Annotated in this window: 42 protein-coding genes (1 of these 42 running past the window's edge); 14 read left to right on the top strand and 28 right to left on the bottom strand. The window is 70.3% G+C overall.

Translation table 11 applies throughout. The annotated features are described in order from the left end of the window. From HN031_RS15245 to HN031_RS15220, 6 genes are all read left to right on the top strand, one after another. Nucleotides 1-628: the 3' portion of an ATP-binding protein gene (locus HN031_RS15245; RefSeq protein ID WP_172271874.1), read on the top strand. 542 nt of this gene lie to the left of the window's left edge; the window shows 628 of its 1170 coding nt (coding positions 543-1170); the start codon falls outside the window, past its left edge; the stop codon is at nucleotides 626-628. Between the two features lie 248 nt (nucleotides 629-876). Further along, a complete protein-coding gene (locus tag HN031_RS15240) occupies nucleotides 877-2112 on the top strand; it encodes a serine hydrolase (protein ID WP_172271872.1) in 1236 nt (411 codons plus the stop codon). Nucleotides 2113-2259: 147 nt separating this feature from the next. Continuing rightward, nucleotides 2260-5208: a M36 family metallopeptidase gene (locus HN031_RS15235; RefSeq protein ID WP_172271870.1), complete on the top strand. Its 2949-nt coding sequence runs from the start codon at nucleotides 2260-2262 to the stop codon at nucleotides 5206-5208. A 458-nt stretch (nucleotides 5209-5666) separates the two neighbouring features. After that, a complete protein-coding gene (locus HN031_RS15230; RefSeq protein WP_172271868.1) occupies nucleotides 5667-6317 on the top strand; it encodes a 2'-5' RNA ligase family protein in 651 nt (216 codons plus the stop codon). Nucleotides 6318-6596: 279 nt separating this feature from the next. Further along, entirely contained in the window at nucleotides 6597-16712 is a 10116-nt protein-coding gene (locus tag HN031_RS15225; protein WP_172271866.1) for a DUF11 domain-containing protein, read from the top strand. 211 nt (nucleotides 16713-16923) lie between these two features. Continuing rightward, nucleotides 16924-18858: an Ig-like domain-containing protein gene (locus HN031_RS15220; RefSeq protein ID WP_172271864.1), complete on the top strand. Its 1935-nt coding sequence runs from the start codon at nucleotides 16924-16926 to the stop codon at nucleotides 18856-18858. Between the two features lie 136 nt (nucleotides 18859-18994). Here the strand turns inward: HN031_RS15220 and HN031_RS15215 are convergent, their stop codons facing one another. Next, nucleotides 18995-19219 carry a hypothetical protein gene (locus HN031_RS15215; protein ID WP_172271862.1) on the bottom strand — a complete coding sequence of 75 codons (225 nt, stop codon included), beginning with the start codon at nucleotides 19217-19219 and terminating at the stop codon, nucleotides 18995-18997. Nucleotides 19220-19268: 49 nt separating this feature from the next. Further along, nucleotides 19269-19685, bottom strand: a complete 417-nt coding sequence (locus HN031_RS15210) for a hypothetical protein (protein ID WP_172271860.1) — start codon at nucleotides 19683-19685, stop codon at nucleotides 19269-19271. A 133-nt stretch (nucleotides 19686-19818) separates the two neighbouring features. Here HN031_RS15210 and HN031_RS15205 point away from each other — a divergent pair, with 133 nt between their 5' ends. Beyond that, nucleotides 19819-20295 (top strand): GNAT family N-acetyltransferase, encoded by a 477-nt coding sequence (locus HN031_RS15205; RefSeq protein ID WP_172271858.1) that lies wholly within the window; start codon nucleotides 19819-19821, stop codon nucleotides 20293-20295. 38 nt (nucleotides 20296-20333) lie between these two features. Next, the gene (locus HN031_RS15200) at nucleotides 20334-21104 is read left to right on the top strand and encodes an SDR family NAD(P)-dependent oxidoreductase (protein WP_172271856.1); all 771 of its coding nucleotides are present in this window, start codon (nucleotides 20334-20336) and stop codon (nucleotides 21102-21104) included. 130 nt (nucleotides 21105-21234) lie between these two features. Here HN031_RS15200 and HN031_RS15195 read toward each other — a convergent pair whose 3' ends face one another. The 11 genes from HN031_RS15195 to HN031_RS15145 all read right to left on the bottom strand — a co-directional run bounded on the left by HN031_RS15195 (nucleotide 21235) and on the right by HN031_RS15145 (nucleotide 33891). After that, nucleotides 21235-21906 (bottom strand): DUF4166 domain-containing protein, encoded by a 672-nt coding sequence (locus HN031_RS15195; protein ID WP_216652501.1) that lies wholly within the window; start codon nucleotides 21904-21906, stop codon nucleotides 21235-21237. After that, on the bottom strand, nucleotides 21903-22523 hold the full coding sequence (locus HN031_RS15190; RefSeq protein WP_172273644.1) for an SRPBCC family protein: 621 nt from the start codon (nucleotides 22521-22523) through the stop codon (nucleotides 21903-21905). Before HN031_RS15190 ends, HN031_RS15195 begins: the two co-directional genes overlap by 4 nt. A gap of 116 nt (nucleotides 22524-22639) precedes the next feature. Then, a complete protein-coding gene (locus tag HN031_RS15185) occupies nucleotides 22640-23455 on the bottom strand; it encodes a VOC family protein (RefSeq protein WP_172271854.1) in 816 nt (271 codons plus the stop codon). 157 nt (nucleotides 23456-23612) lie between these two features. Next, nucleotides 23613-24074 (bottom strand): NUDIX domain-containing protein, encoded by a 462-nt coding sequence (locus HN031_RS15180; protein WP_172271852.1) that lies wholly within the window; start codon nucleotides 24072-24074, stop codon nucleotides 23613-23615. A gap of 164 nt (nucleotides 24075-24238) precedes the next feature. Next, nucleotides 24239-26542: an arylsulfatase gene (locus HN031_RS15175; protein WP_172271850.1), complete on the bottom strand. Its 2304-nt coding sequence runs from the start codon at nucleotides 26540-26542 to the stop codon at nucleotides 24239-24241. Between the two features lie 435 nt (nucleotides 26543-26977). After that, nucleotides 26978-28276, bottom strand: a complete 1299-nt coding sequence (locus tag HN031_RS15170) for an RNA polymerase sigma factor (protein ID WP_216652500.1) — start codon at nucleotides 28274-28276, stop codon at nucleotides 26978-26980. A 46-nt stretch (nucleotides 28277-28322) separates the two neighbouring features. Next, entirely contained in the window at nucleotides 28323-28688 is a 366-nt protein-coding gene (locus HN031_RS15165; protein WP_216652499.1) for a YciI family protein, read from the bottom strand. A gap of 218 nt (nucleotides 28689-28906) precedes the next feature. Beyond that, nucleotides 28907-29380, bottom strand: coding sequence for a YdeI/OmpD-associated family protein (locus HN031_RS15160; RefSeq protein ID WP_172271848.1), 474 nt, complete (start codon nucleotides 29378-29380; stop codon nucleotides 28907-28909). 117 nt (nucleotides 29381-29497) lie between these two features. Next, complete coding sequence (locus HN031_RS15155; protein WP_172271846.1) at nucleotides 29498-30469, bottom strand: linear amide C-N hydrolase; 972 nt, start codon at nucleotides 30467-30469, stop codon at nucleotides 29498-29500. Nucleotides 30470-32064: 1595 nt separating this feature from the next. After that, nucleotides 32065-33276, bottom strand: coding sequence for a hypothetical protein (locus HN031_RS15150; protein ID WP_172271844.1), 1212 nt, complete (start codon nucleotides 33274-33276; stop codon nucleotides 32065-32067). Between the two features lie 180 nt (nucleotides 33277-33456). Continuing rightward, on the bottom strand, nucleotides 33457-33891 hold the full coding sequence (locus tag HN031_RS15145; protein ID WP_216652498.1) for a MarR family transcriptional regulator: 435 nt from the start codon (nucleotides 33889-33891) through the stop codon (nucleotides 33457-33459). Nucleotides 33892-33947: 56 nt separating this feature from the next. Between HN031_RS15145 and HN031_RS15140 the strand changes: the two genes are divergently transcribed. After that, nucleotides 33948-34430 (top strand): cupin domain-containing protein, encoded by a 483-nt coding sequence (locus tag HN031_RS15140; protein ID WP_216652497.1) that lies wholly within the window; start codon nucleotides 33948-33950, stop codon nucleotides 34428-34430. A gap of 108 nt (nucleotides 34431-34538) precedes the next feature. Continuing rightward, nucleotides 34539-35789, top strand: coding sequence for a hemerythrin domain-containing protein (locus tag HN031_RS15135; RefSeq protein WP_172271840.1), 1251 nt, complete (start codon nucleotides 34539-34541; stop codon nucleotides 35787-35789). A gap of 542 nt (nucleotides 35790-36331) precedes the next feature. Here HN031_RS15135 and HN031_RS15130 read toward each other — a convergent pair. The 6 genes from HN031_RS15130 to HN031_RS15105 form a co-directional block, all read right to left on the bottom strand. Then, entirely contained in the window at nucleotides 36332-37753 is a 1422-nt protein-coding gene (locus tag HN031_RS15130; protein ID WP_172271838.1) for a cell wall metabolism sensor histidine kinase WalK, read from the bottom strand. 35 nt (nucleotides 37754-37788) lie between these two features. Further along, the gene (locus HN031_RS15125; protein ID WP_172271836.1) at nucleotides 37789-38541 is read right to left on the bottom strand and encodes a response regulator transcription factor; all 753 of its coding nucleotides are present in this window, start codon (nucleotides 38539-38541) and stop codon (nucleotides 37789-37791) included. A gap of 64 nt (nucleotides 38542-38605) precedes the next feature. Then, the gene (locus HN031_RS15120) at nucleotides 38606-39166 is read right to left on the bottom strand and encodes a DUF5666 domain-containing protein (RefSeq protein ID WP_172271834.1); all 561 of its coding nucleotides are present in this window, start codon (nucleotides 39164-39166) and stop codon (nucleotides 38606-38608) included. A 47-nt stretch (nucleotides 39167-39213) separates the two neighbouring features. After that, nucleotides 39214-40560 (bottom strand): ABC transporter permease, encoded by a 1347-nt coding sequence (locus HN031_RS15115; protein WP_216652496.1) that lies wholly within the window; start codon nucleotides 40558-40560, stop codon nucleotides 39214-39216. After that, complete coding sequence (locus HN031_RS15110) at nucleotides 40494-41258, bottom strand: ABC transporter ATP-binding protein (RefSeq protein WP_367650818.1); 765 nt, start codon at nucleotides 41256-41258, stop codon at nucleotides 40494-40496. Before HN031_RS15110 ends, HN031_RS15115 begins: the two co-directional genes overlap by 67 nt. A 77-nt stretch (nucleotides 41259-41335) precedes the next feature. Beyond that, nucleotides 41336-42985 carry a biotin/lipoyl-binding protein gene (locus HN031_RS15105; RefSeq protein WP_172271830.1) on the bottom strand — a complete coding sequence of 550 codons (1650 nt, stop codon included), beginning with the start codon at nucleotides 42983-42985 and terminating at the stop codon, nucleotides 41336-41338. Nucleotides 42986-43322: 337 nt separating this feature from the next. On the opposite strand from HN031_RS15105, the gene HN031_RS15100 reads away from it, so the two are divergent. After that, nucleotides 43323-43766, top strand: a complete 444-nt coding sequence (locus tag HN031_RS15100; RefSeq protein WP_172271828.1) for a hypothetical protein — start codon at nucleotides 43323-43325, stop codon at nucleotides 43764-43766. A 748-nt stretch (nucleotides 43767-44514) separates the two neighbouring features. Here the strand turns inward: HN031_RS15100 and HN031_RS15095 are convergent. The 7 genes from HN031_RS15095 to HN031_RS15065 form a co-directional block, all read right to left on the bottom strand. Next, the gene (locus HN031_RS15095; protein ID WP_216652495.1) at nucleotides 44515-45375 is read right to left on the bottom strand and encodes an ABC transporter permease; all 861 of its coding nucleotides are present in this window, start codon (nucleotides 45373-45375) and stop codon (nucleotides 44515-44517) included. After that, complete coding sequence (locus HN031_RS15090; RefSeq protein ID WP_172271826.1) at nucleotides 45375-46325, bottom strand: ABC transporter ATP-binding protein; 951 nt, start codon at nucleotides 46323-46325, stop codon at nucleotides 45375-45377. The genes HN031_RS15095 and HN031_RS15090 overlap by 1 nt, the downstream gene beginning before the upstream one ends. A 147-nt stretch (nucleotides 46326-46472) precedes the next feature. Then, complete coding sequence (locus tag HN031_RS15085) at nucleotides 46473-47147, bottom strand: response regulator (RefSeq protein WP_367650782.1); 675 nt, start codon at nucleotides 47145-47147, stop codon at nucleotides 46473-46475. Beyond that, nucleotides 47144-48328 (bottom strand): sensor histidine kinase, encoded by a 1185-nt coding sequence (locus HN031_RS15080; protein ID WP_172271822.1) that lies wholly within the window; start codon nucleotides 48326-48328, stop codon nucleotides 47144-47146. Before HN031_RS15080 ends, HN031_RS15085 begins: the two co-directional genes overlap by 4 nt. A 379-nt stretch (nucleotides 48329-48707) precedes the next feature. After that, on the bottom strand, nucleotides 48708-49013 hold the full coding sequence (locus HN031_RS15075; RefSeq protein ID WP_367650781.1) for an NAD(P)H-binding protein: 306 nt from the start codon (nucleotides 49011-49013) through the stop codon (nucleotides 48708-48710). Continuing rightward, nucleotides 48977-49342 (bottom strand): NAD(P)-dependent oxidoreductase, encoded by a 366-nt coding sequence (locus HN031_RS15070; protein WP_172271820.1) that lies wholly within the window; start codon nucleotides 49340-49342, stop codon nucleotides 48977-48979. Before HN031_RS15070 ends, HN031_RS15075 begins: the two co-directional genes overlap by 37 nt. Nucleotides 49343-49800: 458 nt before the next feature. After that, nucleotides 49801-51882 carry a family 43 glycosylhydrolase gene (locus tag HN031_RS15065; protein WP_172271818.1) on the bottom strand — a complete coding sequence of 694 codons (2082 nt, stop codon included), beginning with the start codon at nucleotides 51880-51882 and terminating at the stop codon, nucleotides 49801-49803. A 329-nt stretch (nucleotides 51883-52211) separates the two neighbouring features. On the opposite strand from HN031_RS15065, the gene HN031_RS15060 reads away from it, so the two are divergent. Further along, nucleotides 52212-52745, top strand: coding sequence for a GNAT family N-acetyltransferase (locus HN031_RS15060; protein WP_172271816.1), 534 nt, complete (start codon nucleotides 52212-52214; stop codon nucleotides 52743-52745). A gap of 63 nt (nucleotides 52746-52808) precedes the next feature. Here HN031_RS15060 and HN031_RS15055 read toward each other — a convergent pair whose 3' ends face one another. Further along, the gene (locus HN031_RS15055) at nucleotides 52809-53135 is read right to left on the bottom strand and encodes a hypothetical protein (protein WP_172271814.1); all 327 of its coding nucleotides are present in this window, start codon (nucleotides 53133-53135) and stop codon (nucleotides 52809-52811) included. A gap of 101 nt (nucleotides 53136-53236) precedes the next feature. After that, nucleotides 53237-54256: a DUF418 domain-containing protein gene (locus HN031_RS15050; protein WP_301539528.1), complete on the bottom strand. Its 1020-nt coding sequence runs from the start codon at nucleotides 54254-54256 to the stop codon at nucleotides 53237-53239. A gap of 282 nt (nucleotides 54257-54538) precedes the next feature. Between HN031_RS15050 and HN031_RS15045 the strand changes: the two genes are divergently transcribed. Both HN031_RS15045 and HN031_RS15040 read left to right on the top strand, forming a co-directional pair. Continuing rightward, nucleotides 54539-55066, top strand: a complete 528-nt coding sequence (locus HN031_RS15045) for a hypothetical protein (protein ID WP_172271810.1) — start codon at nucleotides 54539-54541, stop codon at nucleotides 55064-55066. Between the two features lie 982 nt (nucleotides 55067-56048). After that, nucleotides 56049-57200 carry a PAS domain-containing sensor histidine kinase gene (locus tag HN031_RS15040; RefSeq protein ID WP_172271808.1) on the top strand — a complete coding sequence of 384 codons (1152 nt, stop codon included), beginning with the start codon at nucleotides 56049-56051 and terminating at the stop codon, nucleotides 57198-57200. Nucleotides 57201-57671: the final 471 nt, after the last annotated feature.

Genomic DNA, 57671 nt, shown 5'->3' with positions numbered 1-57671 from the left:
GCTGGCAACCGTCGTCGAGCCGCAGGCCACGTGCGACGAGGTGGTCGTGCTGGTCCCGACCGTCTCGGTGCATCACTTCGTGGTGTTGGACGACCTCCTGGAGCGGGCCATCGCAGCCGCGCACGACGGTCGACTGCTCAGTGCGCCCATCCAGCCGGAGATCCGTCAGATGCGTGCCTGGCTCTGCGCCCAGGTGGGCAAGCAAGCAGCGCACGGACCGCCCACCCCGTGGCGGCCCGCCGCGAATCCCGGCGTTGACATCGGTGACGTCCTCGACCGTCGGCCGGCGTACGCGCGGCTCCTCGCTCCGGACTCGCTCGCACTGGTCACGAGCGACGCCCACGTCATCCTCGCCGTCTCCCCACGCCTGGTGAGCTTCCTGCGCTACCGCGAGTCGTCCGAGCTCCTCGGACGACGCGTGCTGGCGGTGGTTCCTCCCCGGTTCCATCAGGCCCACGTCGCCGGTGCCACGCTGCACGCCACCAACGGGCGTGACGTGCTGCTGCACCAGTGGGTGTCGGTTCCCGTTGTTCGCGCCGACGGCGGGGAGTCCCTCGTGGAGCTGCACGTGGAGCCACAGCACGTGGGTGACGAACGCGTCTTCGTCGCCGAGTTCCGGGAGCTGTGAGCGCGGCCGGGCGAGAGCAGTGTGGGCAGCAGGCGCGATGCGCGGCGGCGGTCCCTCCCGTCTCGGCCGATGCGGCACCGCAGCTGAACCTGCTGGACGAGACGCGCCCTATCGCTCACCCAGCCCATTTGGTAGGCATTCCGGACGACCGCCAGCGAGGGAGGCCCACCATGTCCGACCGTCCGCACCACCCACCGTCCCATCCGGTCGCACGCCGCCGTCGCCTCGCCGCCACCGCAGCTCTCGCGATGACTGCTGTGCTCGCACCGGCGACCGACGTGTCGACGGCCGGCGCCGCCCCGCCTAGCACCTCGTCACCGGCCGGCGCTGCTCCTCGCGCCGCTGAGATCTCGACCGGCGCACTGGACCGGCTGGTCCAACGCCTCCGCACGGACGGCAAGGCCGTCGCTGTCACCGCCGAGCTGCGCCGCGGCGCCCGGACGTGGACGTTCGACGCCGGTCGAGCCCGCCGGGCACCTGCCCGGACGGTGCAGCCAGGCAGCAGCTTCCGAGCCGCCAGCGTCACCAAGCAGCTCGTCGCGGTCCTCGCGCTGCAGCTCGTCGAGAAGGGGACGTGGACCCTCGACACCACCATCGGCGACGTCGACCCGGGCCTGTGGCCCGGCCGGGAGGCGATCACCGTTCGCCAGCTGCTGAGCCACACCAGCGGCATGCCTGACCACCTCGGCGCGGTCGTCGCGGAGGCGACGACCGGTCGGAAGTTCGTGCGCGCCATCTCGCGGCGCTCGACCGACCAGGAGATCATCGCCCTGGGACGAAGCCTGCCGTGGGCGGCCGAGCCGGGCACCTTCTCCTACAGCAACACCGGCTACGTCGTGGTCGGCCAGATGCTCGAACGGGCCACCGGCACATCGGTCCGCCGTCTCGTCGAGCGACGGATCCTGCGACCGGTCGGCATGACGGACAGCGCCTTCGCCGTGAGCAAGAGCTCTCCACGGCCGGGCCTGCACGAGTACGCCCGATGGCCAGGACGCACCCTCGACCTCCGCTCGTTCGAGCCGTCCCTCTTCTCCTCGGCCGGGGCACTGGTGTCCACCGCCCGCGACCTCAACGAGTTCCGACGCGCGCTCGAAGCCGGCGAACTCATCGGCAAGCGATGGGTACGCGTCATGCAGCATCCGCTGACCGACCAGGGCTACGGACTCGGCAGCTACCGCCTGCCGAGCCCCTGCTCGTCCGGGCCGCGGTGGGTGCATGGTCACGACGGCGGGTCGTTCGGCACACTGACGTTCTCGGTCGGGCTCGGCGGCAACCGGCAGCTCACCATCGCCATGACCGGCCGCGGCTACACCGAGGACACGATCACCTCCCAGAGCCGTCTGCTGCAGAAGTTCGCCTACACCGCGCTGGCCGCCACCTGCGCCGACGACCGCAAGGACCGGCGGAAGGACCGGCGCCCGGGCGGGGCTCCTGAGTGGCCGCAGCTCCTGGACGTGGTGGCCGCGCGGGCCCCCGCCTCCTGAAGAGAGCCTTCTCGCGGGGTTCGACCCGGAAGGCGGGCGCGATCGGGCCCCCGTGGGTCTTCCCACCGCGTCCGAGCGCGGGGTACAACGAAGGTCCCTCACGCTTTCTCGGACACGGCGGCCACGGTCGCCGGAAGGGACCCACCGATGCACCTCAATTCTCGGGTCGGAGGAGTCGGCGCTGCCCTCGTGACGCTCTCCCTGGCAGCAGCTCTCGCACCGTTCACCTCGTCGGCCTCCTCGGCCGGTTCACCACCAGCGGGTCCACCCGGCGGAGGCGCCGGCTTCCAGGGTGAGGACTCCGCGTCCCGCGACAAGGACGTCCGTGACGGCCGGGCCGCGCCCACCGCCCGGCAGCGGTCCGCGCTGGACGACCTCGACGCCACGGCCCGCTGGAACAAGCTCGGCACACCGGCGGTGCTGATGGCCACCGACACGCCCCTCGCGACGGGGCTTCCCGCCGACCCCGAGACAGCCGCGCTCGAGTTCCTCGCCGGGACCCGCGACGTCCTGGGTCTCACCGCGCGGGGCGCCGAGTCGGTCGAGGTGCTCGCCAGCCGCCCGCTGGGTGAGGACGCCGACGTGGTGATCGTGCGCCAGCAGTTCGGCGACCTCGCCGCCGGTGTCGACGGCATCGCCGCCGTGGGGATGCGCAACGGCTCAGTGCTCTACGTCAGCTCGTCGCTGGCGCGCGACGCGGCGGCGCCGGCGCCGGCCACCCTGACGGAAGCCGACGCCCAGGGCCTCGCCGCGCGCGACGCCGGCATCGCCGACCCCGTCGTCCTCGGCACGACCGAGGTCGCCGTACCGGTGCCGGGGGCCGCGGCCCGCGCCGCCTACCAGGTGGTGCTGCGTTCGGAGGACGACGAGACCGCCGGCTTCGCCAGCTATGTCGACGCGCGCTCCGGCGAGGTGCTGGTCCGCGAGGACCTCGTCGACCACGACGCCGACAACCCCGAGTGGGAGGTGTTCCCGAGCAGCCCGCCGGTGGACTACTCCTCCCGCGACACCCGGGTGACGTGGTGCTGGACGCCGCTGACGGGGTGTGAGGAGACGGTCGGCACCAGCGCCTCGCTGCCCTGGGACGTCGACCCGACGACCAACCAGCCGACGTTCACCACGCTCGGCAACAACGCCATCGCGGTCGAGAACCGCAACAGCAACAACTCCCGCACCGTCGGCACCGAGACGGCGACACCGTCGCCGACCCGCGACTACGCCTACCCGTGGACCAACCAGTGGTACGAGGAGGGGTGTGACCCCGCGACGTTCGGCTCCCCGCAGAACGTCGACCTCGACGCCGCCCGCGCGAACCTCTTCGCCATGCACAACCGCATGCACGACTGGTCCTACCACCTCGGCTTCGTCGAGAGCACCTGGAACATGCAGAAGGACAACCTCGGCCGGGGTGGTCTCGGTGGTGACTACGAGCAGGGCAACGCCCAGGCCGGCGCCGTCTCGGGCGGTCCGCCGACCTTCGCCGCACGCAACAACGCCAACCAGTTCACCCCGCCCGACGGCCAGGCGCCGATCACCAACATGTACATGTGGCAGCCGATCGCCGGCTCCTTCTACGCCCCGTGCGTCGACGGCGACTACGACATGAGCGTCATCGGCCACGAGTACGGCCACGCGATCACCAACCGGATGATCGCCGGACCGAGCGGCGGCGTCAGCTCGCCGCAGGGCATGAGCGAGAGCTGGAGCGACCAGCTGGCCATGGAGTACCTCCACGAGCACGGCTACGCCGCCCCGGGACTCCAGGCCTTCACGATCGGCCAGTACACGACCGGCGACGCCGTGGCCGGCATCCGCAACTACAACATGAGCCGGAGCCCGCTCAACTACACCGACATCGGCTACGACGTCACCGGACCGCAGGTGCACGCCGACGGTGAGATCTGGACCGCGACCAACTTCGACATCCGGCAGGCCTTCATCGCCCGGTACGGCGCCGGCGACGCGGCCCTCAACAAGTCGTGCGCCAACGGGCAGACCCCGGTCAGCGGCTGCCCGGGCAACCGGCGCTGGATGCAGCTGGTGTTCGACTCGTTCCTGCTGATGGCCAACAGCCAGGTCAGCCAGGTCGACTCCCGCAACGCGATGCTGGCCGCGGACCTGCTCCGATTCAACGGCGCCAACCAGGACATCCTCTGGAACGCCTTCGCTGCTCGGGGCCTGGGCGAGGGCGCCACCAGCGCCGGCAACGCCGACCCCGACCCCACGCCGAGCTTCCGGTCGGCGTACGCCAGCGAGTCGGCGGTCACCTTCGCTCCGCGCGACGAGCGCGGCCGCCCGGTGCGCGGCGCCCAGCTCTACGTGGGCCACTACCAGGCACGGGCCGTGCCGGTGGCCGACACCGACCCGACCACGGCGCTGCCCGACCGGGTGGAGATGGTGCCGGGCAACTACGAGTTCGTGGCCCGCGCCCCCGGCCACGGCCACGCCCGCATCCCGCTGACCGCGCTCTCCGCCGGCCGGGCCAAGACCCTCGCACCGCGGATGGACACCAACCTGGCGTCCGTCACCAACGGCGCGGCGGTCGAGGGCACGGGCACCGACCTGGTCAACCTCGTCGACGACGAGGAGGGCACCCAGTGGGCGGCCCTGGGCGCTCCGGTCGCGCAGCAGCACGTGGTCGTCGACCTGGCCGGCACCAAGCGTCAGGACGTGCGGCGGGTGCAGGTCAGCACCCACCTGCGGCCCGCACGCACCAACCCGGACGGGACCCCGGCCGAGCCGAGCCAGAGCCGCTACTCGGCCCTGCGTCAGTTCGAGGTGTGGTCGTGCTCCATCGCCCGCGGGGTCGACTGCGACGAGCAGGACGAGTTCACCCGGGTGTTCCTCAGCCCGGAGGACGCGTTCCCGGCCACGGCCCCGCGGCCGCGGGCGCCGGACCTCGTCATCCGGTCGTTCGACATCCGACGCACCAAGGCGACCCACCTGTGGCTCCAGGTCGTCACCAACCAGTGCACCGGAGGTCCGGAGTACGCCGGTGAGCAGGACCAGGACCCGCGCGCCGTGAGCGACTGCTCGGCGGGCAGCGACCAGGACCTGAACGTACGGGCGACGGAGTTCCAGGCCTTCGGCCGCTGATGTGCACCGCTGACTGAGTCCGGGCCCCGACACGCTCGCGTGTCGGGGCCTCGGCACGGTCACTTTCGCCCGCCACCACAGGGGGCGGTGCAGCCAGCCCGCGGGACGCAGGTCCGGGAGGCCACTTCTCGGTCGGGCGGACGAGATGTGGATCCCGCGTCATGCCGAGCCGCGCGGCAAGTCATGGGTGGCATGCAGCCCACGACAACGACACGCAGTCCCCGCGCCCGGTCCTCTCAGGAGGGACCAGCGACGAGTGGCGACGACCCCGCAGCGCTGGTGTCTGACGAGGACCACGGGAGCGAAGCGGAACACGATTCGAGCCCGGCTGTGGGCGGGATGGCCGACGACGCCACCGTTCCGCCGTCAGGAGCGCTGCAGCCAGACCCCACGGGGCTGGGAGCACTTGCCTGATGTGTCCGGCGCACCTGCCACGACCCCGTCAGCGTCGTTCCGACATGCTCGACCACCACTGGGGCTGGCGGCCGGAGTGGACCGAGGACCGGCCCTGCTTGTACTGGTACCTGTCCTTCGACCCGGCTCAGGTGGCCCGGGCAGTCCCGTCCGCGCTCCTGGACTCGATCAGTGACACGTCGTGGCTCGAGCCGATCCCTCTCCGCTGGATGCACCTGACCTTGTGCGAGGTCGCCTTCGTCGACGAGGTGACCGACGGTCAGGTCGACGAGGCGGTCCGGAGCATCACGCGACGTCTCCCGGCGCTCGACCTCACTGCGCTCACGGTGGGACCCCCCGGGGGGATGGGCAGCGCGGTCGTGCTGGGAGCCCGGCCACGGCAGCAGCTCGCACGATTGCAGCAGAGGCTGTGCGCGCACACCCAGGATGCTCTCGGCCTGACGACGGACCACACGGTCGAGGACGACTTCCAGCCACACGTGAGCCTGGGTTACGTCAATCGCTCCGTGGCGGCAGCCGAGGTCCAGGAGCTCACGTCGCGACACAGCGACTTCGAGGCCGAGCTCCCGGTCTCGTGCCTGATCCTGGCCGAGGTGACGCGCAACCGCACGCACTACGAATGGACGGTGCGAGCCGCGGTCCGCCCGCCTGGTGCCCTCGCCCGTCACGGCGCGGGTCGGCAGACGACGGGCTGACCGCTCGCGGAGCTCGTGGGCAGCGCCGCTGGCTCCTACGTCCGCCCACCATGACCGAGGACGAGGATCGATCGCGGATCGCCGGCTGAACTGCTCCGAGTGCTCTGGACCCCCTCGCGCCGCTGAACCGATCGCTCAATTCCGAGTCTGACCAGACACCGACCCCCGTCGGACGTAGTGTGTTGCTCGATTGTTACTCGATTGAGGCATTCCCGAGGAGGGAGTGACGGGGCAGCGCGCCGTCACGTCGGGGGCGCCCCAGAGCTGTGAAGGACCACCATGCTGGGCGCTCGTACCCCCGTCTCCTCGTGGCTGCGCATCTGCGCCTCGCTCCTGCTCGTGGCGGTGAGCCTCGCCCTCGCGGTGGTGCTCCCGGCCGACCGCGCGGACGCGGCGGTCATCCGTCCCTTCACCGAGGTGTTCTCCACCCAGACCAACGGCTCGATCCAGGTCACCGGCAACTCCGTGCTCAGCTGCGGCACGGCGACGGGGTGCGCCCAGGCGCTGAGCGGCGCGACCGCGTCCAGCAACAACAACTTCACGATGGTGCCGCTGGACACCGACGCCGACCCGTCCACGACCCGCTCGTCGTCGGCCAACCTCGCCATCCCGCCAGGCGCCCGTGTCCTCTACGCCGGTCTCTTCTGGGGCGGCGCGCGCACCGCCGGCACCAGTGGCGTGGCCGCGTCCGGGACGGTCGGCAACATCCGGTTCCGCGTGCCCGGCTCGGCGTCGTACCAGACGGTGGCTGCGCAGCAGGTCGACAACCAGACGACCAGCGCAACCCTCGACTACTCGGCCTACAGCAACGTCACCGACCTCGTGCGTGGCGCGGGCCCCGGCACCTACTGGGGCGCCGACATCGTGGCCGCCACCGGCGTCGACCGGTATGCCGGGTGGAGCCTCGTGGTGGCGGTCGAGGACCCCGCCGCCCCGCTGCGCGACCTCACCGTGTTCAGCGGCTATGCGACCGTCGTCAGCAACGAGACCGTCGACACGACCATCTCCGGGTTCCTCGCTCCTCCGACCGGCGCCGTCGGCGCGCGGTTCGGGGGCGTGACCTACGAAGGGGACGCCGGCATCACCGGCGACTACTTCCAGGTCGGCACCAGCCGCCTTGCCGACGCCCAGAGCCCCTCGGCCAACTTTTTCGGCAGCCGCATCACCAACGGCGGCGCCAACCTCACGAACCGCACGCCGGCCTCGCTCAACAACCTCGGCATCGACGCCAAGGTGGTCGACGCGCCCGGCACGATCCCCAACGGCGCCACCTCGGCGAACCTGCGCTTCGCCTCGACCGGCGACTTCTACTACCCCGCGGCCCTCACCACGCAGATCGACCTCTACGCGCCGACGATCCAGGGCAGCAAGTCGGTCACCAACCTGTCGGGCAACACCCCGGCCAAGGTCGGCGACGTCCTCGAGTACTCCGTGACGTTCAGCAACACCGGCGAGGACGCGGCCACGAACGCCGTGGTGACCGACCCCATCCCGGCCGGGACGTCCTTCGTGCCCGGTTCGCTGCGCGTGACCGCCGGCGCCAACCAGGGCGCGAAGACCGACGCGGCCGGCGACGACCAGGGCGAGTTCGTCGCCGCCAGTCGCACCGTGCGGCTGCGGGTCGGCACGGGGGCGACCGCGACCGTCGGTGGCCGCCTCGCTCCCTCCGCGACGACGACCGCCGCCTTCCGTGTCCGCGTCGACACCGCCGGCGCGGGCACGACCCTGCGCAACAGCGCCGCGCTGGCCTACCGCGCGGAGACCATCGGTCGCGACTACACCTACACGACGGCCGAGGTGGCGACCCCGGTCGCTGCGGAGGCGGACGTGTCCCTCACCAAGTCCGCCGCCCCGGAGCCGGTGCTCGCCGGCAACCAGGTGACGTACGCCCTCACCGCCCGCAACGCGGGCCCGAACGCCGCCGCCGGGGTGCAGGTCGTCGACACGCTCCCCGAGGGCGTCGTCCTGGTCTCGAGCAACCCGTCGACCGGGACCTGCTCGTTCAGCAGCCCGACCCTGACCTGCGGCCTCGGCGCCCTCGCCTCCGGCGCCACGGCGACGGTGTCGGTGGTCGTGCGCGTGCCTCCGGGCTCGGCGGCCACCGCGCTGACCAACGTCGCCCGGATCTCGGCGGCGACCTCGGACCCGAACCCCGGCAACAACAGCGCCTCCGCCACCACCACGGTCCTTCGGCAGGCCGACCTCGGCCTCACGAAGTCCGCGTCCCCGACCGACCCCGTCCCCGGGACGGCCGTGACCTACACCCTCGTGGCGACGAACGACGGCGCCTCGCGGGCAGCCGACGTCACGATCACCGACACCCTTCCCGCCACCCTCGCGGTCAGCTCCGCGACGACGGACCGCGGCACCTGCGAGGTCACCGGGAGCCAGGTGTCGTGCACCGCAGCGGGTCTCGACCCGGGCGAGTCCGCCACGGTCACCGTGGTGGCGGACGTCCCGTCCGGTGCCACGAGCGTCCCGCTCACCAACAACGCACGCGTCGGCTCCACCACGCCGGACCCCGACTCCTCCAACAACGCCGCCACCGTCACCGTCACGCCCCAGGCGCCGCGTGCCGACCTCGTCGTCACCAAGGAGGCGGTCACCTCCCCGGTGGTCGCCGGACGCGGCGTGCAGTACGTCGTCACGGTCCGCAACGACGGACCCTCCGACGCTGCCGCCGTGACCCTCGACGACCAGGCGCCGGCCGCCCTGTCCGGCGTGGCAGCCACCCCGACCGCCGGCTCCTGCACGGTCTCGGCCGCCGGTCGCGTCCAGTGCGACCTCGGGACGCTCGCCGCCGGCCGCTCGGTGGAGGTGGCCGTCAACGCCCAGCTCGACGCCGGAGCCACCGGCACCCTCGTCAACTCCGCGACGGCCACCTCACCCACCGCGGACCCGGCGCCGGGCAACAACACCGGCACCTCGAGCGTCCCGGTGACCACCAGCGCGGACCTCTCGGTCACCAAGTCGGCAACCCCGGTCCCCGTGCTCGCCGGCAACGTCGCGACGTACTCCGTCGTGGTCACCAACGACGGTCCGTCGATCGCCCGCGCGGTGACCGTGGTGGACCCGGTGCCCGTCCCGCTGACCTACGTCGGCTCGTCGACCACGCAGGGCACCTGTGCCACGAGCGGGACGCCCACGACCGTGACGTGCGCCGTGGGCGACATCCCGGTCGGCGGCAGCGTCACCGTCACCGTGCGCGCCGGCACGCCGCAGGACGGCAGCGGGCAGGGCGTGACCAACACGGCGAGCGCCTCCTCCCCGACCCCCGACCCGGTGGCCGGCAACAACAGCGCCGCCTTCACCCTCCCCACCGCCGCCCAGGCGGATGTGGAGCTCACCAAGACCGTCACCCCGAGCCCGGTCGTCGCGGGACAGACCGTGAGCTACCGGATCATCGCCCGCAACACCGGCCCGTCGGCCGCCAACGGCGTCACGGTGACCGACACCATCGGCGCGCGCGTGACGGGCGTGGTCGCCACGTCGCCCACGACGGGCGCGAGCTGCGCCGCGACGAGCGGCAACAACGTCTCCTGCACGGTGGCCACGCTGGCCAGCGGGGCCGAGCTCGTGGTCGAGGTGACCGGCACGGTGGCTCCCGGCGCGGCCGCCGGCGCCCTCACCAACGACGCCCGGGTCACGTCCGCGACGCCGACCGACCCCTCCCTCGACAACAACACCGCCTCGGCGACCACCGAGGTGGTCCGCAGCGCCGACCTGTCCGTCACCAAGAGCGGTACGTCGACGCTGGCCGCGGGTCGTGAGGGCGAGTGGACGCTGCTCGTGAGCAACGACGGTCCGTCGACGGCCACCGACGTGCGGCTCACCGACTCCCTCCCCACCGGGGTGACGTTCGCGGGCGCCACGGGAGCGACCTGCACCGTCGACGGCGGTGTCGTGACCTGCCCCCTCGGTGACCTCGCCCCCGGCGCCTCGACGACCGTCACCGTCCGCGGCACGGTGGACTCGGGCGTCGTGGCGGGCACGGAGCTCGTCGACACCGGCAGCGTCTCGTCGACGACCAGCGACCCGGCCCCGGCCAACAACACCGACGACCACACCACGACCGTCACCGAGGTGACGGACGTGCGGGTCGCGAAGTCCGCCCAGTCGGACTCCTTCGTGCCGGGCGCCGAGGGCGTCTACCTCGTCGACGTGACCACCGACGGGCCCTCGGACGCCCGCGACGTCGTCGTGACCGACACCCTCGACGCGTCGCTCGACGTGCTGGAGGCGACGTTCGACGGCGGCACCTGCACCGTCGTGGGCCAGCTCGTCACCTGCCGGCGGGACCTCCTGCCCGCCGGAGCGACGGCGCAGGCGCGGATCCGCGTGTCGGTCGACCCCGACCGGTCGACCCCGGTGACCAACGTCGCCGAGGTGACCAGCAGCACTGACACGGGCACGGGCGGCAACAACCGCTCCGAGACCACCACCCCGGTGACCCCCAGCGCTGACCTCGCGATCGTGAAGACCGCCTCCGCCACGGAGGTCGCGGCCGGTGAGGGCGTGACCTACACCCTGACGGTCGTCAACAACGGTCCGTCGCTGGCCGCGGACACCGTGGTCGCCGACGTGCTGCCCGCCGGCATCGTCCCCGCCGCCGCCACCGCCTCCGCCGGCTCCTGCACGATCAGCGGCCAGGTCGTGGCCTGCGACCTCGGTGACGTCGAGCCGGGCGCCCCGGTGACCATCGTCGTGGTGGGCGGCACGGGTCCGGGCGCCGCCGCCGGTGCCCGGGCGAACCAGGCGGAGGTCTCCTCCGCCACGGCCGACCCCGTGCCCGCCAACAACACGTCGCAGGTCACCGTCGACGTGGTGACGGAGGCCGACGTCCAGGTCACCAAGACCGCCAACGGGGACAGCCTCGTGCCCGGTGGCGCCGTGAGCTGGAGCATCGTCGTCAACAACGCGGGCCCGTCCACGGCCCGCGGCATCGTCGTCACCGACACGGTTCCCGCCGCCGTCACGGTGACGTCGGCGTTCCACGGCACGGCCACCCCCTGCACGGTCTCCGGTCAGCAGGTGACCTGCGACCTCGGTGACCGGACACCGGGCCAGCGCGTGGTCACCATCGTCGGCACGCTGGCGTCGTCGTACGCCGGCGCCACCCTCGCCAACACGGTGCAGGTGAGCGCAACGACGCCCGACCCGGTGCCGGGCAACAACACCGCGACGGCGACGTCGCCGATCACCCGGATCACCGACCTCGAGATCATCAAGACCATCGACGACCCGACCCCCGTCGCCGGGCAGCGGATCACCTACACGCTGTCGACCTACAACAACGGCCCCTCCGACGCCCTCGACGTCGACTTCATCGACCAGCTGCCCAGCGGCCTCACGGACGTCGTGGTGCGCCGCCCGACCCTCGAGGGCCAGCCGGCGACGGCGGAGTGCGAGCTGCGCCAGCCCGTCAACGCCGGCACGGTCGACAACCCGGCGGCGGCGACCGTCTTCTGCTCCGGACCCGTCTTCAGGTCGGGGCTGCCCGCACGCGTCATCGGCTACGTGGACGCCACCATCGCCCCGGGATTCACCGGCGCGCTGACCAACTCCGCCCGCATCAGCTCCGAGACCATCGACCGCGACGCCGAGAACAACGAGGACTCGGTGACCACGCTGGTGGGGACCAGCGCCGACCTCTCGGTCACCAAGACCGTCGCCCCCGAGCGACCGGTACCCGGCGCAGACGTGACGTGGACCGTCACCGTGGCCAACGCCGGCCCGTCCGTCGCCCGCCAGGTGCTCCTCACCGACGACGTCGCGGACGCCGTGACCGGCCTCACCGCGACGGCGGCCGGACGTCCGGGTGCGTGCACGGTCGCCGCCGGCAACGCGGTGACCTGCGACCTGGGGGACCTGGCCGCCTCCGGCACCGGCTCCCAGGCCGTCGTGACGTTGTCCGGACGCCTGCCGGCCGACTACACCGGCGCCCTCAGCAACACCGCGACCGTCACCTCCCCGACCGACGACCCCGTGCCGGGCAACAACAGCGACACGGCCGAGTCGACGGTCCTCGCCCAGGCCGACGTGTCCATCACCAAGGCCGTCGCGCCGAACCCGCCGGTGCCCGGCCAGGACGTCACGTGGACCGTCACCGTGGCCAACGCCGGACCCTCCGTCGCACGGGACGTCGTCGTCGCCGACGACGTCGACGACGCGATCACGGGCCTGACCGCCACGACCGGCGCCACCCCGAACCCGTGCACGGTCGCCGCGGGCAACGTCGTCACCTGCGAGCTGGGGGCCGTGGCGCCCGGCTCCGTCGTCGTCACGCTCACGGGCGGGGTGCCCGCCGGCTTCACCGGCTCGCTCGGCAACACCGCCACCGTCGCCTCCCCCACCGACACCACCCCGGGCAACAACAGCGCCTCGGTCAGCACCGGTACGGCGCCGAGCGCGGACGTGTCGGTGACCAAGTCGCTGGCCCCCGCCGCACCGGTCCCGGGCGAGGAGGTCGCCTACACCGTCGTCGTCACCAACAACGGACCCTCCGTCGCCCGCGGGGTCGTCGTCCGCGACGACGTCGCGGACGCCCTCACCGGCCTCACCGCCACCACCGGCGCACCGTCGAACCCGTGCACCGTCGTCGCCGGCAACGAGGTCACCTGCGAGCTCGGCGACCTCCCGGCCACCGGTCCCGGCGCCACCGTGACCATCACCATCCGCGGCGACCTGCCCGCCGGCTTCACCGGCGACCTCGACAACACCGCCGCCGTCACCGCCCTCACCCCCGACGGCGACCCCGCCAACAACACCGACACCGCGAACGGCACCGCCGCCCCGACCGCCGACGTCTCGGTGACCAAGTCGCTGACCCCCGCCGCACCCGTCCCGGGCGAGGACGTCACCTGGACGGTGGTCGTCGCCAACAACGGTCCGTCCGTCGCGCGCGACGTCGTGCTCACCGACGACGTGCCGGTCGCCGTCACCGGCGTGACCGCCTCGAGCCAGGTCCCGGACGCGTGCACGGTGTCGGGCAACGAGGTCAGCTGCGACCTCGGCGACCTGCCCCCGTCGAGCACCACCGTGACGCTGACGGGCCGGCTCGACGCCGACTTCACCGGCACGCTCGCCAACACGGTCACCGTCGCCTCGGCCACCCCGGACGCCGACACGGACAACAACACCGCCACCGCGACGGGCACCGCCGCGGCGCGGGCCGACGTGGGGATCACCAAGACGGTGTCGCCCGCGAACCCGGTCCCCGGCGCGGAGGTCACGTGGACCGTCCTGGTCACCAACACCGGCCCGTCGGTGGCGCGCGACGTCGTCGTGCGCGACGACGTCGACAACCGCATCACCGGCCTCACCGCCGGCACGGGGTCGAGCCCGAACCCGTGCACGATCACCGCGGGCAACGACGTCACGTGCGACCTCGGCGACCTGCTGCCCAGCACCTCGCCCGTCGTCATCACCCTGACCGGACAGGTGCCCGCGGGCTTCACCGGCCCGCTGAGCAACACCGCCACGGTGGCCTCCCCCACCGACGACACTCCCGGCAACAACTCCTCGACCGCCGACCCGACGACCGCACCCGGCGCGGACCTCGAGATCGTGAAGACGGTCTCGCCCGCCACGCCGGTCCCGGGACGCGACATCACCTGGACCGTCACCGTCACCAACCGAGGCCCGTCGGTGGCCCGCGACGTGGTGGTCACGGACGACGTCGTCGCCGAGCTCACGGGCGTCACGGCGAGCTCGCCGTGCAGCGTCGGGACCGGCAACCGCGTGTCGTGCGACCTCGGCGATCTCGACGTGGGCGGCGCCGCCTCCACCATCACGGTCACCATCACCGGTCGCGTGCCCGCCGCGTTCACCGGCGACCTCGACAACACCGCCGAGGTCTCCTCGGCCACGCCGGACGGCGACCTGAGCAACAACAGCGACACCGCCCAGGCGACCGTCGCACCCGAGGCCGACGTCTCGGTCACCAAGCAGGTCGCCCCGGCGAGCCCCGTGCCGGGTCGCGACGTGACCTGGACGGTGGTGGCCACCAACGCCGGCCCGTCGGTCGCTCGCGGCGTCGTCCTGACCGACGACGTCCCCGACCAGCTCACGGGCGTCACCGCGACGACCGGTGCGCCCGCCACCTGCAGCGTGGCGGCCGGCAACGAGGTCACCTGCGACCTCGGCGTCCTCGCGCCCGCCACGGGCGTCACGGTCACGATCACCGGTCGCGTCCCGGCCGGGTTCACCGGGGCCTTGGCCAACACCGCAGTGGTGGACGCGGACACGCCAGACCCGGTCCCGGGCAACAACAGCGCCACCGCCAGCAGCGGCACGGCGCCGAGCGCCGACGTGTCGGTCACCAAGACCGCGACGCCGGCCGACCCCGTGCCCGGCCGGGACACCACCTGGACCGTCGTCGTCGCCAACGCCGGACCGTCCGTGGCTCGCACCGTCGTCCTGACCGACGACGTACCGGACGAGCTGACCGGCGTCAGCGCCACGACAGGTACGACGACCTGCACGGTGGACCCCGGCAACGAGGTCACCTGCCAGCTCGGCGACCTCGCCCCCGGTGAGGACGTCACCGTGAGCATCACCGGCGGCGTCCCCGCCGGTTTCACGGGCGAGCTCGAGAACACCGCGGTGGTCGAGGCCGACACTCCCGACCCGGTCCCGGCCAACAACACGGCCACCGCCACCGGCGACGCCGACGCGCGCGCCGACGTGTCGGTCACCAAGACGGCGACGCCGGCCGACCCGGTGCCGGGCCAGGACACCACGTGGACCGTCGTCGTCGCCAACGCCGGACCGTCCCTCGCCCGCGCCGTGGTCCTGACCGACGACGTGCCCGACGAGCTGACCGACGTCACCGCCACGACCAGCGCCACCGCCACCTGTGAGGTGGACCCTGGCAACGAGGTCACCTGCGGACTCGGCGACCTGGCCCCCGGCGACGACGTCACCGTCACCATCACCGCGCGACTGCCGTCGGACTACACCGGCGACCTCGCCAACACCGCCGTGGTGGATGCCGGCACGGCGGATCCGGACCCCGACAACAACAGCTCCACCGCACGCGGCACGGCGCGCCCACGGGCCGACGTCTCGATCACCAAGACGCTCGACGGCGGACCGCCGGTGCCGGGCCGGACGGTCACCTGGACCGTCACGGTGGCCAACGCCGGTCCGTCAACCGCTCGCGACGTCGTGGTCACCGACCCGGTGCCCGACGCCGTGACGGGAGTGACCGCCGGCGCGCCCTGCACCGTCGCTGCTGGCCTGGTGACCTGCGAGCTGGGCGACGTGCCGTCCGGCAGCACCGAGACGCTCACCGTCTCGGGAAGGCTGGACGAGGCGTTCACCGGACGTTTGCGGAACACCGCCACGGTGGCGTCCCCGACCGACACCACGCCGGGCGACAACACCGCGACCGCCGCCGCCGACAGCGCGCCGAGCGCCGACGTGTCCATCACGAAGACGGTGTCACCGGCGACTCCGGTGGCCGGCGAGCAGCTCACCTTCACGCTCGTCGTGCGCAACGACGGCCCCTCCGCGGCGCGCGACGTGGTGGTCTCCGACCGCCTCGACGAGGTCCTCGGCGAGGCGGCCGCGACCGCGACCGATGGCGGCACCTGCCGCGTCGAGGGCCGCGAGGTCACCTGCACGCTGCCGACCCTCGGCACCGGCCGATCCGCCACGGTCACCGTCACGGCGACGGTCGACCCGGCGCACACCGGTGCGGTGAGCAACACGGCGAACGTCACCGCGGCCACGCCGGACCCCGACGGGACGGACAACAGCGCCACGGTCACCGCGACGGTCGGCACGGGCACCGGTCTCACGATCGAGAAGTCCGCCTCCTCCCGCACCGCCGACGCGGGCGAGCGGGTCACCTACACGATCACCGTGGGCAACCGCGGCCCGTCGGCGGCCCCCGACGTCCGGGTCGTCGACGAGCTCGACGAGGACCTGACCGTCGTCTCGGCCCGCATCACCGCCGGTGAGGGCGAGGTCACCACGACCGCGCGCCGGCTCACCGCCGTGTTCCCGACCCTGCGGCCCCGGACCGAGGGAGTCGTACGACTCGTCGCGCGGATCGACGCCGACGCCTCCGGCCGGGTGCCCAACACCGCGGTCGCCACGACCTCCGCCCCTGGGGGCGGGACGGTCGAGGTGCAGGACCAGGCGGTCGTCGAGGTCCTCGCCGACGAGGGCGGCGGCGGTGACGACGGGGACACCGGTGGCAGCGACGGCGGCGACGGCGGCGACGAGGTTGCTGACGACACCGGTGGCGGCGGCCTGCTGCCGGACACCGGCCTGCCGGCTGGCGTGGTCCCACTGACGGCGCTCAGCCTTCTGCTGCTGGCCCTCGGCCTCTGGCTAGTGCGCCGCTCGCGCGTCGACGGTGGACGGGGTCCGAGCTCGCGCGGGTGAGGGACTGGCGCCGCTCGCACACTGCGGACCGGGCTCCGACGCGCACCGGCGCCGAACGTCAGCGAATCACCGACGCGAAAGATCTCATCCTTTCGTCGCCTACCGGCGTTACCTTCGCGTGGCTCGCGCGTTGATCTGGTAACAATCCGTGTGCCAACCATGGGGCCCTCGCGGCCCCGCCGCTCCGCATCATCATTCCGAGGGGGAACAGATGCACCCGAACGACCACCGCCGGCAGTTCCGCCGGCCCCCACGTTCGTCCCGGTCGGCTGCAGCCGCCCTGGCCGTCGTCCTGCCCGTCTCCGTCCTCGCTCTGGCTCAGGCGCCGGCGTCGGCCGCGCCGCTGCCGGCGGACTACTCGGGCAGCGCCAGTGCCCAGCTGCTCGACCTCGACGTGGCCCTCGTCGGCCAGTCGCTGGCGGGACTCCAGGTCGGTGACAGCGCTGCCTCGGCCACCAGCGACGTCGACGGCACCAGCGGCTCGTCCGCGACCTCGGCCAACATCGCGGCCGCTGTCGCGGGGCAGAACCTCCCGCTCAGCCGCATCACTGCCGACCAGGCCCCTTTCGACGCTGATTCCCAGACGGTGGTGCCACTCAACCTTCAGCCCCTCCTGGGCCTCGGAGCGATCACGGGAGACGTCTCGTCCAGCTGGGCCGGCACCAACCAGTGCGTCCAGGCGAACGGCGGCGTACGCCCGCTCGCGACCTCGCAGACCACCCTTGCCGGCGGCACCGTCGCTCAGGTCCTCGGCAGCTCGGTCGTCACCGTGGAGGCGTCCGACACGACCACCACCACGGCGCTCGTCGACGACGGGGCCGGCGGTGCCGACGTCGTCTCCCGCGCCACCACCACTGTCGGCGACGTCGTGCTCTTCGGCGGACAGGTACGCGTCGAGGTCACCAACGACGTCGTCCTGGAGGCCCGCTCGGACGGCACCACCGGCACCGCCGGCTTCGTCACTCCCCCGACCATCGTCGCCACCGTCGGCTCGCAGCAGGTGCCGATCCCGCTGAACGGCAACCCCGTCAACATCGGCGCGCCCGGCAACCCGCTGCTCCGAGCGACCATCCGCGCCTTCAACCCGACCGCGCAGTCCACGGGCGCCACCGGCCGGGCCACCCTCGACGCGCTGTTCAGCATCGACCTCGAGGTCCTGCCCGTCATCCCCGGCGCGACTCTCGCCGACGTGTCGCTGGCGGTCGCTCCCATGGCTGCGTCCGCCACCGCACCCGCCGGTGGCGTCGAGTGCGACGGCGGCCCGTCCTCCGGGTCCATCGCGCCCCCGGCGATCACGTCGCCCGCGGCGAACGCGTCGGTCACCGACTCCACGCCGGCGGTCTCCGGCACCGGATCGCCCGGCGCCACCGTGACAGTGCGCGAGGGCGGTACGACGCTGTGCACCACGACCGTGGCGCCCAACGGCTCGTGGACGTGCTCCCCCACGACGCCTCTCGCCGCCGGTCCCCACACCATCACCGCGACGCAGAGCCAGGGCGGCACCACGAGCACTGCGGCCCAGGTCACCTTCACCGTCGTCCCCGACACCAGCGACTCCGACGGCGACGGCGTGCCGAACAACGAGGAGGTCGCCAACGGCTCGGACCCCAACAACCCCGACTCCGACGGTGACGGCCTCACCGACGGCGACGAGGTCAACGTCCACGGCACCAACCCGACCGTGAAGGACACCGACGCCGACGGCCTCACCGATGGTCAGGAGGTCACCGGTGTCACGATCCGCGAGCGCTTCGAGGTCTGCGGCACGAAGGCCCGCACGTCGATCACGGTGAAGCCCGACCCGCTGCGCAAGGACACCGACAAGGACGGGCTGAGCGACGGCAAGGAGGTCAAGGGCGTCAAGGTGAAGCAGAAGGTGCGGATCCCCCAGGGCCGCAGCATCAAGATCGGGCTCACCCGCACCAACCCGACGAAGAAGGACACCGACCGCGACGGCTTGAAGGACAAGGTGGAGCTCAAGGGCACCGCCAACAAGCGGTTCAAGAAGGCCAAGACCGACCCCAGCAAGTGCGACACCGACCAGGGTGGCGTCTCGGACGGAGCCGAGGTGAAGGCCAGGTCCAACCCGGCCGACATCAGGTCCACCCCGCGCAACCCCCGAGGACGCGCGAACGCCGCAGGCTGATTCCCCACGGATCGGCTGACGTCGCGCGCAGAGGTGCCGTCGCACCGGGCAGCTACCCCCCGCCCGGTGCGACGGCACCACCACATCCGGTGCGACCGGTGGGCGCGCTCGCGAAGTCGACAGGACGACCAGACGGCTAGAGAACCGCGCCGCGAGGCGCGACTTCCACCGCGGCGACGCCCCTCGCGTACAGCACCACGAGACGACCGCCGTGCGTGCAGCGGAGCGCACCTGACTCCTGCGAGAGAGCGTCGACCACGTGATCGATCGCCTCGGCCTCACTCACCGCACTGGGGTTGTCGTAGGTGACATCCATGCTGTCGCCGCTCACGAGCCGGACCCGAAGCACAAGCTCCTCCATGCCTCGCACACTAGGCGCGAGCGACCCCTTCGGGCGAGACGCAGCTGGGTCAGCCGGCGAGGGCGCGCTCGATCTCGGCTACCGCGTCGGCCTCGTTCGGCGAGGTGTCGTCCGCGGCAGCCGCGACGTCCTTCGCCGACTGGACCACCACGCGCTTGTACTCGTCGACGAGCTCCGGGGCCTTCGCACTCAGGATGCCGACCGCCTGCTCGAGAAGCTCGAGGGTGCGTGCCTTCACGTCGTCCCTGCCCCCGGATGGCATCTCCGGCAGCCCCCCGGTGACCAGCTTCTGCACCTCGGGCGAGGCCGCCTTGACCGCCTTGCTGCCTGCGAACGACTCCTTGAACGTGTCGAAGAATCCCGGTTCCGCCTGGCCGACAAGGGCGCTGGCGCGAAGGGCAGCTGAGCGGACGGTCTTCTGCTCGTCCTCGGTGAGTGCGGATGTGGGCTGCTGCGGCTCCGTCATGAGTTGCTCCTCTGTCGCTCTGCGAAGTGATCACCCGACGTCCTTGTCTACCGCAACCCACCTCAGATGTCGCGGCTCCGTTGCCCGGCAGGCACGCCGGAGCCCTCCCGTGCGCGGCTGGTAGAACCGTCTCATGGCGTCCACACCAGAACAGGACCTGCGGGTTCGCCCTGTGCGCGACGAGGACTTCGACCAGTGGCGAGCGCTCTACGGGAAGTACGCCGCGTTCTACGGAGTGGCGCAGTCAGACGACATGGCTCGGCAGGTGTGGTCATGGCTCTGCGACCCGAGCCACGACGTGAGTGGCCTCGTGGTGGAGGACGACAGCCACACCCTGGTGGGGCTGGCGCACTTCAGATCGTTCGCTCGGCCGCTGTCCGCCACGATCGGGTGCTTCCTGGACGACCTCTTCGTCGACCCCGCCGTTCGCGGCGCAGGCGCAGCCGACCTCATGCTCACCGAGCTCTCCCGGATCGCCAGCGCCAACAGCTGGAGTGTCGTCCGGTGGATCACCGCGGACGACAACTACCGAGGTCGCGGGAAGTACGACCAGTACGCCTCCCGCACGACCTGGGTCACGTACGACATGGAGCCCGCGTCGCGCGCCTGACCGGGAAGACCCTCGGCACCTGCGCGGTTGAGCACGTCATGACCTCCAACACCTATGACTTCCACGGTCGCACCGTCCTCGTCACCGGCGGCGGTACCGGCATCGGCCGCGCGATCGCGGAAGCATTCATCGCGAACGGGGCGAACGTCGCCATCAGCGGCCGCCGGCGCGAGAAGCTCGACGAGGTCCTGACCGGACACCCCGCCGACCGCACGCTGGCCGTCGAGGCCGACGTCGCCGACGACGCCTCGGCGGCCGCCATGGTGCGGGCCGTGGTGGACCGCTTCGGGTCGCTCGATGTCGTCGTCAACAACGCCGCGGCGTACACGAACGGCGCCTTCGACGAGCTCGCCCTCGAGGACTGGCAGGCGATCCGTGCGACCAACATCGACGGGTTCGTGCACGTCGCCCGCCACGCGCTGCCTGAGCTGGAGCGCTCGGGCGGCAACCTGGTCGTCGTCGGCTCGGTCTCGGGGCTGCGCGGCGACTGGTCGCAGGCGGCCTACAACGCCACCAAGGCCGCGATCATGAACTTCGTGCAGTCGCTCGCCCTCGACTATGGCCCGCGCGGAGTCAGGCTCAACGCCGTGGCCCCCGCCCTCACGATCACCGACCTGACTCGGGCCGTCGAGGAGGACGACCAGGCGCTGGCCGCGGCCACCAACCGGATCGCTCTGGGTCGTCCCGGGCGGCCCGATGACATCGCGCCGGCGGTGCTGTTCCTGGCCAGCTCGGACGCCGCCTACATCACGGGCGCCTGGCTGGCCGTCGACGGCGGTACGTCAGCGAGCACGGGTCAGGCGCACTGAAGGGAACGCGCACCGTCCCCACGCCGTCCTCGCTGCGAGGTCGCCGTGCACTGCCGGGAGGTCGGCCGAGCGTTCGAACCCGGCTCGCCCCGGCGCGTTCGCTCCCGGGGACGCACGTCGGCCGGCCCATCTACTCCCGACGCTCATACCGCGACGGCTTCAGGACTGCCGGTGCGTCGCGTGCGCCAAGGAACTCACAGGTGAACTCCCCGTCGTAGCCGAAGAGGAAGCCGAACACCGGGTTGGTGACGGTGAGGTCGACCCGGAAGACGTCGCCTTCGTCGTCGTACCGTTCCCGCAGCTCGGCTCGTCCGCTGAACAGCATCGGGAACGAGAAGCCGACGCGACCCTCGTAGAAGCGCTGCGCGCCGGACCGCAGCAGCAGACTGCCGTCGTCCTCGACGCTCAGATCGAGGTCCACGACGAGGTGCTGGTGGCTGCCGAGGTAGTCGAGGACGTGACCGTCAGACGCTCGCACCATCGTGGCGTCGAAGCGTCGTGCTCGCCCGCCGATCCAGTACTCCCGGACGAAGGTCACGGCCTCGCGCCCCAGCGGATCGCGGTATGGATAGTTGTGGATGACGAACGGCACATCGGTGCCGATGTCCGGCACCAGGATGTTGCGCAACCGACCGAGCTGGAGGAAGGGCACGGTCCACCACGGACCGCGCCGGATCCGCCGCATGGTGCCGCGCCCGACGGACGCGTACCCCGCCTCCAACCCTACGCCGAACCGTCGCTGCAGCATGGGGTGCAGGCGCTGGAAGTCATCGCCCATCCCACCTTCGAAGATGCTGCTCACGGAGCCTCCAGCTCGTCCAGGGTCGCGGGTGCGGCGTCCATCACGCGGCCGTCAGAGGCGCGTCGCCGACATCGCGCGGCTCGCGGACGTTCAGGCCGCCACCACCACAGCACGGAGTGGAGCGGCCACCGTTCGGGCTCCTGGCCCCGCTCAGCCCAGATGCGAAGCCGGTCGAAGCTCCACGCCGTCAACCACCCGACGCAACGGCGCAGCACGAGCCGATCGACCAACCCGCCCCACCCCGGGCGGTAGTCGTAGCCGGTGGTGAACCGCACCCCCGAAGGAGTCGGCTCATAACGCCAGTAGCCACGCCCGTCGCCGAGAGGAGAGAGTCGGTCGTCCGTGGCGAATCGCAGCGCTGACGTCCTTGACCCGTCGGGTCGGCGCTTCTCGCCCACGCTGGTGCCCTCCCCCGTCAGCACGTGTCCCGGGAGTCGGAGCTCGTACCGGAAGCGCTGACCGCCGCCCGGCAGCTCGGCGGTGGGTGTGATCGAGCTGAACCGTGCGTCCCACCGCGGATGAAGGTCGGTGTCCTGGGTCATCCGCCACACATCGTCCATGGATGCCTCGATGTCTGTCGAGACGTAGATCGGCGGACCACCCCCGAGTCGCGACATGTGCCGGATCTTGCCATCGAAGCACGCCGGTGGCGCACGTGCCACGCGGCCGGAATCGCGGCCACGCCAGAACTCTGAGGCGGACGGTCGTGACGACGGAAGGTCGGGTCGACTGCTCAGCCGGACGGCGGGCTGAACTGGCTGAGCGTGGTCTGCGCCCCCTGGGGGTCTCGGACGCGGGCCGTCCGGGTCCAGTCGGTGTCGTCGGAGGCCAGGACGGTTCCGCCCAGCCGTACGACATCGGCGGCCGCAGCGTCACGGTCGGCGACGGTGAACGTCACGTGCCAGTGCGGGCTCTCCTCGGGGTCGCGGGCGACGATCCAGCCGATCGCGTCGGCGAAGCCGTCGGGCACGGAGACGCCGGCCTGGCGCTCGTGGATGCCCGGATCGACCGTGGCCGCCACGTGGTCACCGTAGCCGGGGCGGCGGATCATTCGGCCGAACCCGACGTCCGTCACGACCCAGCCGAACACGTCGGCGTAGAAGCGCTCGACCGTGTCGGCGTCGACCCCGTGCAGGTCGCTGAAGTTCCACGATCCGGGCGCGTTGGTGACCTGCGCGCCGAGCCGGTGCCCGGCCTCCCAGAGCCGGAACCGGGCCCCGGCCGGGTCCTCGACCACGGCCATCCGCCCGGCCGCACCGACCACGCCCACCGGCTCGACGACGGTTCCGCCCGCCGCTGCGACGCGCGCGGTCGTCGCGTCGGCGTCGTCCACCGCGACGTACGTCGTCCAGGCGCTGCCGTCGCCCTCACCCAGCCCCGCCGCGTCTCGACCGTCCAGCCGGGCGATGACGTACTCGCCGCCGCCCACCACCTCGAACTGCCACCCGAACAACCCTCCGTAGAACGCCTGCGTGGCGCCGAGGTCGGGCTGCTCCAGGTCGACCCAGGACGTGACGCCCGCGGGATAGGTCCGCTGCTGTGTCTCCATGTCTCGAGGGTAGGAGCGGTTCAGGTCAGCCGCTGTCCGCAATCCCGAGCTGACTGCTCAAGCCCGGGAGCGTCGCGGGCGAGCGTGGCCACCCTCAACGCGGCAGATCCGGACGTTACGGTCGACGCTCCTTCAAGGCGAGAACCCTGTCGACGGGCTAGATCCAGCCGAGGGCTGCGAACGTGCTTCTGGCGAAGTCGCCGATGATGGGCTGGTCGAGTTCGCCGCGTGCGAACCAGCGCACCTCGTCGACCTCGTGCCCGTCGGGTGTCACGGTCACTTCGGGAGCCAGGCGCGCGGTGTAGATGATGCTGACGTAGGCGCACTGGTCGCCGTTGGGGTAGGTGAGGCGGAACTGGGGGCCGCCGATGGCGCCGACCAGGCCAGTGAGTTCGACCTCGGCACCGATTTCCTCCCGAGCCTCGCGACGCGCTGCGTCCTCGGGTGCCTCGTCCTCGTCTACCGCGCCACCGATGGTGCCGTAGGACCCGAAGTCAGTCTGGCGGACCAACAGGACGCGATCGTCGTCGTCGATGGGCAGGACCGCTACGGAGGGAAGCAGGAGCAGGTCGTTGCCCACCTTGGCGCGCAGGCGGGCAATGTGTGGCGCAGCAGGCATGACTTCACCCTAGATGCCTGCAAGCAGGCGACGGACGCACCCGCTGCGATGACGCGGACCACGAGCAACCGGATCTCGGCAGATCCGGATGTCTCTGGCGTCGACAAGCGGCGGTGTGACGCGCATCGCCGCATGAGCGGATGTTCAAGCTCTGGCGCGTGCTGTCAGGAGGTGTAGCGGACGTTGACCTTGTCGATGTGGCCGTTGAACGGGAACGGGGCGCGGTCGTAGTAGTCCAGCGCGACCGGGCTGCCGAGGCAGGTGCCGATGTCGAGGCAGTCGTTGGCGGTGAAGAGCAGCGGTGCGCTCACTGGCACCCGACCCGACGCGAAGCCCACCCCGTCGACCTTGACGGTGATGTCGAGTGGCCCGCCGGGTCTGGGCTCGGCGTACGCGGTCTCGACCTCGATCGTGGCGCGGCCGGCGGGGACTCGTTCGGACGAGCGGATCTTGGTCCGCATCACGATGAACAGGTTGTACTCGTAGCACAGGTACCCGTCGTCGACGTAGCAGGTGAGCCCGCCGGACCCGCTGCCGAGGGCGTACAGGACGCCGTTCGCACGGTCGGGCACCTGCGCCTCGATGGTGACGGTGTTGGCGCGGTTGCCGAGGGCCGGTGCGCAGAACTCGGGCATCCTGGTGATGTCGCCGGTGAAGTCCCACTCGCGGTAGGGCGTCGAGATGCGGAGCTCGGGGTGCATGAACGGGACCCAGAGGCCGCCACCGATCGGGTAGACGCTGTTGCGGGCGGCCTCCATGGCGAACATCTCCCGCATCTGGGCGAGCTTGTCGGGCATCTGGTCGGCGAGGTCGTTGGCCTGGCTCCAGTCGTGGTCGAGGTCGTAGAGCTCCCAGACGTCCTGGTCGGGCGTCCACTCCCGGATGCCGGGCGGCATCCCCGGCACCCACGGCGCCCGCGGGCCGAACGCGGAGGCCATCCACCCGTCGTGGTAGATCGCGCGGCTGCCCATGATCTCGAAGTACTGGGTGTGCAGCCGTCCCTGGGCCGTGGGGTCGTCGAAGGTGTAGGCGAGGCTGACGCCGTCGATGGGGTCCTGCGGGATGCCGTTCACGACCCGTGGCGGCGTGATCCCGAGGACCTCGTAGATGGTCGGGACCAGGTCGTTGCAGTGGTGGAACTGGGAGCGGGGGGTGGCGTCCGGCGCGATCCTCGCCGGCCAACGCACGACCATCGGGTTGCGGGTCCCGCCGAGGTGGGACGCCAAGAGCTTCATGCCTTTGTAGGGCGTGCTGCCGGCCCACGCCCAGCCGGCGTGGTACTGGTTGTCGGTTTTGGGGGACCCGAGCGCGTCGAGGCCCCCGAGCTCGTCGAGCGCCTTGACGTGCATGTCAGTGGTCGTGGGGATGCCGTTCTGGGCCAACAGCTCGCTGATCGTGCCGTTCTGCCCCTCACCGGAGGAGCCGTTGTCACCCCAGATGTAGAACATGAGGGTGTTGTCGCCGTAGCCCATGGCCTCGATCTCGTCCACGATGCGGCCGACCTGGACGTCGACGTGCTCGGCGAACCCCGCGGCCACCTCCATCAGCCGGCGCTGGAAGGGTCGCTCGTCCTCGGGGATGTCCGCCCAGGCGCTCAGCGCAGCGTCTCGGGGCGTGAGCTGAGCGTTCTCGGGGATCCAGCCCATCTCCTTCGCCCGGTGGTAGACACGCTCGCGGTATGCGTCCCAGCCGTCGTCGAACTTCCCGGCGTACTTGTCGGCCCACTCCTTCATCACGTGGTGCGGGCCGTGCAGGCAGCCGCTGGCCCAGTACATGTAGAACGGCTTGTCGGGTTGGAGTGCCCTGTGGCGGTGCAGCCAGCCGATGGCGTCGTCGGCGAGGTCCTCGCTGAGGTGGTATCCCTCTTCGGCCGACCTCGGCGGCAGCACCGAGGTGGTGTTACGGACCAGGTTCGGCTCGTACTGCGACGCCTCACCGGCGAGGAAGCCGTAGAAGTACTCGAAGCCGACGCCGGTGGGCCAGTTGTGGAACGGACCAGCCGCGGTCGTCTCGATCGCGGGAGTGTTGTGCCACTTGCCGAAGGCGGCCGTCGCGTAGCCGTAGTTGCGCAGCACGTCGGCCGCCAACGCGCTGCTCTTCGGTATCTCGCCGGCGTACCCGTCCCAGTCGTTGGCCAGCTCGGCGATCTGACCGTTGCCGATCCGGTGGTGGTTGCGGCCAGTCAGGAACGACGCGCGGGACGGCGAGCACATCGCCGTCGTGTGGAACCGGTTGAAGCCGATGCCTCCACTGTGCACCCGGGTCAGGGTGTCGGTGCGCACCTCACCACCGAACGTGCTCGGCAGACCCGGGCCCGCGTCGTCGATCAGCACGATCAAGATGTTGGGGGAACCCTCGGGCAGGCGCCGCGGCTGGACGCGCGACTCGTACACCGACTCCTGCATCGTGCGACCCGCGATGCTCGCGGACGGGGTCGGAGGGAAGGGCAACACGTCCTGCGGGCTCATCTGTCGTCTCCTCGCCGGAACGGGGCCGCTCCTCGGTGGAAACTACGAAGCGCGATCACCGACCCGCCTCCCCCCACGTGGGTGAGGAACGCACCAGTAGGACCACACACGCCAACACGACGACGAGGTGGGCATTGCTACGACGAGCTGGCAGACCCCTCTGGACCCACTCCTCGTCACGGTGACCGACGAGGCGCAGTCCAGATGAGAGCCACACCATCGGTGGGCGGTCGACAAGGAGCGTCCCGCCGATCACCTGGATCCGAGTCTGGCCAGACCCCGACCCTGCCGGAAGTCTTGGGCTTGCGACATCGCGACACGGACCAGTGCAGCACCTGCGAGCCCTCAGGTGAAGACTGCAACGCCGGGGAACCGCGCAGGGCTGACGCGGGGCCGGGACGAGGCCCCGGACCGATGACCGCCGAGTCGCCGTCCTCAGTCGGGCGCGGGCTCGGCGTCGGCGGTGCGGCCGATCTCGGTGAGGCGCTGCTCGAGAAAGGCGCGCTCCGCGGCGTTCGCCGTGAGCTCCATCGCGCGCCGGTAGGACTGAGCCGCGCCGGCGGCGTCGCCGAGGCGACGCAGCAGGTCGGCCCGTGTGGCGGGAAGGTAGGGGTAGTCGGCGAGCCGGGGGTCGTTCGCCAGCTCGTCGAGGAGTGGCAGTGCGGCGGCTGGTCCGTTTGCGAATGCCACGGCGGCGGCCCGATTGAGTGCGACCACTGGGGTGTCCCAGGCCGCGATCAGCATGTCGTAGAGGTGCACGATGCGTGGCCAGTCGGTTTTCTCGAAGGACGGAGCCACCGCGTGGACGCCGGCGATCGCCGCCTGGAGGGCGAACCGCCCCGGTGGGCCGGCCGCGAGTGCCCTCGCCGTCACGGTGAGGCCCTCCACGGTGGCGCGGTGGTCCCAGCGGGTCCGGTCCTGGTCGGCGAGCAGGAGCAGCCGGCCCTGGTCATCGGTCCGGGTGGCCCGACGGGCGTCGGTGAGGAGCAGCAGGCCGAGTAGCCCGCGTGCCTCGTCCTGCTCGGGGAGCAGCGCGGCGAGGGTGCGTGCCAGGTGCAGGGCCCGGTCGCAGAGGTCCTCGCGGACGAGCGCGTCCCCTTCGCTGGCCGTGTGGCCGGTGCTGAAGAGCAGGTGGACGGCAGTGAGGACGCTGTCCAGGCGCTCGGGCAGCTCAGCGCGGCTCGGGACCCGGTAGGGGATGCGTGCTTCTGTGATCTTCTTCTTGGCGCGGGTGATCCGTGCCGCCATTGTGGACTCGGATACCAGGAAGGCTCGGGCGACGTCGGGGGTGGGGACGCCGCAGACCAGGCGCAGGGTGAGGGCGACGTGGGCCTCGGGGGCGAGGGTGGGGTGGCAGCAGGTGAACACCAACCGGAGCCGGTCGTCCGGCACCGCGGCATCGGGCCAGTCCATGGCAACAGAGTCCTCACGGTCGTCCGGGTCGTGGGGATGGGTGGTCGCCGGCTCCACGAGCAGCGGGAGCTTGCGCCGGAGGGTGGCTTCGCGCCGCAACCGGTCGAGCGCCTTGTTCCGCGCCGCGGTGGTCAGCCAGGCGCCGGGCCGTTCCGGGATGCCGTCGCGGGTCCAGGCCTGCAGAGCGCTCACATACGCCTCCTGCGCGCACTCCTCCGCGACGTCGAGGTCGCCCGCGACGCGGATCGTGGCGGACAGCACGAACGCCCACTCGGAGCGGTGGGCCTCCGTGAGCGCGGCTGCGACCGCGTCCGCCTTCATGGCGGACGCGGTCGGCTGCTCGTCGCTGTGAGTGCTCAGAACGGGCTCAGAAGGGGTTGGCCTGCGTCGGGTCCACGATCGGGCGCACCTCGACGCCACCGAACGGGGCCGGGCAGAGCTTCGCCATCTCGAGGGCGTGGTCGAGGTCGCGCGCCTCGACGACGTAGAAGCCGCCGAGCGCCTCCTTGGTCTCGACGAACGGGCCGTCTGTCACGGTGCTGCCACCCCGGATGGAGGTAGCCGTCCTCGTCGCCGCGAGCGCCTCCCCGCCCGCTAGGGACCCACCGAGCTCGAAGACCCCCTTCACGAACGCGCTGTGCGCGTCGATGACCGCGGCCCACGCCTCGGGCGACATGGTCTCGTAGCCGGCCGGGTCGTCGTAGATGAGGATCGCGTACTTGGTCATGCTCATGGGACTGCCTCCTGCACTGGGTCGCGGGCCGGCCTTCCCGGCTCCGTCATACCCCCGACGAACACCCTGCCGCCGGATCGACAGCCCGGCCTAGATCCATTTCGAGACTTTTTCGGTGCCGCCGCCGTACGTGCCCGGAGTCCGCTCTGTGAGGCCGGAGCTTCCGCGATCAACTCGACCAGATCTGGCCAATGGAACACGCAGCCGAGATGTGGAAGTCACGGGGTGGGCAACGACCTGACGAGTGCTGCGATGCGCCGTTGTCGTGTTGCTGGTTGGACAGCGTCGTCGACCGGTTGCAGGAGACGTCGGCGTTCGGCGGGGCGGAGGTTGTCGAAGGCCTGCTGCCTGTCACCGGTTTCGAGGGCGGTCCTGACGTCGTCAGGCACTGGAACGTGGTCGGGGTCGGCCGGTCGCAACCGACACCCCACGACGTCGCCGGCCTGTGCCCCCAGCCGCCGCCGCAGAGCGGTGCCGACGTAGAGGAATGGTGCGTGGGCCACATCGGCCTTGTTGATGCCCAGGTTGACCTCGACCCCGTCGACACGGCCCTCGACGCGCCTCGTTCGTTCCTCCGCGGCGGCTCTGTCCAGCCGCGCGTCGAGGAACAGGACGACGTAGACGTTGCGGCCCCACGTCATGAGCTCGAGCGGAGCATCGAACTCGACCCAGTGGTCACTACTGTCACGCACCGCCCCTCCCTTGTGGTCTCAGTACGCCGGCGTCGTCCAGGTACGGCGCGACGACGCGACCCACGTCGCCAGTGGCTCCGGTGACCAACACCCTCGCGGTGTTTCACGCCGTCCGCATCAGAACGGGGCGGGACCCGGGGTCAACGACGCGCTGATCTCGCCGGAGAGGATGATGTCGTCTGGGTCCAGCAACAGCGTCGGCCGACCGGGTGCGAAGTCGAGGTTGTCGAGGTCGATCCACACGACGTTCGGGCTCGTGGACAGCTCGAAGAAGTAGCGTCGGTTAGTCAGGTCCACCACCGTGCGGTACTCGGTGTTGTACAGACCGAAGCCCTCATAGGGGGCACCGAACGGGATTGACACATTCCGTGCCACGGCGAGGACCCCGGCGACAGCTTGACGCTCGCTCGACGGCGGCGGCAGCAGCCCGGTGAAGTACGCCGCTCGCTGGAAGCGAGCAACCGGGTCGACGTTGCCGGCCAGGGGCGTGGTGTCGCTGGGAGCGCTGAAGTCCTGTTCTGCGAGCAGTCTTCGCTGCTCGGCATAGGGAGGCTCGTTCGTCAGCACGATGTGGTCGCGGTCGTGATGGATGAATCGTTCGCCGTCGAGGTACTCGATGATGGCTGAGTCCCCGGTTGCGTCCTCCAGGGCCAGGTGCACCGTCGCCTTGTGTCCCTCCGCCTCCATCATCACCACCTGAACGCCAGCCATGAGAGCGAGTGCTTCGGTGACCGTGGCCGCGTTGTCGAGCAGGTACTGAGGCCACAACCCGGCATGGACACCCGGGCGCGACTCGTCACGGTCTCCGAAGTTCGTGTCAGCGAGGTACAGAAGATGGGCCGCGAGTCCGTGTTCGTTGACCCCATCCGCAGTGCCGACGCCGTACATGGTCGTCACGACGCTGCCGTAGCGCGACGTCCACATGGCACCGACTTCCCCTACCACCGAGGTGCCGGCCACCTCGCCGCCCCGCCGCTCCATGCCGCGGGGCAGGACCGTGAGCACGGGGGCGGTGCTGTCGGGCCAGTCCATGGTCCGAGCGGCCAGGACGGCCACGTCGGTGGTGTTCCACAGGATCCGAGTGCACATCGCGGTCTCATCTCATCTCGTCACGGGGGCGGCCGCGGGCGGGTGGTGGATCCCAAATTCCTGTGCGTGCACGCACCGAACCACCCCCATATCGGGTGATGTGGGCCGGCGCCGATCCTCGCGCGGGACATCCACCCTCGGGCGGCCTCCTTGAATCCCCCGTGCCGGCCCCCACCATGGCGTCCCTGCGCGCCTGGGCGGTCGACGACGAGACCGCTAACTGGTGGAAACATGTCACCTACACAGACGGCGCCAACCTCACGCGCCTCGGGTGCTTCCCGCCGAGCAGGTGCGGACGGCCGTCTCACCGACTACCGCGGTCAATCACTGCATAACGCGGTCACAGCGGTACCGCCCGGCGGGTGTCGCGGAGTCAACGCGGGATCATCCAGACGGTTCAAACGCGACAGTGGCCCCGACCCGCGTTTCCGCATGTCAGAGGTCAGTTCTCAGTCGGGCTGACAGGATTTGAACCTGCGACCCTTTGAAGCCCGGCGTACCTGTGCAGTCGCACCGCTAGTCTTTGCCAACATCGGCGCAACAACGCCCTGACCTGCGGAAACGCGTCGCACCGCGCGGCCCCCGCATGGAGGCGTACTGCTGCGAGGGGTCGCTTTCGGGCCGATATTGCCGGGGTTTTCGGTGAGTAAACGTGGGGCGCGTCGAATCGCTGCCCGTGTATGACCAGGGTGCGGCGGCGCTCCGTCACACGCGCGGAACCGGACGGCGCTGCCGCCCCTCCCCCACAACTCACTTGACCGGCATCCTCCCCCGCTGCGTCAGCGACGCCGGGGAGCCTCCCGCAACCATCCGAGTTCAGCAGATGAACTGATTCAGCTGCCGTCCGCTGCTGCCCACCTGGCGACGCGCTCCGCGGCCCGGGGCATTCGCGATCCGCCGCGTGCGAGTCCGGATCTGGCGCCCGTCTGTCTCAACGGGTGCTTGGAACGAGGTTCTTCACGGGGTCGCTGTCTGGGCGTAGCGTCGGCTTCGCGGGTCCGGGACGTGGCTGATCCGAGGTGTCGATGAGCGGGTGTGAGTCGGCCGCGGTGGGTTGAAGAGTCGCCCCGCAGTGCCCTCCCGGGCCCGTTCCGGTCGCCTGGGTATCAACGATGAGTTGGCGGTAGACGACGTCGGACAGTCGCCGTACCCTCGAGACGAGGTGGTCGACATGTTCCCATGGATCCTGTTCGTCCTGACGATCGTCTTCGTCATGTGGGCGGCTTGGCGCCAGGGGCGTTACGGCGGAACGACGAACTATGACCGTGATGCCAATCAGGCCGACCGGTGGCATCACTCCGAGTACCACCCGTGGGGACACGGACACCGACGAGGTGACGAGGGGAACTCTCCCTGACGTCCGGTCCGCGCCGCCGGACCGGAACACCTCGTAGGCGGCCTGCTTCAGCAGCCGGTCCTGAGCCACGATCCGCGCACCGCAGCGGGCTCGACATGTCGACGTGGGCGTGATGCCGCGTGCCGCCAGGCGAAGTCTGTCAGTGCGGCTCGTCCGGCTCCCCCCGGACTTGGTCTGCTGAGCGGGGTGTTTCAGGCCGGATCGATGTGGCCGAAGGTGCGGTGGTACAGGTGCGTCCTCAGGGGGAGAGCTGACCGGTGGGGAGGACGACGTTACGGTCGTCGACGCGGGTGACGCGGATGCACGTCGTGGAGTGCACGTCGCACGCGAGCAAGGCGCGCGAGGCTCCTTTGCGAGCGGAGTAGTCGAAGCTGAGAGCGGCCACAGTCTTCGCGTCGAGCCACTGGTACACACTGAGGTAGACGCCGCCGCCGGTGGCGTCGTCGGTGCCGGTGTCAGGGGTGAGGACGCGTCGCTCGCCGGTGGCCAGCTCGACCACAGATGGGAGTGCTGTGCCGTCGAGGATGAGGACGTGCTTCCCGTCGGGGGTGAGGCGTCCTCCTTCTCCTTCGATGGTGAGACCAGTGGTGAGGTCGTTGCCGACGCGTAGCTGGGGAACGAGGGAGGTGGTGGTCGATCCTTCGCCTTCTAGCGGCGTGAGGATGCTGACGCTGTACAGGAGCAGCCCGGCCTGCACGTCGAGCGTTCTGCTGGTGGAGGCGGAGGGGTCGGCGCGCAGGAGCACAGGTTCTTCGCCGTCGAGTGCGTTCCAGGCCATGACGCCGTCGGCGTCTGCGACGTAGACGGTGCGCTCGTCGACGGCAACGATGAGGCGTCCTTCGCCGCCGTCGGGTACGCCGGCGCTGGTCGGGAGATTGCCGGGCCAGCTGGCGAGCTCGAACGCGGCCACGTCGCCGGTGGCGATGTCGAGGACGGTGAGGGTGCCGCCATCGGCGGCGTCGACCCAGGCGACGATGTCACCGTCGGAGACCAGCGCGGTGCCGCGGTCGGTGTCAGCGAGCTGTCCGACGCGGGTGGTCTCGTCGTTGATGACGGTGTGGACACGGCCTCGTGGGTCGGCGATGACGTACCCGCGCGGCGTCTGGGTCAGGGCGCGGATGCGGACGCCGGTGTCGGTCGTGTGGTCGCCGCCGTGGATCGTCGTGCCGCTGGCGTACGCCACCTCATAGGTGTGCACGCTGGGGTCAGGGGCCGGTGTCGGCGTGGGGGCGGGACTGGCGGCGGTGTTGCTGGACTGCAGCGGCGGGTCAGCGGGCGGGTCTGTGCGGGTCGTGTGGAAGATGGCTCCGGCTCCGGCTGCGATGACGACCGCAGCGGTCAGGCCGGCGTACGCCCGACGGGCCCAGGGCCGTGGTGGGCGCGTGGACCCGCCCTCGAGGATGTCCGGTAGCGCGCCGCGCGCGACCGGGCGGTGGCCGGGGTCCGTCATGGGTGTCATGGTGCCGTATGCGACACCGCCTGCATCCGATCCTCGATGCGGCCAGTTCGTGTTGCTCATCGCGGCGGGGAAGCCGCGGCGCGGCGGCGCGCGGATTCGTACACGCTTGGGCTGCCGGCCCGTGGGGCGCATTCTTGCTCGCAGCGAGGCGCAGTGGGCGCAGTGGGCGCGTCATTCATCGCCTGGGACGGACCCGCGCAACCGTTCGAGGTCGTCCTTGAGGGCCACCGCCCGGGGCTCGCCCAGCAGATCCGCGATGTCCCTCTCGATCTCCGGCACCAGCTCGCTGAGCACGTCGAAGACCTGCCGTCCCTTGAGGGTGAGGATGACGAGCTTGGCGCGGCGGTCGGAAGGATCCGGCTCGCGGGTCACGTACCCGTGTCCTTCGAGGTAGGCCACGACCTCGGCCATCGCCTGCTTGGTCACCTGAGCGCGCTTCGCGAGACTCGCGACCGAGGAACCCTCGTCATCGACGTGCTGAAAGACGACGGCGTGTGGCGGACGGATGTCCCCGTGCCCGCGCTCGGCGAGACGCTCGAACGCTCGTCGGTTGAGCACCACGTAGGCCTCGCGCAGCAACGCAACGGTGTTGGTGCGTCCCTGCACGGGATTACGTGCCCCACCAGTTGACATCAGACAAGCCACCTGTCTATCTTCCTCATATGGACATGCTACCTGTCGAAACGCCAGTTGTGTTGAACTCCGGAGAGCGGCTCGCCATGGGCACGGATGAGTTCGTCGTGCTCGCCGACTGCGCCCGTACGGGCGGCGCCCTCTTCGCCGGACTCGTCAAGATGCCGCCTGGCGGCGGTCCGCCCGTGATGCACCGCCACGACCCAGGCGAGGTCTACCACGTCCTCGAAGGCGAGTTCGCCTTCTACGTCGGCCCGCCCGGGGGCGACATCCGTCGGACGGTGGTCAGCGCCGGAGAAGTCATGTCGTTGGCCGGCGGCACCCCGCACACGATCCGCAACGAGTCCGACGCCGGCGCCGTCGCGTTCGTCGTCCACGCACCGGGGGCACCCATGGAAGGGTTCACCCGAGCAGCCGCAGCATTGGCCGAAGACGGCGACACCACCATGGCGGCCGTGCTCGACATCGCCGCCGAGCACGGGATCGAGCTACTCGGCCCCGTGGTCGAGTAGCGGCCCAGCGGAAGCGTCGCTCACGAGTCCGACGACATCGATCCCGTCTCTCCCCAGACCACATGAACCCCTCATGCCGACCCCTTATGCCCTGTAGAAGGAACACTCATGCCACTGACCGCCCCGCTGTCCCAAGTCATGCTGCCTGGTCAGCACGCTGCGCCCGAGGGCCCTGTCGACCTGCAGGCGATGTACGTCATGCACCACGCCTTCCGACGGGACCTGCACCGCTTCCGCGCCGTCGCGGACCGGGTTCCGGCGACCGACCGGCAGCAGTGGCGGCGCCTGCAGCGGCGGTGGCACTTCTTCGCCACTGCCCTGCATCACCACCACGCAGCAGAGGACGCCGGCCTGTGGCCCCTGCTCCTCTCCCGCATCGCAGACTCCCCCGACAGCCGAGCCGTCGACGTCCTGCGCGCCATGGCGGCCGAGCACGCCCAGATAGATCCGTTGCTCGCGGAATGCGCCGACGGGTTTGCCTCGCTCGCCACCGATGGCACGCCCGAAGCCCGCCGAGCTCTTCAGGAGTCCCTCGAGCACGCGTGGGAGGTGCTCGACGGCCACCTGGGTCATGAGGAACGCGAAGCGATGGCGCTGCTCCAACGCCACCTGGACGAAAGCGACTGGCGACGCCTGGAGCGGGAGCACTTCCGACCGGCCTACACACCGCGCGAGATGTGGACTGTGATCCCGTGGAGCCAGGAAGGTCTTCCCGCGGAGGTCGGCCGCCGAGTGCGCGCCGCCGGCGGCCCAGCGGTGCGCGCGCTGTGGTGGCTCAGCCGTCGATCGTTCGCCCGGAACGAGCAAGCGGCCTTCGGCACCGCGCGGGACGTCACGGCGCCCCTGGCCGCCGAGCGAGACCCCCGGCACCCCACATCGACCAGGCAGCGGAGGACGACGGTCGTGGAACTGACCAGGAGCATCGACGTGGCCGTCGGTCCCGACGAGTTGTTCGCATACGTCAGCGACTTCAACCGGGCCCATGAGTGGCGGACCGAGGTCATCGAGTCCACGATGGAACCACCGGGCTCGATGCAGGCCGGATCCCTGCTGCGCGAGGTAGCGGTCGTGGCCGGTCGCAGGCTCGTCACCTACACCATCGTCGACATCTTCGAACCGCCCCGCCGCTTCACCTTCGAGCACCGCACCGGCCCGCTGCCCGTCAGTGGCGAGTACGTCGTCGAGGCGCCTCACGCGAGCGCGACGCAGGACGAAGCGACCCTCCACTACACGCTGCGGATCCACCTCACAGGCGGGCAGCGCCTGCTCGCCCCCCTCCTCACCATGACCGCCCCGAGAACAGTGCAGACATCACTGCGCACGCTTGCCAACGTGTTGGAAGCGGGCCGAGCGAGGTGACCCTCCCAGCCGGGACGCGTCAGCGCGAACACCACCACCTGAGAGCGCCGGCCGACTCCGGCGACCCAGATGACGTCAATGGTCCAACCGGAATTGCGAGCGATGCCCGATGCTGCCTCCGGGCTGCTGACCTGGCGCGCCGCTTCGAGACCAATAAAGCACGCCTCGGCGCTGGGGGCGGGTCGAGTCGGCACAGGTCGGAGTCGTCTCGGTCGTGGTCGCATGGACCGAGGCATTCGAAAGGCAGGGCGACCGACTGCCAGCGGACCGTCGACATGTGGGTCGGCGCCTCCGAGCCGCGGGCGGTGAGGTGTGTGGCGGCGTCGCTGTCCCGCCTGGCGAGGAGCTCACCCGCTGTGGCCGTGACCGCGACCGTCACCGCCACGGCGGGTCGGCGCCCGCTTGGGCCTCAGGTGGGAATGACCGGGAGGTAGCGAAGCCTCTCGGGGCCGGTGGGGTCAGCGGGACTCGAGCCTGCCCCGCACTGCCACACCTCGTGTCGGTCCTCGTCGGGCACGACGACCGCCTACCGCCACACGGCGTCACGATGCCCTCGGCAGGGTGACTGTGAAGGTGGAACCGCGGGCGACCGATGAGACGCACTCGAGGGAGCCGCCGTGCGCTTCCACGAGTGCCCGCACGATCGACAGGCCCAGCCCGGAACCTCCGGACCGACGGGAGCGACCAACATCGGCCCGGTAGAAGCGGTCGAAGATCCGGTGCTGAACCTCCGCCGGCATGCCCGGCCCGTCATCCCTGACCTCGAGCACTGCCACCCCGTCGGTTGTTGCCGCGGCCACGACGATCGCCGACGGCGTGTGCACGATTGCGTTCGTGACGAGGTTGGCCACGACCTGCTGCAGGCGGCCGGGGTCACCCTCCACTTCAACGGGTCCTTCGACCTTGAGGTCGAGTCGGCGCTCAGGATGGCCAGCACGCGCTGCAGTGAGGACGTCGTGGGCTATCTCGACAAGGTCGACTCGTTCCTTCACCAGTTCGGGTTGCTGATCCAGGCGCGCCAGGAGCAGGAGGTCCTCGACGATGCCACTCATCCGGTCGGCCTCGCTGTCGATGCGGGACACCACCTCGGCGCGCCGCTGCTCGACGTCTTTGCGCGCTTCCCGGGCAATGGATGTGCCCGCATCTGACCCTGTGTTCCGTGCGGCCATCTGCGCATACAGCTGGGCGTAGCCCTTGATCGAGGTCAGAGGGGTGCGCAGCTCGTGGCTGGCATCGGTGGCGAATTGTCGGATCCTCTGTTCGCTCTCGCGCCTCTTCTCGAAGCCACGTTGGATCTCCTCGAGCATGGAGTTGAGCGCTGTGGACAGGTCAGCGACCTCGGTCCCCGGCTTGCCCGGCGGCACTCGGGCGGACAGGTCGCCGTGCCGGATCTCGCGGGCCGCCTCCCGCACGTCGGTCAGCGGGCGCAGACCGATCCGAATGACCATCCGACCCGCCAGCGCGAGAACCGCTAGGACGACGACGCCGATGGCTGCGCCGCCGACAGCAACGCGCTGGACCGTCAGGTCTGCGTTGCGCAGGGAGATGGCGACCATGACATAGCCCTTCCCGCCGTCTCGGCCGGGCTGATCGAACGCATCCACCGACGTGGCCCACGACCCTGAGTCATCCCGGACGACAGCCGCGGCGTCATCATCCGCCCAGTCACGGAGCTCGTCCACTGACGGAACCGGCGGACCCGTCTGGTCGCCGGGAACCCGACACCGTACGGAGCCGTCGGCCTCGATCACCGTGAGCCTGAAGTCGCTCGGGAGGACCGCCGGGGCGTCAGTGACCTCGCAGAGTCGCGAGGGTGCGATTGCGCCCGGCCGCACATCGGGAGCCTGGGACAGTCCGCTCACCTGCTCCGCGACCCGACCGTAGAGATAGTCCCGCAGCAGCACGGTTCCCGCCACGAGTGAGAGCGCCAGACCCAGCCCCGAGACGGCCAGGACGCCGATCAACAGTCGTGCAGCCAATGACCGAGGGGGCCAGCGCCTCACGTGGACCTCGGACCAGGGCCCGGACCTGTCGGAGCCGGCAACCGCAACGAGTAGCCGACCCCGCGCACTGTCTGGATGAGGGGCGGGTCGAGGTGGTCGATCTTCTTGCGGAGGTAGCTCACGTAGGACTCCACGATCGATCCGTCGCCGCCGAAGTCGTATGACCACACATGGTCGAGGATCTGTGCCTTCGACACCACCCGACCGGCGTTGATCATCAGGTAGCGCAGCAGTCCGAACTCGGTCCGCGACAGGTGAACGAGCTCGCCCGCACGCCAGACCTGGTGGCGGTCCTCGTCAAGCGTCAGGTCGGCGACACTCATCACCGAATCGGCAACGGCCTCGTCCGGGACCAACGATCTGGTGCGCCGCAGCACCGCCTCGATGCGAGCCACCACTTCATCGAGAGCAAAAGGCTTGGTGACGTAGTCGTCGCCCCCCTGCGTCAGCCCGAGAATCTTGTCGTGCGTCGCGTCCCGAGCGGTGAGGAAGACCACGGCCACCTGCTGACCACTCGCTCGGAGCTGCCGGCAGACCTCGAACCCGTCGATGTCGGGCAGGCCGACGTCGAGCACGACCAGGTCCGGTCTTCGCTGCTCAGCGGCGGCGAGTGCCTCGGCTCCGGTCGAGGCGGTCGTCACGTCGAAGCCCGCGAACCCCAGGCTGCTGCGCAGGAGGTCGGCAATGAACGGCTCGTCGTCGACCACCAGCAGCGTGGCTGCCCGCGGACGATCCGTGGTCGGCGTCATGTCCCCCATTGTGGCCGCCCCGTCGCCACGGCGGTCGAGATCATCATCGTGAGGTCGGGTCAGGTCACTCGGTCTGAGCGACGACTTCGGCGAGGATGGTGCCCGCATCGTCGACGTCGCCTTCGACGGTGACGGTGTCGCCGGGACGCAGGTCGGAGGTGGCACCTGCGGTCAGCTTGCGGACCTTGGTCGTAGGAAGGGTCACGACCTTGACCGTGCTCCCCGTAGCGTCCTCGAGGTAAAGAGTGCCGCCGTCGACGACGGTCACGGTATAGGTCGAGCTCCCCCCGAGGGCGGCAAGCTGGCCGGCGTCAGGTATCGCGCCACCACCGCCGGGCGCGGCGCCGCCAGCCGGGGGCTCGAACCCGTCTGGCAGCTCGATGCCCTCGGGGAGCTCCATGCCCCCCGGGAGGGCAGACGATGTCTGCTCCTGCATCTGCTGAGTGGTGACGATTCCGCCGAGGAAGCCGAGTGCACACACCACCAGTGCAGCCAGGAAGATCTGGGATCGGCGGCTTGCGGGTCGGCGTGGGGACAGCTCGGCTGCCCAGTCCGTCTCTTGTTCGTGGACGTCCTGCTCGGACGCGTCCTGCAGGTCCTCCTCGCGGACGTCGAGCTTGCTCATGGCTTCTTCCTCTTCATCATGTCTGGCGGTCATTGACACATCTCGATCTACTCGTAACGCAGCGCATCGATGGGACGGAGGCCCGCTGCTCGGCTCGCGGGGAAGCTCCCGAAGAACAGTCCGACGAGGACCGAGACGCCGAACGCCAGGGCGATGCTCGACGGCACCAATGTGGGTTGCACCCCGACGATCTCGACGTTGCTTCCGAGCACGCCGGCCACCACACCGACGAGGCCGCCGAGCACCGACAACAGCGTCGCCTCCACGAGGAACTGGGCGAGGATGACGCCCCGGCTGGCGCCGATGGCTTTGCGAATGCCGATCTCTCGCGTTCGCTCGGTGACCGTGACCAGCATGATGTTCGTGATGCCGATGCCTCCCACCAGGAGACTGATCGCAGCAACGGCGCCGAGGAGGACGGTGAACACGTCGCTCGACTCAGTCAGTGCGGACACGATGGTCTCCGAGCTGAGGGTCGACCAGTTGCCCGACTGCCCGTCGGCGAGGTTGTGACGGGCCGCGAGCACTGCAGACGTCTCTTCTTGAGCCGCCTCTACAGAGGCGCTGTCCGTGGCCTGAACCGTGATGCTCGAGATCGACTCATATCCCGCCAGTGACTGCTGGACTGTCGAGATGGGCGCGATGATGGTGTCGTCCGAGTCCTGGAAACCGACGCTTCCCTTGGCGGCGAGCACGCCCACCACGCTGAGTCTCACGCCGTTGCAGGTCACGGACTCACCCACGGGATCGACCTCGTCCGGGTCACCGAAGAGGTTCTCCACAACGGTTCGGCCGATGACCGCGACCGGCTGTGCTTGGTTCACCGCTTCGACGTCGAAGTAGGTGCCGGCAGACACCGGGCTGTTGGACGCCTCGAAGTACGTAGGCCACGTACCGGTGATGCTGACCGAGTGGCTGCTCGCACCGACCGTGCAGTCCACCTGTGCAGTCGCCACCGGTGAGGCGCTCCTGACGTGAGGTGCGGCTCGAGCGTCGTTGAGTGCCCGCGCATCGTCCATCGTGAGGTCCAGACTGGCGATGTCGGTGCCGGTGGACGTCGATTCCTCCTCGCCGCCACCGAAGCCACCGGCCGGTCCGCCCGGACCACCGACAGCCGCGCCGCCACCGGCCCCCGTCCCCGTGACGGTGATGGTGTTGCTTCCCAGAGACTCGATGCTGTCTTCGACCGCGTCGGCGGAGCCTTGGCCAACGGCCACCAGAAGGATGACCGCAGCAACACCGATCAGGATCCCCAGCATGGTCAGCAGGGACCGGACCTTGCTGGCCAGCAACCCCACGACGGCGAACCGGAACACCTCGCGCGGATTCACAGCGACGTCCCGGCCGTCGATCCCGTCGCGGCGCCGCCACAGGCGGACGTAGTAGGCGTCCATGCTTCACGCGTCGGGGGGGCTTCCTCCAGACGGACGTCTTCGATGATCTTCCCGTCACGCATCCGGATCACTCTGCTGGCGCGTTCTGCCACCTCGTCCTCGTGGGTGATGACGACGATGGTCCTTCCGGCGTCATGCACGGCATCTAGGAGGTCGAGGACGTCGGCGGTGGACGTGCTGTCGAGATTGCCCGTGGGCTCGTCAGCCAGGATCAGCGCCGGTTCGCCCGCCAACGCCCGGGCAACAGCGACGCGTTGCTGTTGTCCACCGGAGAGCTCGTTGGGAAGGTGCTTCGCGCGGTCCGCGACCCCGACCTGCGCCAGCGCTGCCAGGGCGCGTTCGCGGCGCTCACGGGGCCGGACGCCGGCATACGCCAACGGGAGCTCCACGTTGGCCAACGCCGAGGTACGGCGGATCAGGTTGAAGGACTGGAAGACGAAGCCGATCAGACGCTTACGGGCGACGGTCAGCTGGGCGTCGTCCATGGCTGACACGTCGAACCCGTTCAGCTCATACCTGCCCGACGTGGGTACGTCCAACAGGCCAAGGATGTTCATCATCGTCGACTTTCCCGAACCCGAAGCGCCCATGATGGCCACGTGCTCGCCGTGGGCGATGTCGAGGCTGACCCCGTCCAGCGCTCGGACCACTGTGGCCGGGTCGTCGCCGTAGACCTTGGCGAGGGACCGCGCCCGGATGACCGGCGCGTGCAGCTCCGCACGCACCGAGCTCACGGCTTCAGGGACACCTGTCTCGACTTCGCCGGCGGAATGGCTCATCCGAGACCACCGCCACCAGGGAGCTCGGGCAGCTCGCCACCGGGGAAACCTGTGAGGCCGCCACCGCCGCTGCTCGCGACCACCAGGTCACCCTCGTCGAGACCGGACAGGATCTCGGTGGTCGAGTCGCCCACGACGCCGGTCTCGACCTCGCGCTGCTCCTCCTCACCGTCGACGAGGACGGTGACGGTGGAGCTCTCCCCCGTGGTCTCGATCGCCGAGGAAGGCACCTGGAGCACATCCTCCGCCTCGGCGAGCACGACGTCCAACGTGGCCGTCTGGCCGACCTTGAGGCGCTCTGGAGGAGCGTTCAAGGTCGCGAACACCTCGTACGTCACGACATTGTCCGTGACCACGGACGTGGGCGCGATGCTGGTCACTTCTGCGTTCGTGCCGCTCGCGACACCCGCGTTGTCGAGCGCCTCGAAGTTGACGCTCGCTCCTCGACCGAGGGACAGCTGGGACACGTCGGCCTCACTGAAGTCCGCCTGCACCTGCAACCCGTCGACGCCGGTCAGCACCACGAACCCGGACGCGTCCACGGACGTCTCCGTCGTGGTGCCGGTGGTCGTCGAGCCGGTGGTAGTCCCCCCGGAGCCGGAACCTCCGACGTACTCACCTACGCTCCCCGAGATCGAGGCGACGATGCCGGCGGCAGGAGCACGGAGAACAGTGTCGGCGACGGCTCGTTGTGCCGTCCGGAGGGTGACTTCGGCGGATGCGACCTGGGCCTGCGCTGACTCGACCTCGCCGTCCGTCGCCGGCTGCGTCTGCTGTCTGGCTGATGCGACCGTGTAGGAGTAGGAGGCTCGTGCCGACCTCAGTGACGACTCGGCCGATCCGACGGACTGCGCCTGTTGCGCGGAGCCCACCGACCGGTTCTGCTCCGCCGTCCGCAACCCGTCCTGCGCACTGTCGACCGATGCTTCGGCGGTGCTCAACGACGTCTCCGCCGAGGTGATCCTCTGCTCGTTCGCCTCGACCGCGCTCTGTGCGTTGCTGCACACGGCGGTTGCGGGTCCTGTGGTCCCGTCGGGGGACGACGCGCACGCGCTCGCCTCGAGCTGCTGAGCCTCCTGCAACGCCGTCCGAGCCGAGGTGAGGGCTCCGCGGGCGTCGGCACGGTCGTCCTGTGCTCGGCTCACGTCCCGTCGCGCCACCCTGACCTGTTCGTCGTACACCCGACGATTGGTACGGGCGACCCGTCTGGAGTCTGCGAGTGCCTGTTCTGCGCTGTCCACCGACGCCCCGGCCTGGCGGACCGACGCGTTGCCGGCAGCCAGGTCCGCATCGGTCGGGCCCTGGGTCAGCTGACGCAGGCCGGCGACTGCCTGGTCGTACGTCGCCTGAGCGCTGTCGCGCTGGTCGATCGCGTCGGTGTTCTCGATCCTGGCCAGGACGTCGCCGGCCTCGACGCGTTCGCCCACCTTGACGGACACCGTTGCGAGCTTCCCTCCGGCGTCGAAGTCGACACCCACGTCGCGGGCGGCGACGACATTGCCCGTAGCGGACACCATCGACACGACGTTGCCGCGCGTCACTTCAGTCGTGGCGGGCGCCGCCGCGCTCTCCTCTTCGTCGAGGAGGAGGTAGGCGCCTCCTGCAGCGGCGATGAGAAGGAGCACCAGCAGGCCGTTGATGATCACTCGCGGGGAGCGCAGGGATGTCGAGAGTCGTTCACGCATGCCGAGCAGCGTGCGCGTCGAACCTGACAACTGCCTGGGAGCCGGCTGGAAGGGACGTGCCAATGCGTGATTCGGCCCAGTGCGTGGTCTCCCAGGCAACTGCCAGCGTGAAGTCAGGTGGCTTCCAGTAGTGGGTGTTTCTCTGGTCGAGCCATCCGGTGTGGCACTCGTGTTCGCTCTCGCGGTGGCCGAGCGCGCACCGGATGGACCACTCGACTGCCACGACGTCATCCACGGAGGACCAATGTCCCATCGCAACCGAGCTCGCGCCCTGTCTCGCGCGAGTGCACTTCTTCTCATGGTCGTCCTCTTCGCAGCCGGGTGCGGGTCCGACAGCGCGAGCACCACCGAGTCAGGCGACGCCAGCTCCTCCGCGAGCTCGCCGGCGGCGTCCGGCGAGACTCCGGAGATCTCCGAGGAGTTCACCGCATGCCTCGAGGAGCAGGGGGTCGAGCTGCCCTCCGAGCAGCCGACTGAGGCACCGTCCGAGGGCACGATGCCCAGTCTCGACCCCGAGATACAGGAGGCGATGCGAGCGTGCGCCAGCCTGGCGCCCTCAGGCGGTCCGGGCGGCGCAGGCGCACCGGAGGTCGACCAGTCCGCCCTGGACGCGTTCGCCGATTGCATGGACGAGAACGGCGTGGAGGTCGAGGCGACGCTCGAGGCCGTCACCGAGCTGGACCAGTCCGAGCAGAAGGTGCGCAAGGCACTCGAGACGTGCTCCGCGTTGATCCAGCCGTAGAAGTCGACGGTGGCGGACAAGCACCACCCACGTGGCGCCCTCGCGGTCGCGTGAGCGGCCGCACTGGCCGGATCCACGGCGCAGACAGGGCCCCGGCGCGACCGCCGGGGCCATCGGGACGAGGCCTCGAGCCTCGAGGACCAGTCGAGCTTGATCGCTCGCTTGATCGTGCCCTTGAGTCAAAGGCGGCCGGTCGCCATGCCCGGCCTGGGCGTGCAGCCGGCCCATCACGAGTTCGGCGGCGCCCTGATAAGCGACGTCTTTGGTGTCGCGGCCAAGGGGCCTCACTCGGATGAGCAGAGACGACCGACGTGGCACCACGGGGGCTTTCCGGTTCTGCTGGCGACTCGCTCGTCGCGAGCTGGCCGTGTAGACGAGCGCCTGCAAGCGGGAGTCGGGTTCCGCGATCTGCGGGGTGTCGTCGAGGTTTCCGTCCATGTCGGACATGCGGCGGGTGGCGTTCATGCACTTCTCCGGCGGGTCCCACAGGGAGTGTTCGACGGCTCGTTCGCCGTCGGTGGTGTGGTGGACGTTGGCCGGCAGCTCCGGTAGCTCCGGTAACTGGTGGCCCCGCGTGCCAAGGGGCTGGGCGCGTTGTCGGCGGGCAGTGGGACCGGGGCTGGCGCCCGCGGTGCGAGCGCCGCAGCCCGCCGCGCGTGTCCATGGGAAACCGGGCGCCGGTCGAGAACGGACACGTGGTCCGCTTCGTCCAACGCCCGGTCCTATGGTCCGTGTGGCGCCGGGCGGCTCAGACGTCGCGTCGCACGGTTGACAAGGTGGCTCCACCCAGGATGACGACCACCCAGGCGGCCAGGACGAGCGCACCGGTGACCGGCCCCAGGACCTGGTCGGTCGAGGCCTGGACGGCGGTGAAGCCGGCAGCGGCGTTGGTGGGCAGTAGCTGCAGGACGCCGTCCCAGCTCTCGGGGAGCAGCGCGCCGGCGAGGGCCGGCACGATCAGGACACCGGCGGCGAGGGTGCCGATGCTGGCGGCGACACTCCGCATCAAGAGCCCGAGTCCCAGGCCGATGAGGGCGACGGCGGTGAGGTAGAGGGCCATGCCGACCAGGGAGCGGATCACCCCGTCATCGCCCAGGCCGACGGTGGCCGCGTCGTTCGCGGCGAGTACGCCCATCCCGAGGCCGAAGGCACCGATGGTGCCGATGGCAGCAGCGGGCAGTACGAGCATGGAGAGCACGCCCGCCTTGGCCACGACGACCGGCCATCGGCGCGGGGTGGCCGCCATGGTGGCGGTGATCATCCTCGACGCGTGCTCACGGGCGCCGGCCAAGGCGCCGAGGACGCCGACCAGGAGGGTGGCGAAGGTGGCGCCGGTGAGGACGGTCGACAGCGGGTCGTCGCCGCCGAATTGCGGGCCGCCGTTGTCGGGGGTGCTCACGGAGCCGCTGGACACGGCGGCGGCGATGGCACCAAAGCCCGCGAGGACGACGACGATCGCGAGCAGGAAGATCCATGTGCCGCGCAGGCTGCGAAGCTTGATCCATTCCGAGCGCATGACGCGGCCCAGGGTGACGGGCTTCGCGATGCCAGGCCGGGGCGGCGAGGCGGGGGACCCGCTCGGGGTGGGGTGTGCGGTCGTGGTGCTCATCAGGCTGCCTCTCCGGGCTGGTCGGTGGACTGGTGGTTGGTCTGCTGGGTCGTGCCGGCGTACTCGACCGCGTCGCGGGTGAGCGCGAGATAGGCGGTCTCCAAGGACGCCGCGGAGCTCGAGAGCTCGTGCAGGGTGACGCCGTGGCGGCTGGCGACCTCGCCGATGGCCGCGGCGTCGAGTCCGCGGACCTCGAAGCGACTGGCCTCGCGCGAGGTGAGGGTGACGCCCTCGCCAGCGAGCAGTCCGGCGAGCCGGGAGGCCTCGGGCGAGGCGACCGCGACGGCGCCGGTGGACGAGCTGTCGATGAAGTCCTGCAGGGGGGTGTCGGCCAGGATGCGGCCGCGGCCGATGATCACCAGATGGTCAGCGACCAGCTGCATCTCGCTCATGAGGTGAGAGGACAGCAGCACGGTGCGGCCCTCGGCGGCGAGCTCGGTGAGCAGGGAGCGGATCCACTGGATCCCGTCGAGGTCGAGGCCGTTCACGGGCTCGTCGAGGATCAGCACGCCGGGGTCGGCCAGCAGTGCCGAAGCGATGCCGAGCCGCTGTCCCATGCCGAGCGAGAACGACCCGGCCGCCCTGCTGGCCACCTCCGAGAGACCGACCGACTCGAGCACGTGGTCGACGCGCCGGGCGCCGATGCCCACTGTGGCTCCGAGGGCCAGCAGGTGGTTGCGTGCGCTGCGGTTGCGGTCGACGGCCTTGGCGTCGAGCAGCGCGCCCAGCTCGCCCATGGGCGCGGCCGCCTCGGCATAGGGGTGGCCGTTGACAAGGGCGGTGCCGGCCGTCGGCCGGTCCAGGCCCAGGATCATCCGCATCGTGGTCGACTTCCCGGCGCCGTTCGGGCCGAGGAAGCCGGTGACGACACCGGGGCGGACGGTGAACGTGACGGCGTCGACAGCCAGCGTCTCGCCATAGGTCTTGGTGAGCTGGTTCAGCTCGATCATGGTGTGCTCCTCCGGGTGGTGGGGTATGACTCCACGCTCCCGTGGCAGGGTCGTGCTCGTCGTCGTCCGGGTGCAGGCTTCTCGGCGTTCTGCACCTGCGGTAGGCCGATGCCTGCTGCCGCTCCGGCGACTTGAGGGCCTGGCCGGTCAGTCGCCGGCGCGGACCAGGCCGGACTGGTAGGCGTGGACGACCAGCTGGGCCCGGTCACGGGCGCCGAGCTTGGCCATCGCCCGGTTGACGTGGGTCTTGGCTGTGAACGGGGAGACGAACAGGCGTCCCGCGATGTCGTCGTTGCTGAGCCCGCGCGCCACCAGGGCGACGACCTCCCGCTCGCGCTCGGTGAGCACGTCGAGGGAGGTGTCGACCGTGTCGCCGTCACGCGGCTGGGAGAGGAAGCGGCCGATCAGGGCGCTGGTGGCGCGCGGCGAAAGGAGCGACTCCCCCGCGGCGACCACGCGGATCGCCGCCACCAGGTCTTCCGGCTCGACGCCCTTGCCGAGGAAGCCGCTCGCCCCCGCACGCAGGGCGGCGACCACGTACTCGTCGGCCTCGAAGGTAGTGAGGACCAGCACCTTGACGTCGGCCAGGTCGGAGTCGCCGGTGATCAGCTCAGTGGCCGAGAGACCGTCCGTGCCGGGCATCCGGATGTCCATGAGGACGACGTCGGGGCGCGCGGCGCGAGCCTGGCGGACGGCGTCCGCTCCGTCGACGGCCTCACCGACGACCTCGAGATCGGGCGCGCTGGCGACCAACCCGACGAAGCCGGCGCGGATCAGCCGCTGGTCGTCGGCGACCAGGACGCGCGTCGTCGCCTCGCTCACGCGGTCACCCCCGCGAGCAGCCGCGCCCGGACGACCCACTCGTCGCCCTCGCGGCCTGCCGTCAAGGTGCCGCCGACCGCCGCTACGCGCTCGCGCATCCCGATCAGCCCGTGCCGGGACCCCTGACTCTCGGTGGACGGCCGCTGCACCGGGTTGCGGACCTCGAGGTGGCAGCCTCCGGCGTCCCACTCGAGCACCAGCCGGGCCTTCCCGCTGCCGTGCCGCAGGGCGTTGGTGAGGCCCTCCTGGACGACGCGGTACGCCGTGAGGTCGGTGGCCGGTGGCAGCTCCAGCGGGGTGCCCGTGGTCTCCCAGGTCACCGACAGCCCCGAGCGGCGGGCCTGCTCGACCAGACCGCCGACGTCCCCGAGGCGCGGGGCGGGGGCGGTATCCAGCTCGTCCTCGGTGGAGCGGAGCAGGCCGAGCAGGCCGGGGACCTCGTCGAGGATGGTCTGGCTGGCCTCGCGCACGTGGCCCATCGCCTCGGCCGCGGCGTCGGGGTCGGCTCGCAGCAGGTGTCGCGCGAGCCCTGCCTGCACGTTGACCACCGCCACGTGGTGGGCCACCACGTCGTGAAGCTCGCGGGCGATCCGCAGCCTCTCCTCGGCGACGCGGCGCTGCGCCTCCTCCTCACGCGTCGCCTCGGCCTGACGGGCCCGCTCGTGGGCGGCGGCGACCATCGCACGCTGGTTGCGCACCGCGATGCCCGACATGGTCGCCAGTCCGCTCCACGGCGTCATGCCGTAGGCCAGAGCATCGATCACGTTGACCGAGCCCAGTCCCAGCAGCGCGACCCCTGGGGCCAACGCGGACACGACCCCGGCTGCGGCGGCCCTCCCAGTCGGGCTGGTGACCGCGACGGTGTAGAGCGCCACGCACGCGGGCAGGAAGGCAGGGGTGGTGCCGCCGGCATCCACGACGGCCACGAGTCCGACTGCCGTCGTGAGCAGCCACACCGCCCACGGAGCCTGTCGTCGCAGGACGATCAGCAGGCTACCGACGGTGAGGCTGATGAGGGCCACCGTGGTGAGCTCGAGGTCGACGTCGGCGGCGTCGGGGCGCGCGGCGTACGGGATCAGAGCGGTGACGTTGACCAGCAGCGCGAATGCGGCGTCCGACGTCGTCGGGTGCCGCCGAAGCCAGTCGCGGCAGCCGGCCACCTGGGACGCGCCGCGACTCATGCCGCGACTCTAGGCGGACGGTGCCGATGCGGCATACAGCAGGCGCAGTACGCGCGGTCGGCCTCCCCGGCGGTGGGGGTCAGGAGGGGAAGGTCGATCCTCGACCGGCCGTCACGACAGACGAGTCGAACGGCGGGTGCCCCTGACCCCTCCCCCGCACACAGTTCGCGGGGCGATGCTCTCCCCGGCGTGGCTGTGCCACGCTCCCCGCGACGTCCGGCTACGGGACCCGGCGACGGACCGGAGCTCGCCTGCCAGCCCAGGATCGACCTCATCGAGGACGACGACGCAGCCATCGCGGTCGTCTCCGTGATCCCTCCGGGCGGCAGGGATCCCGGACCACCCGGCCGCTCAGCGACCACATCGGTTGCAGGGCGGTTCACGTCGCAGTGGCGAAGAACGGCGCCTGCCGGACGTAGGACCCCTGATCGATGACGTCGGCCACGAAGGCTGCGAGATCGGCTCGGACCACCGGGGTCGACCGCGTGGAGCGGTGTGCGAAGTGCTCCAGCCTCCCTGTCGCCGCCCCGTCGACCAGGCGCGGCGGGCGGACGAGCGTCCAGTCCAGGTTGCTGGCGGCGTAGACCTCGTACTCGGCCGGCTTGTCCTTGATGACGTCGCCACCGAAGGTCTGGATCGCCTTCGAGATCATCCGGGCGGACAACGACTTCTGGTCACCCGACACGTCGATGCCCGCACCGCTGACGCCGACGAAGCGACGTACTCCGGCGCGCGCTGCATGGCCCCGACCAGCGCCGTGGCGGTGTCGGTGTGGAGCGATGCTTCCTTGGCGGTCGGCCTCAACGCCGACACGACGGCGTCGGCTCCGGTGACCAGACGCTCGCGGTCGGCCGCGCTGCGGCTGTCACCACGCACGACGTCGACGCGTTGCGCCACGTCGCCCAGCCGCGCCGGGTCCCGGACGAGCGCGACCACGGTGTGGCCTCGCCGGAGCAGCTCTCCGACCAGAGGGCGGCCGGTGCGGCCGGTGGCACCCAGGACGGCGATCCGCATGATGTCTCCTTCAGTCACTACGAGGACCGAGGGGTGGGCCTCGGCGAGCGAGCCAACCGGGGGCTACCAGCCGCCTTACCGAGTCCTCATGAGTGTCGCCTCTGGACCCACGTCCTACATCGGTGCGCAGATCAAGGTCCGCGTCACGCCCTCAACGCAACCCGTACCGGCCGCTCTTGCCCGCCACGCCACCGTGCAGGACGGGGGCCGGGTGTTAGCTCAGGTGCGTTGCGTCGACGGCTACGTCAAGGCAGTCAGAATGCGCGTACACAGCGTGGCGTGACCCGCCAATGGGCATCCGGACATCGGCAGATCCGGGCGTCCCGCACGCCGTCGCGCGACTGGTCTCTCCGATGCTCAGGGGCGGCGAGGCTGGCCGAGATCCGCCGGGGTGTCGCCTACGACAGCTACACCGATCGCTGCCCGGGAGCGGGGCCCGCGGGGGCCCCTGCGTCGTCTCAGTCGGCCAGGGACCAGGTGCGCACGTAGTCGAAGCGGGCGGTGAGGTCTTCCGGTCCGCCCATCGACACCAGGCCGATCTGCGGGTCTGGGCCGAGCTCGCTGTGGGTCCAGGCCCCGCCGCGCACCCAGCGGACACCGTCCTGGCTGGTGTACGCCGTGAACCGGTCCGCGCCGTCGCTGCCGGCGCCCGCCTCGCGGACGATCCGCAGCCACGTCTCGTCGCCCGGGGCGCCCACGACGGTGTTGCCGTAACGCGGCTGTCCGGCCGGAGCGCTCGGGACCTCCTTGGCGAACTCGGTCTGCCGGGTCTCCCACAGGGACGCGTGGGTGAGCTTGAGGAACGCGTCGTCGGAGCCGTAGACCACCAGGCCCGCCTGCACGAAGTTGTAGCAGTCCAGGCCATCGGCGCCCGCCTCCGGGGGACAACCCTCCGGCGGGACGTCGAAGGCGACCTTGGTCTCCACCACGTAGTCCCCGGGCGGTGCCGGTCGCGTCAGCACCGAGGCTGTGTTGCTGTCGACGTACAGGTCCGCGTCCTGCACGTCGAAGGCGAACCTCCCGCTCTCCAGCCGCGCCGACGCCGCGTCGCCGCGCACCCACTGCCAGCCGGCGAGCTCCTGAGCGTCGAACTCGTCGGAGTACTGCGCCAGCAGCGCGCCGGGGACGTGCGGCGGGACGGGGTCCGGCGTGTACGTCGACACCTGGCCGTCCTGCGCCGCGGGCGCCGGCATGGGCTCGTCAGAGGCCCAGCGACCGGCCCGCACCATCGGCCAGCCGCCCTCCCAGTCCACGGGGTCCAGCAGCGCCGGCCTCTTGGTGAAGCTCGTGGTGCCCGCGAAGTACGGCTGGAACCGGTCGACCGCGTGGTAGGCCATCCACCACTGCCCCGCCGCGTCCTGGAACGTGGAGTTGTGCCCGGTGCCGACCCAGCGATTGCCGTTCATGCTCAACGCGGGCGTGCCCCCGACCCGGCCGGCGAGCAGCGAATTGCCCTCGCGGTCGAGGAACGGTCCCATCGGGCTCGCCGAGCGCGCCGCGAGCACGCTGTAGCCGGTCAGCGGGCCGTTGCAGCAGTTCGTCGCGGAGCCGAAGTAGTAGTACCAGTCGCCGTACCTGACGACGTTGCTGCCCTCGTAGCGGTTGCCGATCACGATCTGCCGGCCGGCCGGGCCGCGCAACTGCGCGGCTGCGGCGCGCTGCTGCTGGACCGGGTCGAGCTTCGGCTTCTCATCGGTGCCGGCGGCGATGGAGCGTTCCGGGCCCGTGGTGACCATGCCGTTGCCGGTCAGCGTCACCGCCTGCGCGAACACACCGCCGTAGTAGCTGCCGTAGTAGAGGACGCTGCGCGAGCCCACGCTGTCACCGAGCACGTCGGGGTCGTACGTCCAGTAGAAGTCGCACCCGGGGCCGGCGCGCCGGGGGTCGACCAGCGGCTTCTCGCTGACCTTCCACGGCCCGGTGGGGTTGCGGCTGACCGCGACGCCGAGGGCGCTGTCACCGCCGCAGCCCGCCTCGCCGCTCACCTCGGTGGTCGTGTCGGTGACCACGAAGGTCAGGTAGTAGCGCTTCTTGGTCTTCGAGTAGACCAGGTCCGGCGCCCACATGGCGGCCTCCGGCGCCGCCCAGGACGGCTTCTGAGGCAGGGCGTCGCCGACGTACTCCCAGCTGACGAGGTCCGTGCTCCGCAGCATCGGGATCGGGTGGAACACCGGCGAGCCGTCCGCGGTCTCGGAGTCATTGAGGGGGTCGGTCGTGCAGTACATGAACCACGTGCCGCGGTCCCTCCCCTGTCCCCGCAGCACGACAGGATCGGCGCAGTTGTCCACGGAGCCACCAGAAGCAATTGTCGGCGCTAGCGGGTTCTGGTACGAGCCGGGCTCGGCCGGCGCAGACACCTGGGCCGCGGTCAGCGTCGGCGCCGACGCTAGCGGGTTCTGGTACGAGCCGGGCTCGGCCGGCGCAGACACCTGGGCCGCGGTCAGCGTCGGCGCCGTCGACGCCGGTGGCGCGAAGGAGACCAGGAGCGACGTCAGGACGAGGGGGGCGACGGCGTGCGCCAGCCGCGAGATCCGAGTCATCCTGTCAGCATGCGGTCCACCTACAACGTTGTAAAGAGCGCCATCGCCGACGCACTCGAATGCTTCGCGTCCGGCAACCGCATCGCCCAGCGAAACAACCGGCGCCACGAGCGAGCACTCGGACCACAGCACGCGAGTCACGATCGGATTTTGCAAACTGTGTGACGGCGGCTCCGTGATCGAACACGACCGCATCTGCCGCGTTGAGGGCGGCTACGCTCGCCCGGATCTGCCGCGATCCGATCGACCGGATCTGCCGATGACCGGATGTGCCGACGACCTTGTTGAAAGATGTGTAGCGACACGGGCAACACAGACTTGGGGGGCGCATGCTGGAACTGGTGGTGCCGTCACCGAGCTTCCGCGAGTCCTGGCTTGAGTCCAGAGACGAGTGGGGCAAGGGCGTTCCTCAGTCCAACTCTGGTCTGACTGTTATTGACACGGTTGACTCTGTTGAGGGCTTCCGTGTCTGGACAGAGCGCCTGCGCGCTGAGGCAGATCATGGGGTGCCGTCGCCGACGGGACGTGTGCACGCGACCAACTTGTGGGTCGTTGAGGACGGAGCGTATGCAGGGGCCATCCAGGTGCGGCACTACTTGAATGACGCTCTGCAAGAAACCGCAGCACACATCGGCTACGGGATTCGTCCCTCCGCTCGTGGGCGCGGGATCGCGACGTGGGCTTTGCGCGAGGCCCTTCCCATCGCGCGTGAACTCGGACTGGATCGGGTGCTGGTCACATGCGACAGCGCCAACGTAGCTTCCAGGAGGGTCATCGAGCGGAACGGCGGGGCGCTGGAGGACGAGCGTCCGACTTCCCGTAGGTCGGAGCGCCGCTATTCGATTTTGCTCGGCGGCCGATAGGGAGGCTCCTTCTCGCACCATCTCAAACGCCCGGATCTGCCGATGTGCGGACGGCTCCCGAGTTCAGTCGATGTAGTCCTCAAGAGCGAGGGCTACGTCCAAGCGCCACCGCTCCTGAACCCTTTCGATTGCGTCCGAGACGTCGTCCGAGGTCTGAACTGCGCCATGGAGCAGGTTCGGCGGGGGTGTCGACTCGACATCACACTCTGAGCGCAAGTGTGACCAGTCCATCTCCAGAAGCCGCGTCTGGACTTCGTCAACCATGTCGGACAGGCGCTCTCGCTCGGCGGCGAGTAAGGCATCAACGCCCCGTCGAAACTCGCCGGTCATGACGTCAGCCGGGTCTGGCAACCCGACGGTATGAAGCACGCCGTTGCTGTCCACCCACATGGGCCAGAGTCTGGCAGGCACGACGGCCGAGTGTCCGGATCTGCCGCGATGAGCGCCCAGTTCTGCCGATCGGCCAGCACGAGGCACTCGTAGACGCAACCTCACTCGACCGGCTTCATCCTGGCATCGTTGATGAGCCCTGGTGGGGTGGGTCTGCTGACACGGCGCATGAGGGCCTCGATGGGGCCGCTTCCCCGCCACGTGCGCCACGGACCAGCCACTAGCGCGAGAACGGCCAAGTAGCCGGCTGCGACGCCTGTAGCTGTTCCAAGGTCCCAGTCAGCTGTGCGGGCCAGCACAGTGAACAGCAGCGCGTGGCCTACGTAGGCCGTCAGCGGCATACCGCCGGCTGCGACTAGAGGCGACCACCAACCCGCCTTGCGCGGCACGATCCGAAGACACAATGCAAGAACGACAACGGAAAGTCCCATGGTCGATACGAGCGCCGCCGCTGGCTCGACGCGACCCTCGACCTCAGTGATGTCCCACGCACCCGTGTGGGCAAGAAAGGCCAGTGCTGGCAGGGCCATGAGTGCGCCGACGGCGCCCAACCTGACCAGGTACGCATCGTTCGTAAGGTCTGCTCGACCGATGACTAGCCCGATGCAGAGCAGGGGGACCATTTCCCCGACGAGAAGCAGGACGTTGGTCAAGGTGTCGTCTGCGAACGGACTAGCTGCCAAGCGCAGGACACCTGCTGCGGCCACGACCGCCGCGATGGCCAACAAGGACCGACTGTCGAGCCGCATTAGCAGCACCGCAACGACGAACAAGACGCCGTAGAACACGAGAATCAGATCGCCCCAGCCAACTAACGCGAGCCCGGTTCCGAGCAGCGCGAGGAACAGCGCCCGACGCAGAAGCACCCCTGCACCGGCCCCCTGACGGCGGGACATGAGAGCGACCCCCACACCGGCGAGTAGGAAGAAGAGCAACCGTGCTCGGTTCGTGGCGATGCTCTGGGAGATCTCCAGCCAGAGCGCCGCCGAACCCGCCGCGTCCTGCGCTAGGACATCGCGTGCATGCACCAGGACCATTCCGGCAACGGCGAGGAAACGAGCCATGTCGAGGCCAGGGAGGCGGCTGAGGCTGGGAGTGCTGCCTGGTGGCGGGTTGACCATTCATCAACGGTGGGCGATGGACCGACACCTGACCATCGGGATCTCCCCTGACTCAGCCACGAGAACCCGTGATCAAAGCCCCTAGGTCCCAAGACCCGAGTCATCCGCTCATGCCGCGGTGAGTGCGCAGAAGTAATGACGTGCTGGTCGAGGCCCAGCCGTGGTGGAAACGCAAGTCTGGGCCGCTACCAAGGCCTATGCTTCCGAGCGATGGTCGTCCCCTTTCCACCTCCGTTGACATCGGTCCCCGAGCCGGTCCCAACGCGGTGGTCACGACGCCGCGTGGTGACCACGATGTTGATGGCCGCTGTCGCGGTCGCCCTCGGCGCGGCCGGATGGTGGGGCGCTCACCCACCGCAGATCCTTGCTGGTGGCTACGGTTTCGAGTCCTCCCGAGACCCTGGTCAGACTTTCTGGACCTCGCTAGTCCACTCCCAGTCCGATGGCGCCGAGGAGGTGGTCATCACCGGGCTCGCACCGCGCATCCAGACGGACACCTCTGGCGCAGCCGTGGACTACCTGATCTGCGTGCTGAACACGGAGGTGCTGGCAGACGAGGGCGTAGGAGGCTTCATGTTCGGGGGACGAGACCGCGATGTCGACCACTACTGCTCAAGGACTCGCCCAGCCATCGGGTCGACACTGCACCTGCGCGCCGACCCTCCGGAAGAGATCATCGTCGGCATCACCCCAACCCGACATGGCCGCATCGTGATTGCCGACCACCGCATCGCTTACACGGTCGGATGGCAACGCGGTCATGCCACGATCAACGTCTCGACGAAACTAAGGTCGCCCCAGCAACCGTGAGAGCCCGGGGCAGGTGCGACGCCCGGATGCAAGATGGTGCATACGCGACACCGACGAGTCGAACAACCGGATCTACCGCGATGGGAGTGCGCGGATCTGCCGACATGCGTGCGCCACCTCGTCCGTTCTCTGTCCCGTCTCTCGTGGGACAGGTAGCCCCATATGAGCGCAGGAGGCGGGCGGTTGACCGCTTTCTCGGATGCGCGCACGCTGATGCTTGAAGCAGGAGGTATGCCGTTTGAAGAGCGTCTTGTGCCGTGTCGGCAAGCACGACTGGTCTGACAGGACCAACGATGATGGCGAGCGTTACCGCGAGTGCCGTCGTTGTGGGGCGATCAAGGACGACGAGTTGCCACCTGATGTCGGCTCGGCTGCCATCGTCACCGGTGGCGGATGAGCGCGCGGTGGTAACCGCCCCGATCTGCCGCGATGAGTGAGCTCGAAGGGGTGCGTCACTTCGCCGCCTGCCGGCGGAGTTCACAACGTCCGCTCAAGGCGAGACTGAATCGTCGACGGGGGCGAGGGCGACCACCGGGCCGGCCTCCGACACCGATGGGCGGACGGTGGTCCAGCTGCGTGCAGAGGCGACGAAGCAAGGGGCTTCGGGCTACTACCGTATGTCGAAGGCGCAGCTGGTCGCCGCACTCGACTGACCGGGCTCGGCTCGGACGGGTCACACGCGTCGGGCCGCACCCCGGTACGCCAACGGCGGAGCATCGGCCCGTCGTCCGGACACGCAGCGTCTCGGCCAACGCGCTCGGCCGTACGTGCGACAGGCGCCGCCGCGCAGTCGCGGTTCCAGAGGGTCTGGCACGGAACTCGGGTAAGCACCGCCGGAGGACCGCGAACGCCGGACGCAGCCGTGCTGTCTGGCTCCATGGTCATCGTGCGATCTTTCCTGCGCCGGGACCGCACGAATCGAGGGGATGAATCTGGGTACGTTCTGCAGTCCGCCCAATCGAGCAAGAACAGGCCTAGTCCAGTGACTTCTTTCCCCCATTCCTCGTCGAGCACCGACGAGGCCTGGGAGACCCGCGAGCTGGCCCAGTTGCGCGGAACCGTCTATGCGTTCCGCGTTGACGCCGACGGCACGCCGTCATTCCCTTTCGTATCTCAGGCCTGCACTGACCTCTACGGCTTCACCGCCGAGGAGGCCATGGCGGACGTCACCCTGATGCACCAAGCCGTGCACAGCCACGATCAACGGCGCTTCAACGAAGCGGGCCAGCACTCTCTGCGCACCCTGCAGCCCATGCGGTGGGAGGGCCGCATCATGCGAACCGACGGTCGCGAGGTGGCCGTCGTCGTCAACTCTCAGCCCCGGCGCGACGAAGCTGGCAACACCGAATGGGTTGGCGTCGTCACCCAACAAGCCGACTCCGCGATCGCTCCCACCACGGCATCTTCCCGGGACGCCGCCCTCTCCGACGTCCAATCAGACGCGATAGCCATGCTGGGTCACGACGTCGCCGGACCGCTGACGGTCATCGTCGCTTCAGCGGAATTCGCGCTCGATGAACTGACCGAGACGTCACCTCGACCGTCCGCGCACGTGGACGGGACCGCTCTGGAACGTCGGCTCCGGACAATCCTGAAGCAGGCGCAGCGGCTCAGCGATCTCCGCGACGACCTCCTCGCCACCGCAGCCGCAGACGCGCACGTCATTCGAGCCGAACCGGTCACGGCAGACGTGCTGCCCTACCTCCGCGCAGCGGCAGACGTCGAGGGGACGGCCGCCAAGCTGGTCGTCGATTGCCCCAGTGACCTGTACTGCCGGGTACAGCCCAGCCACCTCACACAGATGCTCACCAACCTCGTCGGTAACGCGCTGCGGTACGCCGCCAGCGAGGTGACGCTCACCGCATCCCCAGCAGGTAGTCGTGTGCTCATCACCGTCCGAGATGACGGACCGGGAGTGCCCCCTGAGGTCACCGCGCGCCTATTCCGACGGTTCAGCCACGCCGGGATGAGCGCCCGGCCCCCGGGCGCCGGATCCGGGCTCGGTCTCTACATCGTCCGCACCCTCGCCACGGCCAACCAAGGGACGGTGCTCTACACGCCGGGCAAGCAGGGGGCAAGATTCACGATTGCCCTGCCGGGTGCTCGACCATTCAGCGGAGACTCGTCAAGCTGAAACAGCCGTACTGACGGTGTGAACGCCAGACCGAGGTCCGATGTGCGGCGAACGAGATCGCCACGAAGCCATCGATCCCAACCCCAGCACGGCCGGGCGCGTGACCGGCCGCCCGTGCATCGCGCTGGTGGTGGCGGCTCGGGGAGCCGCTGCTCTGGACCCCCCGAGCCTCGCCAAGCGAGCGTCCATGGCCGGCCGAGTGACTTGATGGTGTCGTACCCGCAAGCGCCCGAACCATCCCCACCGAGGCGTGACTCACGTCCGCACCGACGCTGAGACGCGGCGCGTGCGCTCCACCGCTTTCCACCGCAAGGTGATCGAGACCGCCGCCGACACCAGCGACCAACGGTCGCTGCCGACCGGTTGCAGCACGACCTGGGTGACGGTCCCCTGATCTCGACGAGGTCTGGGAACACCCCGCCCTCTGGGGCCGGGCGCCGCCCCGGGCGGGGGGCGGGGGGGGGGGGCGCG

The sequence above is a fragment of the Nocardioides sp. zg-1308 genome, assembly GCF_013155375.1.
In the GTDB taxonomy this organism is placed as follows: domain Bacteria; phylum Actinomycetota; class Actinomycetes; order Propionibacteriales; family Nocardioidaceae; genus Nocardioides; species Nocardioides renjunii.
The sequence above is the reverse complement of the archived record's forward strand: the minus strand, read 5'-3'. Positions and strand labels throughout refer to the sequence as shown.

What these genes read in the sequence shown, in the direction of transcription:
- HN031_RS15230 (WP_172271868.1), top strand. Translation starts at nt 5,667, where the DNA reads ATGCTCGACCACCACTGGGGCTGGCGGCCGGAGTGGACCGAGGACCGG.
- HN031_RS15070 (WP_172271820.1), bottom strand. Translation starts at nt 49,342, where the DNA reads ATGCGGATCGCCGTCCTGGGTGCCACCGGCCGCACCGGCCGCCCTCTG.
- HN031_RS15135 (WP_172271840.1), top strand. Translation starts at nt 34,539, where the DNA reads ATGCCACTGACCGCCCCGCTGTCCCAAGTCATGCTGCCTGGTCAGCAC.
- HN031_RS15155 (WP_172271846.1), bottom strand. Translation starts at nt 30,469, where the DNA reads ATGTGCACTCGGATCCTGTGGAACACCACCGACGTGGCCGTCCTGGCC.
- HN031_RS15065 (WP_172271818.1), bottom strand. Translation starts at nt 51,882, where the DNA reads ATGACTCGGATCTCGCGGCTGGCGCACGCCGTCGCCCCCCTCGTCCTG.
- HN031_RS15120 (WP_172271834.1), bottom strand. Translation starts at nt 39,166, where the DNA reads ATGAGCAAGCTCGACGTCCGCGAGGAGGACCTGCAGGACGCGTCCGAG.
- HN031_RS15240 (WP_172271872.1), top strand. Translation starts at nt 877, where the DNA reads ATGACTGCTGTGCTCGCACCGGCGACCGACGTGTCGACGGCCGGCGCC.
- HN031_RS15080 (WP_172271822.1), bottom strand. Translation starts at nt 48,328, where the DNA reads ATGAGTCGCGGCGCGTCCCAGGTGGCCGGCTGCCGCGACTGGCTTCGG.
- HN031_RS15170 (WP_216652500.1), bottom strand. Translation starts at nt 28,276, where the DNA reads ATGAAGGCGGACGCGGTCGCAGCCGCGCTCACGGAGGCCCACCGCTCC.
- HN031_RS15225 (WP_172271866.1), top strand. Translation starts at nt 6,597, where the DNA reads ATGCTGGGCGCTCGTACCCCCGTCTCCTCGTGGCTGCGCATCTGCGCC.
- HN031_RS15055 (WP_172271814.1), bottom strand. Translation starts at nt 53,135, where the DNA reads ATGTGGGTGGACAGCAACGGCGTGCTTCATACCGTCGGGTTGCCAGAC.
- HN031_RS15060 (WP_172271816.1), top strand. Translation starts at nt 52,212, where the DNA reads ATGCTGGAACTGGTGGTGCCGTCACCGAGCTTCCGCGAGTCCTGGCTT.
- HN031_RS15090 (WP_172271826.1), bottom strand. Translation starts at nt 46,325, where the DNA reads ATGATCGAGCTGAACCAGCTCACCAAGACCTATGGCGAGACGCTGGCT.
- HN031_RS15180 (WP_172271852.1), bottom strand. Translation starts at nt 24,074, where the DNA reads ATGCCTGCTGCGCCACACATTGCCCGCCTGCGCGCCAAGGTGGGCAAC.
- HN031_RS15185 (WP_172271854.1), bottom strand. Translation starts at nt 23,455, where the DNA reads ATGGAGACACAGCAGCGGACCTATCCCGCGGGCGTCACGTCCTGGGTC.
- HN031_RS15115 (WP_216652496.1), bottom strand. Translation starts at nt 40,560, where the DNA reads ATGGACGCCTACTACGTCCGCCTGTGGCGGCGCCGCGACGGGATCGAC.
- HN031_RS15125 (WP_172271836.1), bottom strand. Translation starts at nt 38,541, where the DNA reads ATGACGCCGACCACGGATCGTCCGCGGGCAGCCACGCTGCTGGTGGTC.
- HN031_RS15205 (WP_172271858.1), top strand. Translation starts at nt 19,819, where the DNA reads ATGGCGTCCACACCAGAACAGGACCTGCGGGTTCGCCCTGTGCGCGAC.
- HN031_RS15190 (WP_172273644.1), bottom strand. Translation starts at nt 22,523, where the DNA reads ATGTCGCGACTCGGGGGTGGTCCGCCGATCTACGTCTCGACAGACATC.
- HN031_RS15200 (WP_172271856.1), top strand. Translation starts at nt 20,334, where the DNA reads ATGACCTCCAACACCTATGACTTCCACGGTCGCACCGTCCTCGTCACC.
- HN031_RS15095 (WP_216652495.1), bottom strand. Translation starts at nt 45,375, where the DNA reads ATGAGCACCACGACCGCACACCCCACCCCGAGCGGGTCCCCCGCCTCG.
- HN031_RS15215 (WP_172271862.1), bottom strand. Translation starts at nt 19,219, where the DNA reads ATGGAGGAGCTTGTGCTTCGGGTCCGGCTCGTGAGCGGCGACAGCATG.
- HN031_RS15175 (WP_172271850.1), bottom strand. Translation starts at nt 26,542, where the DNA reads ATGAGCCCGCAGGACGTGTTGCCCTTCCCTCCGACCCCGTCCGCGAGC.
- HN031_RS15210 (WP_172271860.1), bottom strand. Translation starts at nt 19,685, where the DNA reads ATGACGGAGCCGCAGCAGCCCACATCCGCACTCACCGAGGACGAGCAG.
- HN031_RS15165 (WP_216652499.1), bottom strand. Translation starts at nt 28,688, where the DNA reads ATGAGCATGACCAAGTACGCGATCCTCATCTACGACGACCCGGCCGGC.
- HN031_RS15220 (WP_172271864.1), top strand. Translation starts at nt 16,924, where the DNA reads ATGCACCCGAACGACCACCGCCGGCAGTTCCGCCGGCCCCCACGTTCG.
- HN031_RS15150 (WP_172271844.1), bottom strand. Translation starts at nt 33,276, where the DNA reads ATGACGGACCCCGGCCACCGCCCGGTCGCGCGCGGCGCGCTACCGGAC.
- HN031_RS15050 (WP_301539528.1), bottom strand. Translation starts at nt 54,256, where the DNA reads ATGGTCAACCCGCCACCAGGCAGCACTCCCAGCCTCAGCCGCCTCCCT.
- HN031_RS15235 (WP_172271870.1), top strand. Translation starts at nt 2,260, where the DNA reads ATGCACCTCAATTCTCGGGTCGGAGGAGTCGGCGCTGCCCTCGTGACG.
- HN031_RS15140 (WP_216652497.1), top strand. Translation starts at nt 33,948, where the DNA reads ATGGACATGCTACCTGTCGAAACGCCAGTTGTGTTGAACTCCGGAGAG.
- HN031_RS15100 (WP_172271828.1), top strand. Translation starts at nt 43,323, where the DNA reads ATGGTCGTCCTCTTCGCAGCCGGGTGCGGGTCCGACAGCGCGAGCACC.